Genomic DNA, 55319 nt, shown 5'->3' on the forward strand with positions numbered 1-55319 from the left:
GTGGTACAACTTTAAGCTTCTACCAAACAGTCGTACCTGTGTCATTAGTACACTTGTACGACTGTTTTTTATCTTTTTACTTTTATTTATAGGAGTTTAGACTAACCGCGCTTTAGGGCGCGGTTAGTCTAAACTCCAGTACCAAGCCAAAGGTAATAAGGTCGATACCGCAATTTCAGTTGAGTTTTTGTGTTTTCTAAGATAACCATAGGTTGATTTACACCCGAAGAGATTACCACGCAGCAAAACTTTGCTATTTCTATTGATACCCACAGCTATTTGAGTTATTGGCTGATATCGTGTCCGGTAGCATCGGTAGCGTAAGAATGATGTTGAGGATTGTCTGCACCGAATCGCGGGTTAAATTTTAACCACAGATGAAAACAGATAAACACAGATGAACACAGATGTGAGCGCAAATTTTTTCCCATACCGATGCAACCGAACATGATATGACTTCTTGGAGAAGTCATCGACTTTTCCATCGCGCCGCTATTTACCTGTAACAAATTGTTTGGCTGATGCAGTAATTGGTGCTAAAATTTCTGCATCTTTTGACGCGGGTATTGCCAAACGCCATACTCTGATACCGCCTTCTAAAACTACTAAATTCAAATCGGTTTTTTCCAATTCTTTGTAGGCTTTAATCGAACGTGGCCCAGATGTACAATAAAGTACGATCGTTGGCTGAGTATGATTTGTTTGCACATACTTTTGTGCCATAACTCGAATCTGATGCACGCCGAAACCACTTTGAATATCTGTTAGCGGTACAAGTGGACTATTACCGATGCGATCTTCGGCGTATTCTTCAGGCGATCGCACATCAATCAAAATCGCATTTTTCAATTTTCCCTGCTTCAATTCGGAAACGGTTACTTTTTTGGCACTCAAACTGGCGATAAAAGTTGACACATCCATATGATTAACCAACGCTGCTACAGTAACTGAACTAACACCAACAATGCTGAGAGAAAGAATGATAGGTAAAGGACGCAAATAACGCAAAATACCGTTTTTTGATGGAGAGATTTTCATTTTCATCACAAGATTTTAACTGTTATTGCTTTTCATCAAAACCACCGTTGATTTTGCATCAAGTAATATGCGATCGCCACAATCGGAAATGAGCCTACCTGCATTGACATCACGGTGCTGGCTAGACTGGGACGTTTTTCGCGGAGATTGCGTGCGATCGCAAAACCTTTCGCCACAAAACCAAAGATAAAACCCATCAGGAGTATCCCTGCTGTCACTGCATAAAGCACATTGGGATCGGCGGAAAACTTTATGGATTCCACCATCACTGAACTGGCAACGCCTAAGCCTATAAAAAATAGATAAACCCAGAAAATAAACATCCGTTGGCTAATATTTTTTAAGTAACCTGTGCGCTGACAAAACGAGAGGCACATCGCCGCAGATATAGCCGATCCAATTATAGATATCGGAAAAATTAGACTGAATAAAGATGCGTAAACTAACAAGCAAGCGACAATGTAAAATATGTTTGCTAAAGTCGTAAATCCACAAGCTTTCAAGTAAGGAAGCGATTCTCGTTTATGTAAAATATAAGCTTCGATGATAACGATGGTAAGCAGAGGGATTCCATAGCCGTAAAATGATGCGATCGCAGGCAGTACAAACAGCCGAGAACTAAACTCAAAATTGGTCATATAATAAGACCCACAAGCTGTTGCTGGTAAAGCCAGAAGCAGTACTAAGTAGACACCGCCTAATGTAACCTTGATTAAGGATTGCCAATTTTTAGAAGCCACATTTCTGCCTGATTTGCGAATTGCCAGTGCAGAATTATTCACGGTAACGATCGATGAATCAATTTTGTTGTTAAGCTGCATGGGAATTTCCCAAACTCTTGATATTTTCTATTTAGACGGATGCTTGACTGAGTTCTTGACCGACTTCTTCGAGATCTCATCGACTTCTCATCGACTTTGGGTGAGGCTGGCATTTAAGATGTGAGAAGTGTATTTTCTGATGGCGCAGCAATGCCGCGATCGCTAAAAGTTCGCCCCCAGTGCATTCCTACAGTCAAGTCGTCTCTTCTGAGAAACGGCTTTCCCAGTCAAAAAGTCCTCGCCGAGGATTTGGGGATAGCTCAATCCACCGTCAGCAACTTCCTCAATGGCAGACCTGTCGATTATGCGAATTTTCAGGAAATTTGTCATGTTTTGGGGCAAGAGTGGCGAAATATAGCGGATTTTTCCGATAAATCCCAGGATGATGAAATACCGCAGCTTAATGCTAAAGTTGCGATTAGCGATCGCACTCAAAACTTCCACCTCGCCCAGCAGTTGCAGCAAGCGTTGAGTGCTGCGGGACACGAAGTTTCGATCGCCCAAAAAAATCACCCGCCAGAAGAATATTTAAACGTCTGCGATTACTTGGTATTGTTGTTGTCTAGTGAATCTGTCGTCAGCGAAATCCTATTGGAAGAGGTGCGCGTCGCCAAGGAATTAACAAATCGCAGAGAGGAAGCAGGCAAGAGCAACTATTTAGCTCAAAAACCAGCAATTTTACCGATATGGGTGGATTTATCGCCGAAAAGCCTTTCAAAAGGGCTGCCCCTACCGTTTGATTTGTGGCAACTTTTGCAACAAAGTCAGCCGTGGCAATGGCGCGGTGACGAGGATACTTCGACCGTAGTATCCGAAATTCTCAGTGTAGTGTCAGAAGGACGCACCTCTCTAAGTAGCGATCGCGAATTAGCTGTCAACTGGGCCACGGAAGAAACTGGAGATTGGGGACTGAGTATTGACAAAAGCGAAAATCTTTCCCACTCCCTCACTCCCCCACTCCCCCCTTCTCCTCCTCTACCGGTCGCCGCACCAGAAATCCCGGAAGGGCAAGTGCGAGGTGAATCTAGCTTTTATATCGATCGTCCTCCCATCGAAGAGCGCTGTTACGAGACGATTTCTCAACCAGGGGCGCTCATCCGCATCAAAGCGCCCAGACAGATGGGTAAAACTTCTCTGATGGCGCGGATTTTGGAGCGATCGGAGAAACAAGGCTCTCGCACGATCGCCTTAAGTCTTCAGTTAGCAAATAAGCGCGTTTTTGCCAATTCAGATACATTTTTGCAGTGGTTTTGTGCCAGCATCGGACAAGAGTTGGGAATGCTGGAACACTTGAGTAAATGTTGGGAATTAGCGGATATTATCGGCAGCAACCAATGTTGCAAAGCTTATTTTGAACAGTGTTTGCTGTCAGAGATTTCGACTTCTTTAACTTTAGGTTTGGATGAAGTCGATCGCGTATTTGAATCCCCAGAAATCGCCGATGACTTTTTTGGTTTGTTGCGAGCGTTGCACGAAGAAGCAAAACGACGTGAAATCTGGCAAAAATTTCGCTTAATAGTAGTGCATTCCACCGAAGTTTACATTCCCTTGGATATCAATAAATCGCCTTTTAATGTGGGATTGCCCATAGAATTACCGGAATTTAACTGGCAGCAAATGCAAGAATTGGCGATACGGCACGGACTAAATTGGAATACAAACAAAGTAGAAAAATTAATTAATTTAGTAGGAGGACATCCCTATTTAGTTCGACTAGCTATGTATCATATTGCCCGTGAAGATGTCACTTTAGATCGAGTGGTGGAAGCAGCTGCCACAGAAGCGGGAATTTATAGCGATCATCTGCGGCGACATTTGTGGAATTTAGAAAAATATCCAGATTTGTTAGCAGCCATGAAAGAGGTTGTGACTGCTTCACCAGGAGTGCGATTGCGATCGGAATTAGCGTTTAAATTAAATAGTATGGGTCTGGTAAAACTTGATGGCAATAATTGCACTGCCAGATGCCGTTTGTACGAGCAATATTTTCGCGATCGCCTGAGAGAAGAAGGGCGTCGGGGCTAGAAAGTCAAAAGTCAAAAGTCAAAAGTCAAAATTAAGAATTTCTTCCCACTATCTCGTTCTCCCACTCCCCCACTCCCCCACTCCCCCACTCCCCCACTCTCCCTCTTCCTTTTGACTTTTGACTTTTGACTTTTGACTTTTGACAGTCCCTTATTTCTGCGTTATTGAATTAGCAAGTATCTGACTAACTTTGGGATCGTACAGGCGCAGGTAATTCCAGTAGTTGCTAAACACCTGCTTCACGTATTCTTTAGTTTCTGGAAAAGGAATGCTTTCGATAAATTCATCCGGATCGGTAAATTCTTTCTGTTTGAGCCATTTGGATACGTTACCGGAACCGGCATTGTAACTAGCCAATGCCAAGGCAGAGTTATTCGTATATTTTTGGTGAGTTTCAAACAAAAGCCATGTGCCCAAATTAACGTTGTCGTCAGGATTTTCCAAGTTATATTCCTTCAGGTTGATTATTTTAGCTACTGAAGCTGCAACTGTCGGTATCATCTGCATTAGGCCAACAGCACCGGCAGAAGATTTAATCTTCGGCATAAATCGGGATTCCTGGCGCATGAGGCTAACCACTAGCAAAGGATTGAGGTCGCGTTTTTTCGTCCAAGTTTCGATAATTTCTTTGTACGGAAAAGGATACAAAGCGTACCAGTAAATCGGTTGTTGCTTAAGAGAGTTGAATTCAGCTATATCGGCTGGCTCTTCTCGGTCTTCTAGCGTCGCCACTTCAGAAATTCCCGATAAATAATCCCCTGCTGCCATTTTCAGGAGACCATCGGTAAATTGTTGAACTACGGTTGGTTTGAGTCGGTTTTTAAATTCTGCCTGCCAGAGTGCCCAAGCATCTTGGTCTTGCGCGAGCTGATATAGTTCTTTCAATGAATCAGAGCCAGTTGGCAGTAAAGGGCGTTCGGTGGGGAGCGCTAGTTGAGGCGTCATCTGCCGCACGGTATTAAAGTTTCCCACATCCCAACCCAGGAAGGTGGCAGAACGCCAAGCATAGTAAGATTGCGGGTATTGTGCCACGACCCGCTCAAAAATTGCTTTCGCTTGCTGCTCTTGTCCGAGTCGCAAGGCCCATTTCCCGGCCCAAAAACCTGCCTCGCGAGCATTTTCGCTGTTGGGGCTTTGGGTGAGGATTGGCTCTGCCCATTGGAGTGCCGCCTGGTAATCTCCAGCATCTGCCTTGGCTTTGGCAATTTTCCACCGATATTGTGCGGCTGCATCGGAATTGGCATACTTAGTGAGCAATAATTGGCGAGTTTCGGCTGCGGCGCGGGCATTATTGAGATTGTCTAAAGCTTCGGCTTTGACTAGCAGCGCTTCCGGGGCAGATTCGGGAAATTGTTCGATCGCACGCTCCAGATAAGGCACCGCCTCTATGGAGGGTTCTATTTTGCCAATCTGGACTAGGGCGGTGCCGGTTTCTTTGGCTTTGGGGAAGTCGCTCACCATTTTTTTATAGGCGAGATTGGCGTCTTTCTGCTTCTGTGCTAGCTGGAGTGCCCTGGCGACAAGGTAGGCGTTGCGGGATGTCGGCGGCGCTTTGGCATAAGCGGCGCTGGCTTGGCCGTATTTTTTGTCGTTCCAGTAACCTTGGGCGATCGCTTCCCAGTCTTCTGGCTTGAGGGGCTCAATCGGTTTTCCGTCTACCATCCCAGGTAGGGCGAGCAACTTATCCAGCACCTCGCTGATTCCTGGGGTGTCGGAGGCATACTTTGCCAGCAACAACATCAAATCCCTCTGATTCGGTTTCTCTCTGAGCCACAAGCGTGCCATTTCCAGGGTACGGGGATGGCCGGGGTATTTGGCGATCGCTATGTCCCAATCGTTTCGTTTCGTTTTGCCCAGCCCCACCAGGGCTTCTGGCATCAAGGGAGTGTCGGGATAGTATTTGAGCAAATTCTCCCATTCGGCAGTTGCTTTATCTCGATCGCCCATGACTTGATAAGCTTGGGCGCGTTTGGCGATCGCTTGCGCCCCCAGAAGAGAGTAGTCGCACTCCAATCCTTCTAACAAGTCCAGCGCTTTTTGTCCCTGCTGCTGTTGAATCAGATCTGATGCCAGCAGATAACGGGCTCTAGCACCCTCGCGGGAGCCGTCTCCGTTGGCGATCGCTTCTAATTCAGCTACCCGTTTCTCCGGCTGCATCAGCGCCAGCGAGAAAACCCTCTTTTCGCTTTGATATCCCGTCGTTTCGCGGCTTTTTTTGGAGAACAGACACGCGATCGTTCTTCGCGCTAGCCCCCGACCGTATCTTGCTTCTAACAGGGGTACTGCAACCAGCACCACACACAGCCCGACACTGAGAACAGTTGCAATTTGTTGTCTGTCTTGCTTCTGCCTCGATAGATTGTAACGGGACTTTAAACCTGAAGTTTTTCTCATAGAGCCTCGTGGCGACGGAAATCCATCTGTTTTTTTGGATAGTTGAGCCAGAGTCAGCAACCCCGTCTGGAATTTACGGCTCGCAGGCTCAACAAGGAAACTGGGAACAACACAGGGATATACGGATATATCAATGGGATGGAAATCCCTGCATCTGCGAAGTCCGGGTTGTACGACTGTGGGCTGGGATCGCCTACTTCCCCTTGATGACGGGGCGGGGATCGCTTATTTAAACCCTACAAGTTTAACAACAGAAAGGAAAGGGGCTCCGGCGTCGGGAGTGGGGGAAGTCAAAAGTCACTCAGTCAAAAGTCACTCAGTCAAAAGTCCACCTTTTTCCCTCTTCCCTCTTCCCTCTTCCCCTAACCCCCAGTCCCTAACCCCTAACCCCTGCCCCATGACTACCAAGCGCTTACGATATTTCTTAGTTCTTCCATATCCAGATAATCGGCGGCAAATGCTTGCCTTAGCAGATCGGGAGGGATAAACTCATCATACTTTTGTAATTTGAACGCTTCTTGCGGATTTACCAAATCTTCTGCCGTAATTTCCCGCTGACAAAGCTCAACAATGGCATCCCGAATATCTTCCGGTCGGCTTTTCCCAACTTTTAAGGTTAAAAAATAAGGTGGCGAACCACCAATACTTCTCATATCTAAATACTCCCGACCAAACACATTTAGCAATCTTTCTAGCGTGCGATAAGCCACAGTACCCATCCACGGAAAAATACAGCAATTCTTACCTTCTAACGACAAAATATTACTTTTATTCAATCCCGCATTTCTCGCTAATTGACGAGCCGCCTTTAGTCTTTCCTTCGCACCCGTTTGCAAATAGCTATACTCAACATCCTCAAACAAAACCTGCCGCATTCTTTGCAAAATCCGGGTGTGAATATTAGCGCTACTGCTGCCGCGCCAAGCAATACTCGCCATTCCCTCAACTTGTTTTACCCAAAGGGTTTTTGCTTTTGGCTCAATATCCAAAACTTCCCAAGTCCGACCCGCTAAAGTAAACTGCCCTCCCACAGAAGGCGGCATAATGATGCTGCCAATTTCCATCGAGTCATCCCTGACGATGTACTCTTTCTGTTCGGCAAAGACGGCGTAAAAATGGAAAGAACGCACGATTTTTTCCGCACTTGAACCTACAACTAACTCACCTTGTTCTGTTTGCTCAATGTGGTCAATATCGATTAAGTAACGCAAGAATTGCCGGAAATCATCTTTGGAAATAGCGCTAAAGCTGGGCAAAGTCAAAACGCGATCGGCAAGCGCAGCTGGTGAAAGTTCCCCCGCTGCTGTTAAAATACTCATTGTTTGGTGATACAGCAAACTCAAAGGATACCGCGTAGGTTCGATCGGTTCAATCCATCTTTCTTGCAAATAAAGTTGAATAATGGCAATACATTGTAACAATTGCCAGGGAATTTGTGCTGGCAACGATTCCTCACCGGATAGTTCTTCTTCAGTGCAAATAAAGCGCATATCGGCGGGGTTACCTCGTCTGCCAGTACGTCCCAATCTCTGCAAAAAGCTGGATACTGAAAAAGGTGCGTTAAGCTGAATTACTCGCTGTAATTGACCCAGGTCTATTCCCATTTCTAAAGTCACTGTGGCAGCGGTGACAGCCGGGGTATTTGCTTCGCGCATCGCCTCCTCAGCTGCTTCGCGCAATTTGGCAGAAATGCTGCCGTGATGGACATGATAAATATCCGGCAGTCCTTCCGCGTAGGCAATTTGACGCACATTAGAAATAACCGATTCTGTCTCGGCGCGATTGTTAGTAAAAATCAAGCATTTGCGAGATTTAGTAAGGTTGAAAATGTATCTGTAATGGGAACTTTCATAGAAATCCTCAGAGAAACCCGGTTTCTTAGAGAAACCGGGTTTCTCTGAGGGTTTCTGAGTATAGAAATGTTCTAAAGCCAAGTGAACTGTGCGCTGCCTATCGTTAATATTAGCGGTAATAACAGGGTTTTCAGTTTCGGCACGCAGCCATTCTTCAGCTGATGAATAATCGCCAAGCGTTGCTGACAAACCAATCCGGCGGGGCGTGTTTTTTACAAATTTCGATAACCGCGCTAACTGACAGAGAATCTGACAACCGCGTTCAGATCCCATGAAGGCATGGATTTCATCAATGATGATAAACCGCAAGTCATTGAACAGGCGAGTCAGTTCGGGAGGTTTTTTGTTAATAAGCAAACTTTCTAAAGATTCGGGGGTAATTTGCAGAACGCCTTGGGGATTTTTGAGCATCATTTCTTTGCGACTTCGCAATACATCGCCGTGCCAAGCCCAAACAGGAATATCTGCTTCTTTTAAAAGATCGTTGAGGCGATCGAATTGGTCATTGATCAGCGCTTTAATCGGGCCGATGTATAAAACGCCGATGCTTGTAGCGGGTTTTTCGTGCAATAATGTCACCACTGGCAGAAAAGCCGCTTCTGTTTTGCCGGAAGCTGTGGCAGCAGCAATTAATAGGTGAGCGTCTGTTTCAAAGATAACTCGGCAGGCTTCAATTTGGACTGCCCTTAGTTCGCTCCAACCGTTGTTATAGATGTATTCTTGGATGAACGGTGCTAGACGGGAAAACGCATTCATGTCTACTTTATAGTTGAGAATTGGGAATGAGCTTAAACTAAGCTGCGACGTATCTAAGTTGTATAAATTGGGCGGGCAAGATGCCCACCCCACAAGAGTTTTACATTCTTGCAATTATTAAAACGGTCTGGCGTCACAGCTTATCTGCATCCCTGTTGAAGTTGAATTAAATTTATATTACACTACTGAAATAATTTTTTATTTATAAATTACTAAATATGAAGCAGATTATATCGAGATTGCCGTCAAATAGGGTTGGGATCGAACTATGAGAAAAAGTATGTGCGATCGTTCGATCGCGCAACACGCCTACCTATACGACGGCCTAACTTGCGTACAAGGATTGGAAGAGTGCTATCGCGTGTTGTAACTGACAGTTTAGCAGGATGATATCGCTGCCGCTTTCCTCTCAAAAGATGTATGCCCATAGGCATATTTTAATTAACGAACTCGACTGTTTAATACTTCTAACAATAGAAGTGTTATGTTCGATCGCACCATAATATTAAAAATGTAAAAACAAGAGCGATCGCGAAGAGGCTAGCAAATGGTAGACTTCAAATACAGATGGAAAAATGGCCGTCAGCCAACTCCAGATGAAGCGGCACGCGGCGAAAATCTGCTAGACGAAAGTCAATTCGACAACGAATGCGATCGCAAACTAGCAGAAGAAAATGTTCGGAGGTATTTAGGCGCACCAATACTAATTCCAGATGACGAGCGCTCCGTATTGCCTCATGCTATTTCTTCTGGGGAACAAGCAGACATGAATGAGCCATAAAAGTAGCTAAAGCAGTTTTGGTTGAGTTTGGGAAAAGAGCGATCGATCTTTGAAATTTTCCACCAGAAAATCCTACAATACTTGGAAGAGCGCGACTTGGTAGCACCCGCTTATTTTAGCAGTTCAATAACCTCGGCGTCTTTTCCACCTTTGCGATCCTAATTTCCATCGCTAACGCCCCACTGAAATTTCATTGCATGAATCTTAGTCAGTAAGTCAGATACTTGAATACTGGAGTCATCAATTGCTAAATCCCGATCGAGTATTTTTCGAGCAGTTGCCAAAGCTTGCGATCCTGTAGTATCACCTGTATGGAATACCAAACGATTTATCTGTGCAAAACGAGCAGCCAGGAGCTGCAAAAGAGCCATTAAGACTCGATTACCTCCATAAGCTCCACATCCCCAAAAACCAGTGTGAATAATCACAATTGGCTCTTTATGTTCTAAGTGAGATTCAATTCTGGCTGCTGAAAATCCAGTGAATGCGGTTGTTAGCACATACTCAATATCTTCATAACTGTAATAGCCATAACCGCCGGGAGGAGCTTCCATCGCAATAATATTAGTTATGGTAGGTGGATTTAGTGGTTTTGTTGCTAGTTTTATCGCAGTGACTGTAGCACGTGCAAAGTTATTACCGTAAAGTCCAAAAGGTCGTCCCTGTTCTGCATCTGCATTAGTTGCGATCGCACACCGCCGTTCAACACCACGAATCAGGACAGGTGTTGGCTCTCCATTCTCTACAGTTAATGGTTCGATCTTTGCACTTAGCAAAGCCTCTCGAAGCGAACCTAGAGCAGGATGTTCGGCAACTTGCATCTCATCCTGAGCAAATAATCCTCCCCCGTATGCACAAAAAAGATCGGAATGGGCGAAATTGAGATACCACTCAACTTGGTTACTGTTGTCGTTTGATGGCTCGTAGTTAAAGTGACCCTTTTGCTCCTCAAACGCTGTTTCATAGATTGGGAAAAGAGAAACTTGCGATAATGGCATTGCACGCCATCTTGAGAATATCAACTCACCATTGTGTACAGAACCGGGTGGGCAGGCAATTTGGTAAACAATCTTTTTGTTGTTGTTATGTAGCTTTGGTGGATGGGAGTCTATGAGATGTTGAGCGTTGAAGGTGTGACGAGAAATTAAGTTTTCTGAAAAATCATTCATAACTTCTTCCTCTCATAACTTTGAGATCGATCTCACATTATACAATTAGACAGTCGTATATCTCTTGCCATATTTCCAAATTGTTTTTGAAGTCAAGGAATACGGCTATTTTTTTACCCCGCTCGTTAGTCAAATACTGAAAATCGCTAGAATGATTACATTTTTCTAAGATATCTACCCATAATTCCCAGTGTTCTTTTAAATCAATAATGACACCTGTTTTTCTACCTTGCGAGTCAGTTAAAAACTGAATATCCGCTAAGGCTGGCAGATTATTCTTCCGGTATCGTTGAAAATATTTACCTCTTACACCTTGGCTGAAGTCATATTCATCTAGCATTTCCAAATCATCCTTTTCTGCATCAGGCTGAGAATTAGTCAAGGGATCGCTAAAAACAGTAGCAGCTTCCACAAATGAAATTTTGTGTTTTTTCAAGTTTGCACTTGCCTTCTCCTCATCCCACTCAAAGTTAAGAGTCACTTTTTAATCTCCGATAGTCACAAAGTAAACTCAGCAACTTCGCCATCTTCATCCCCATTAGATTTTTTGCCAACCGAGGAAAGCTGCAAAGTTGCACCGTGAATTATTTGCTCAAAAGACATTTCTGAATTCTGTTGCAAGATATTTAAAACACTCAAAAAATCCCGCACAATTTCTCCCGGTGTTAGCAACGCATTCGCACCCAAGCGACTAATCACTTCTTGCAAAAATTTATCAAATTCCCGTTTTGTCAGTTTCTTATCGCTACCGTAATGAGTAGCGTGAACATCAGCCAAACGTTGCAAAAGCTGCAATATTTCTGGCTGAGTTAAAGTTTCTAACTGTATAACCGGGCCAGAATTATCCTGCAAACCCGCTTTCACAAAACGGCTTTTGGCTGTGCGCCTAGTCCATGCAGGATCGTTGAAAAGTCCGCGTTTTGGATCTTCCAAAAACTTAGGCGTTCCACCTACAATTATACCAAGGTGTTCCGCTCTCCCCTGCATGGTGTCGTTAAACATTGCTAGCAGTTTATCGTAGTTATTCTGCCGCGAAACTGCATTGCTTATCTTCCATAAATGCACCGCTTCATCAATTAGCATTAACATTCCTTTGTAGCCAATATCGGCTGCAAATTTGGCAACCAGTTTCACGTAATCGTACCAGGTATCGTCATCAATAATTACCCGCACTCCCAGCGCTGCTTTGGCTTCTGTTTTGGTGGCAAATTCCCCGCGCAACCAACGCAATGCAGCATCTTTTTTATCTTTGTCATCCAATCGGTAGCCGCGCCAATAGTTACTCACAACTGTGGCAAAGTCAAATCCGTGAACTAAACCTTCAATATTTTTAACTGCTGCCAAAATAGTCGATTCCACTTGGTCATCGAAGCCGATATCGTTTGGTCGCATTCCGCTAGTTTCGGCTACTTTTGTTTGAATGCTGCTAATCCATTTTTCTAAAATTAGTCCTAAAGCACCGCCGTTGGGATTAGTTTTAGTGGCGATGTTTCGCATTAATTCCCGATAGCTGGCTACGCCTTGACCGTCTGTTGCTGCTAGTCGTCGTTCTGGGGATAAGTCAACATCAGCTACTACAAAACCCTGTTCCATTGCGTGGTTACGAATTAGTTGCAGCAAAAAACTTTTACCGGAACCGTAGCGTCCGACAACGAAGCGAAATGCTGCTCCACCGGCGGCTATGTTTTCTAGGTCTTGTAATAGTGCGGCCATTTCTTTTTCTCGACCGACGGCAATATGTTCGAGTCCAATTCTAGGGACGACTCCCGCACTTAAGGAACTGAGTAAGGTAGTGGAAACTCGTTTGGGAATTTTCAATTTTGCCATATGTTTTAGATTAGGGGCTACTTGTAGGATACGTTAACGATAGTGTAACGCACCGCCAATCTTTATTCCTTCAGTTTGAGTATTTCCCTAATGTTTGCCAAGTACTCGGTTTCGGGAATTACAGGAAAAAGCGAGCCTTGTTCGATAATTATATCGCCAATTGTAGCTATAGCGCGTTCGTTGATGGCATCAATTAACAATTCTGGCATGGTTATGTAGGATTCGGCAATTTTTTTGATTTCTGCGTTGGGATTTTCTAACTCTACTATTGCTTTGAGTACCTGAAGTTCTGAGTTTGTCAATTGTGCCACAAAGTCTGTCCATTCGTCAGGGATTGTTGCAGATGGTTTGGCGTCGGTTTCTGTCTGGGTTGTTTCGGTTTGCGGTGCGACTGTTTGTAGTTGTAAATGTTGGAGATCGCTTTCTATTTTGTGTTTTTCTGCCAGTAGCGATCGCAAACTCAAATCCAACTCTTCTTTCTGTTGTTCCAGATGGTAAAGTTGCGTCTCCCATTGGTGAACCTCTTCTTCCAGAAGCCGTCTTTGTTCGCTCAGATAAACTAATTCGCGATCGAGCTGCTGTTTGTACTTTTGTTGTTCTCCCGTTTGCACGTACAGATGATTCAATTGCCTTTTCAAAAAACTTATTTGAATCTCTGTCCTCTCCTGTTCTGCTGCCATCAATTCCAGGTAATCGTACAGCTGCACTCCCCAATTTTCCAACTGGCGAATTTCTACCTCTAGAGCGGTGACAACACGTTTTCGCCGTATTCTCTGCTGCCAGTTTACGGCGATCGTTCCACAATAGCTAGCGGGTACAGCTATTAAAGCTGCCAGAAATGCTGCTTTGATACCTTGGCTCAAAAGCAGGCTAAGAACAAAACTCACACAGAAGGCGACTGATACCAGAAGCCACCGATTTTTTAACATAGCTAATTGCCGATCGACTGGTGGCGTAAGCCTCGACTTTGCAACTACAAAACGCTGTAGTTCGGGTTATTCCGTATCGCTGCTATAAAACGAGCATTGAGCCAGCGCATCGATACCTTTCGCGTGTGATTGATAAAGGAAAATTCTCTCAACCTGGAACCATTCTCCCTCTTTCAAAACGCAATCTCCTACTCTGGGAATAATCTTGTAGGATTTTATCCACTCTTTATCTTCATCAGGTGCGCCATTGTTTTTATGTTCAAAGGATGCGTAGTAGACAAAATGAATTAAATATGTATCCATGTGGCAATTGAGTTTGTACAAACGCTGGCAGTCAAAAAAACTGCTCGGACTAAAACACTACGATCGAATTACGACAAATTTTACACCACGATGCCGACTTCCTCTGTGCTAGGCTTGCTTCGGTAGATGTGTCCGTATCTTAACATCCTCCCGGTGTAGGGGGAAATAAATGACATTAGCTTAGCATGACATCCCCATTTGACCGCAAACATCCCTTTTTTAACTATCGAGTCGCTCTCCTGCTTAGCATCATCCCCATCTTTGTGTTGGGTTTGACCTGTGAATTCTATTCTGGGCCGGGACAGGAGTGGCTTAACAATTATTGTGGAGATTTTTTATACCAAATATTTTTGATTCTGCTGCTGAGTTTCGTCTGGCCAAAAGCTGAGCCGGTTTGGACTGCATTGGGGGTTTTCATTTTTAATAGTGCGATCGAATTCCTCCAGTTGTGGAAACCCCCTTTTTTACAAGCGATCCGAGCCACTTTGTTTGGGCGTCTGTTTCTGGGCTATTCCTTTGTGTGGGAGGATTTTCTGTTTTATGCAATAGGATGTATGCTGGGTTTTCTCTGGGTGCGTAAACTGAAAGTGAAGGTGCTGCGATCGAAAAAGCACCCATCCACTCCCAGAAACAACTAATTTTAATCAACCTGATGAAGCCATTTGATTACACCTTGGACTTTAAAAACATCGACTTTCGCGCTTCCCCCGAACTTTATCGAGTTGGCAAAGGTGAGCAAGGAGTACTTTTGGTAGAACCGTACAAAGGAGAAATTCTACCTCACTGGCGATTCAAAACGCCCGATATTGCTAGGGAGTCTGCCGACAAAATCTACCAGATGTTTTTAGACTATCTCGATCGTGATGATTTTGTCGGTGCAGATATGGCGCGGAAATTTCTACAAATGGGTTACACGCGATCGCGCCGATACGCCAATCACAAAAGCGGTCGAAAATACAAGCAAAACCCGCAAAAAGAAACTTCCCCAGCAGCACAACTTCAAGCCAGAAAAAACATCTTGCCAAATGAACCCGATTCCGTAAAAGCCGAGTCAGCCGCAATTTTTAAACAGAAATGGATGCTGGCCAAAACAACCGAGAAATATCTCCAGCTTCTAGAAAAACACAAACAGATGTACGAATCGGATTAAATACTAAAGACAGGGGAAGTTATTATCCAAAATTCGCTGCGATAATCGGTTTTATCGCAACCGCCAGGGCGGTTATGGCATCCTAAAACGCCAGATCCAATTCACAGCAAGCATTTGACTTTTGACTTTTGACTTTTGCTATACCTCTTCCTGCTGCCACTGCCGCAAAACGTCAAAACCATTAAAACCTCTGTAGTTTAGATAATTGAGCAATTTCGCTTTAGTTTTCGGATCGATCTTGTGAAAATCATCAATGTGGTATTTCCGCATTGCCTTAGCTTTCAACTGCGCCAAATCGCCTGTTTCCCCATCTTCTGTTTCTTCGACTTCTGACTGCCATACTTGCTCAAACACATCAGTAGGAATTCCTTTTTCCAAGCATTTACGCTTGATAGCGGCTTTCCCGTATTTGCCTTGAGATGAAGCAATTAAGCTGACGACTAAGCGAGTATCCGACTGGTAATCTTTTTCTTGCAGTTCCTGGATAGCATCTGCGATCGCACTTTCATCAAACCCCTTTTCTTTCCCTTTCCTGTACAGCTCGTAAGCGCTGTAATCTCGCCGGGACAAAAGTTTTAAAAAGTACTCGTTGCAATTCATTTCTTGCACTCTCTTAATTAGACAAAACTTCTTGTGTAGAGACTCACACCCTTTCCTAATTTAACATAACAATCTCACTAAATCCGGGCTTTTATATATCAAAAAATACCTAAAATCCCCGCCAATCCCACTTTGAAAAAGTAGTTGCGATTTTTGCGTAACTCCTAACTAACCTGTGGTAAAATGCCCCAGGAGGATATCAAAAATGAACAATACAATCTCAGACATAGCGGTAAAGACGATCGACGGTACCGACAAGAAACTCGGCGATTACGCGGGAAACGTCCTGCTCATAGTCAACGTAGCTTCCTACTGCGGCTACACACCCCAATATGCGGAACTGGAAAAACTAAATCAAAAATACAAACAATCCGGACTACGCATTCTGGGATTTCCTTGTAACGATTTTGGGGCGCAGGAACCCGGTAGCAACGCCGAAATTATGAGCTTTTGTACGAAAAATTACGGCGTCACATTTGAAATGTTCGACAAAGTTAACGCGATTGGAGATAAGAAGCATCCGCTTTACGATCGACTCACGAAAGCAGTTAACCCACCTGGAGATGTTTCCTGGAACTTTGAGAAATTCCTTGTCAGCAAGCAAGGAGAAATAGTAGCGCGTTTCCGCAGCAGCGTCAAGCCAGACGCACCGGAATCGATCGCAGCAATTGAGCGGGAATTAGCCAAATAATAGAGGACAAAAATAGTCATGCGCGTTGCGATCGTTGGTTGCGGTTATGTGGGTTATGCTGTAGCCCGTTACTGGCGTCAAGAATTGGGTTTATTTGTCACCGCAACCACAACCACTTCCGATCGAGTGGCAAAACTGGAAGAGGTAGCCCAAAAAGTCGCCGTAGTCAACGGTAATGATGCAGAGAATCTCAAATTGGTGCTGCAAGATGTGGAAGTTGTGCTTTTAAGCGTCGGTCCTAAAAGCGCGAATCTGTATGAAGAAACTTATCTGCACACCGCCAAAACCATAGTCTCCGCACTCAAAGAAACTCCCACTGTGCGTCAGCTTATTTATACCGGGAGTTATTCGGTTTACGGTGACAAAAGTGGGGAATGGGTAGATGAATCATCACCCCTTGCACCTGCTAATCAAAATGGTGAAATTCTCGCTGAAACTGAGCAAGTGCTGCTATCTGCATCCGATCGAAACACGAGCGTTTGTATCCTCAGATTGGGCGGAATTTATGGGCCAGGTAGGGAACTGCTAAAGATATTTGGACGAGTCCCAGGTACAACCCGTCCGGGTAATGGCGATGATATCACAAATTGGATTCATCTCGATGATATTGTGGGGGCGATCGAATTTGCCAGAAAGCACCAACTGCAAGGTATTTACAACTTAGTAGATGATGCACATCTGCCCAGTCGAGAACTGCTCGATCGCTTGTTTACGCAGCACAATTTACCCCCAGTGACATGGGATGTTTCCCAGAAAAGCGCCCGCCCTTATAACGCACGAGTGTCGAATCAAAAGCTCAAAACAGCCGGTTATCAGTTGATTCAACCGCAGATGATTTTCTAGAGCGCCAGTCCAGTAAAAGAGGTTGACAAAAGAAATAAGATGTGTATTTGTATATAAACCTCGGCAGGGCGAAGCAAGAGGACATAAAAATTGTTGCTTCTGGCGATCGACTGTCGCCCTCTTGCTTCGCCCCTACACAATACATATTTCATTGTTTTTGTCAATTTATTCTAGTGGACTGGCGCTCTAGAAAGTTCGGAAAGTCAAGCAGCCCTCCCCGTATCGGGGAGGTTATTCTTCCGCGTATATTGACTGATTCACTATATAGTTATATAATTTAATAAGCGTTGTAAATTTTCCTAACTAGCTGGAAACGCTCTATGGGGTTGCCTACTCTTCGCCATCCCATAGAACACAACTTTCAATATTCACCAAAGTACAAGCTGTTGTGTCGGTTTAGACATGACCTCATTGGTGCTTGCTTCAAGCACTTTGTTCGAGGTTTTGAGTATCGACGCTTGTTCGGTATCCGTTCACACAACCATCAAAAATTCAGGAGCATAAAAAATGGAAAACAGCTTTCCCCTAGAAAGTCCTTCAATGTCTCGCCGCCAGTTACTCAATTTTATGACTGGTGCTGTTATCGCCACTACTGCTTCCGCCGCATTATATCCTGTTGGAAAATACTTTATCCCACCAGCAGAAAGCGGTGAAGGTGGAGCTATCCTTGCTAAAGATATATTGGGTAATCCCATTCCGGCCAGCCAAATTTTAGCAGAACCTGCCGACACTCGCGCTTTAGTTGCCGGGTTAGCTGGGGAACCGACTTACTTAACTGTTAAACCTGACGGCACTCTCGACAGCGTGGGAATTGTGAATAACTGCACTCATTTGGGTTGCACCTTTCCTTGGAACGCAATCGATCGACAATTTCAATGTCCCTGCCACGGTTCGCGCTATAGTTCTGATGGTTCTGTAGTCAGAGGGCCAGCTCCTCTCCCTCTCAAATTGGTTCGCGTTGCTGTTAAAGACAATAGCATTTGGATATCTCATTGGGCGGAAATAGACCCCCGAACTGGGGAAACGCCTTGGTGGGTTTAGCTAATTTTTCCAGAATTAAACGTAGGTGGGCAGTACGCACCAACATAGCTGTAGCTCTCGAACACAGATCTGGTACTGCCCAGCCTGCAAATTATCTTTGGTTTATTTACGATGCTGAGGCAAAGGTGCAGGCTGCTAAGTTCTATGTAGTAATATAATGAATAAGTCATAAAATTACAAAAACATTATTAACCCCAAGTACTTCTCTATGCCTAGCAATTCCTTGAAAAAGCGATCGCAATCCGCCGCACCCTCCCAAGAGCGCCAAATGTCAAAACTATCCCCAGATGCTTTAGCCTACGTAGCAGACTTTTTCAAGGTGTTATCAGAAGTCAGTCGATTGCAAATAGTCTGCTGTCTCAAAACTGGGCCAAAAAACGTTACGCAAATTATCGAAGAAACCGGCTTAGGGCAAGCTAATGTCTCCAAGCATTTGAAGCTGTTAGCTCAAGCGGGGATAGTGACTCGCACGCAGGTGGGAGTCAGCGTCTACTATGAAATTTCTAATCCCTTCCTGTTTGAACTGTGCGATTTAGTGTGTGGCTCCTTGTTGGCACAAATTGAGAAAAAAAATCAGCACATAGAAGAACTCAAATTTTTCTAAAGAGAGTGTGCGAGCTAGAGGCATTTACTGTTATTGCTAGTGGAGCCGTCCTTTTAACACAAGCTCCTAATCTAGTAGTATTTATCTAACACTAAATATAGAAATGGTCGGCATGGGGCATCGGCACGACCTTAAATGTACGTCGAGGGATTGTCAGACTACGAAAGGTAGCAAAACCTGATGAAGCGTAAAGAATCACCGTGGCTTCAGCCCGGTGAGTATGTCAAGATTGCCTGTAGACTTTTGACTTGCCCAGTCCTCCATCTGTCGCAATTTCACCCGGATGTGTGAGACGCTCAGCCAGTCAGGGAGATTAAGATTAAATCAAATAGATGCACCCTGATGATGCCCCTCCGAAGAGGGGTTTTTTATTGGGCGGTGCAAAATGTACTCCAACAAAAAGCCCGTTCAGCTAGTATCGCTGTCCGGGCGAGAGAGAGATTGTATGCTTTTAATTTAACACACGCTTTGCCCAATAGATCCGGACTATTATATTGCTTTTTGGTAGAGAATTGGGACAAAAAGCTAAATATTTATCGATATATTTAATCACGCTCTTATAAAATTCGTAGAATAACGTTAGCCTCCAGGCGAATATGGGTTTACATAATTGTAGAAAGTTCATCTACAACAACAATTCGTCCTTTATAAAGAGCGCGAATCAGGCGATCGATCGCGCTTCTTTGTTCCTCTTCAAGGGATTCATCTAACATCGCTGCCATCAATCCATAGCGGTCTGCCAAAGTTAGACGACCGGATGCGCTGACTTGAGCGAATAATTCGGAAATTGCGTTGGGGAGGAGTTGGACTTGCATCGTTATTAGTTGAACTCTATGCTTTTAATATCGTTTAAATTCCTGTGGCTGAGAGTGATTGAGTCAACTAACTAAATGTGATAGTTAATAACATCTCATCGTGAGTAGGAGCAATCGATCTCTGTGACCTACTTTTAATAAAAGCTGTGAGCGAAATCACATACTAAATTGTCGATATGGCATACAGGCTAGGGAAAACAAATTCTCCCTTTCCTTCTCCTTTGCTGAGAATAACCCCCGTTATTGTTGGGGGAGTGGGAGTAATATTGAGGCTGAAAAAGGCGGTAGCAGACCCAGATTTGGGATGAAACGTTGTAGAGACGTTGCCTGCAACGTCTCTACAAGAAGGGATAAAAAATGGTTGATATAAGTAAATGCTGTATAAGTACCCTATAAAATTGGCAAGCGCTATAATTTTTTCGCTAAACTTTAAGCTCGCTCAAAAAACTGCCGTATTTCAATAATAGTAGTTGATATAAATCAACCACACACATATCTAAGAGTGCCAAAGTTATGCCCTCTTGATAAAGTGATGTGACGTTATTCAAGCGGCTACAGTCGTCGCTTGTAGGGGGGCAGACTTGCTAACTATCCATTTGCCCGTTTCTGGGTCTCTATAGGTTAGAAACGGGTTCTGTTTCAAGGGTTTGTCACAAGGTTTAGTCATTTGACACACTCCTTCTTTATTTACAGAATATTGTAGGCGGCTGATAATTGCTATTTGGTGATTAAAGCTTTGGTAAAAATGTGATAATGTCAGCCATACGCTGTGATTGAAATCACTATATATGCGTACTTCACGCAAGTGCGATCGCTCTCTTTCCTGGCTCCCTGAGAGCGATCGGCTGTAATGATGTCAACGTCAAAGATGCTTTGCTTTCTTTCAATTAAATTTTGTTAATTCACGACTTGAGAGCCATGCAGTCGCGGGTCGTCCGATCCAGCTTTCCGTGTTACGGGTGCGTTAAACTTGGAAATTTGTCCGGTAGCTCTAGCATAGGGTACTGCTTCGCCAGCAGCTAAGGCTTCTAAGTTTGCCGCCATGACGGTGCGCGGTTGTTCGCCAATTGCTTGCGCGATCGCATTCCCATCTTTGCCAAAAAACACAAAATGAGGAATTCCATCCACACGGTAACGTTCGATTTCTGGTAACCACTTGCTGTTATCCACATTCAGCATCACGAAGTTTACTTTAGCGGCGTACTCTTGTTGGAGTTCGCCCATATCCTTAGCCATCAGCTGACAGGTGCCACACCAATTGGCATAAAACTCCACTAGGCTTGGTTTACCGTTGCTGAGAGCTACCTCCAGAGGTGTAGAATTTTCCGCTAAAGTGGTGAGGGTAGCCGTGTCTGTCTCGGTGCGCGAGCCAAAAAATAGGGCAACGGTGAGAGCGATCGCTGCTAATACAATCAATAAATTTCTGACGCGCTTCCCTAGAGTCGATTCTGTGTTTTCCGGAGATGTTATCGGTGGGTTAGTTGAATTGCTATTCATCGGTTATCTTTTACAACAAAACAATTACACGCTAATTTTAATGTAACTGAACTAGGCAGAGACGATCGTGCTACTCAATTTTTATCGGTTTGTGATTTTACTTTGCGGTGGGAGCTTGCTTTTAGCAGCTTCACAGCCGCTACCGGAAGTAGTTAATTACCCAAAACCACAACTGGAGATGAATATAAATCCCTTTCTAGAAGCTGGTTGCAGCATTGACGAGTATGATGCTCTCGATTGCGCTCCACAAGCGCCGGTGCTAGCCTTTGGATGCAACCGATTAAGCAAACCTGACGATTTGCTGGGCGGACTAAAACCACCGCTTCCCTTGCTATTTTGCAAGCTCACACCGTCGCGATCGCTACCAGCCCCAGCGGATTATTTCTACCGCACGGGTGGGTTACTTCCCAACTACATTCGCTATATTGTATTTAGAAATGGTAAATTTCAGCTTGTCAAAAATCTTGCCGAGTTCAAAAAACTATTTGCCCCGATCGAATCGACTGAAGAAGCTTTGAGCTATGCCCTAGCTGTAAAAAATCTCCAGGCTTACTACGGACAACAAGCCAACCCAAGTTATGAATACTTTGTGGATAAAATAGAAGATACTAATGTCGTTAAAACCCCGCAAGGTTATTTAATAAATTTGTACGAAAAACGAGTATTTGGCTGTGGCCCTCATCCGATTTCGGTGGTAAATGTCTTGGTAACGTCTGCGGGTAATATCCGCGAAGTGAGCAGAAAAGAGGTGTATAAAAATCCAGCCGAAGATAGTCTTTGTGTCGATTAATAATTAAAAGGTAAGTATGAAAAAACGAGTAACGCTGATTTTTCCCAAACGCGCCATCCAGATGCCAGTAGCTTATCGACTGGCTAGAGATTTTAACGTGGCTGCCAATATTATCCGCGCTCAGGTTGCGCCCAATCAAGTTGGTAAGCTGGTGGTAGAACTGTCGGGCGATATTGATGCGTTGGATGCAGCGATCGAATGGATGCGATCGCAAGACATCACCGTTTCTTTAGCCAGCCGCGAAATTTTGATCGATGAAGATGTGTGCGTCCACTGCGGTTTGTGTACAGGCGTTTGTCCCACGGAAGCCCTAACTTTGGAACCGCAGACATTTAAGCTGATGTTCACGCGATCGCGCTGCATTGTCTGCGAACAGTGCATCCCCACTTGTCCGGTGCAAGCAATTTCCACTAATTTGTAATCTTAAATAGCTCCACCTACGGGGAAAGGCAGATGAAAGTCGAGTCTATTCTGATTAAAAACTTCAAACGATTTGACCATCTTGAAGTTTCGTTCAAAAACCAAAGCCTCAACGACGTTAGCAAACGATTTCTGGTAGTTGGAGATAACGGCACTGGCAAGACAACTCTGCGGCAAGCGATCGCACTTCCACTAGCCCTAGCAACCAGACAAATTCAGAGTGTATCTGAATTTGATTGGTTAGGGTTTCTTCCCGGTCGCTACCAGCGCTGGGGACATCCACACATTGAACTAGAAGTATCGTTTGAAGATGAAGAAATTGAAGCCACACAAGCTGTAGCTAGAAGATGGTTGGATACACAGCCAGAACGCTTCGGAGTCGAACCAGGCGATAGCAATTCTGTCCAACTAATCCTAGATGGGGAAAGATGTCGCGCCAGAAATAGTCCAGAATATTTTCAGTTTTGGGGGCGCTACTACGCCCGACAGTTATTGAAAACCGATCCATCTGTTCGTTCCGAATTTGCAAAACTTCCAGGCATTTTCTGGTTTGACCAATTTCGCAATCTCGGCTCAAATCAGCCTATAGAAGAAAATGGATATGGATCGGAAAAATCAGGATTTGGTAGAGTTTCCTTTGAATTGGGTGTAGCTCGCTTGCGTAAGTATCTTAATGGCTGGAAATTTGCCCAGCTTACTCATAGCTATCCCATTGACTACTTGATGCAATTAGAGAATCTTTACAAGAGAATCTTTCCGGGACGATCCTTTGCCGGGGTAGAACCTATGCCCGGAATTGATTCAGCAACACCAGAAGATTATTACTTTTTAATTAATGACGGACACCGCACCTACGACATTGTAGAAATGTCAGCAGGTGAACAATCGGTATTTCCTATACTCTATGAATTTGTCCGGCAACAAATTGCTCGCTCAGTTGTATTAATTGATGAAATTGACCTCAATCTTCACCCACCAGCGGCACAGTTATTAGTCCGCCAAATTCCCAAGATAAGCCAAAATTGTCAGTTTATCTTTACCACCCATTCTGAGGCTGTGAGCGACATAATCGGTGAGGACGAAACTTACCGTTTACTTGGGGGAGCGCTGTGCCTGTAAATATTCTCTACTGCGAAGGAGTCTACCTTACGTTTAATGATTGACCGAAAAAAAGGTTTCAAGCCTCCCATTTCAAGGGGAATTATCAAAAAAATTTTCCGAATATTGTAGAGACGTTTCATGAAACGTCTTTACAATATTCAACGCGGAGCCAATCCAAAATCCAAAATCTAAAATCGGGTGACCTCAAGGACTGCCAAAACCACCCAATGCTGCTTGACTGAAATTTGCAGCGCCAACACTAGCACGCACCGCAGACTGGGAAAAAATTTGAAAAGCCTGACGAATTTCGGAAGTGCTGTTACTTGGCGTCAATATCCACTCATCCCGCAATCCCATTTCTTGGAACACTTTGCGGAAATTTGTGCTGCCATTGTCAATACCCATTGCCGCGATAATATGGTTTTCTGCCATCAACATATCTTTAACAATGGCAGCAACATTTTTGGCAGTAGCTTTTGTAGAATGTTCGTCAGCACCATCAGTAATAATTAAAGTGATAGTGCGAACGGGAACGCCGTTATCTGCAAATTCCTGAGACTTAGCTAAAACAGTTCCCAGCAAAACAACAGTTTGGTCATATAAAGGAGTACTCCCGTCGGGTTGGTAGTTACCCGCATCCATCCGCACCGCTCGATCGATCGGACAGTAAGGATACAAAATATGACCGTTGAGATAGCGATTGTGAGCTAAAATGTTGTCTCGCTGTTTGGAATTTTTGAGAGCGTCGAGTACGGCATTATGACCGTCTCGCGCCGCTTGAGTATTGCCAGAATACGCAATAGAACCGGAATCATCGGGCATGATGGTTAGGAGTACAACTTCGCTCGCCATGACATCATCTACACTTACTCCCAATCCAGCTTGGATTTGGCTACCGATGTCAATTACGTTTAATGCTTGTAAGGATGCAGAAGAAAGCAATCCTTCTTCTTGCGCTGTTTGAAAAAGGTTGTTGAGATTGGGTGTTTGGCTCATATTAATTAGGGATGATGAAGATAAAAGAACGACAGATGAACACAGATAAACACAGATGAAAATACTGACGCGCTATCAGCGTAGAAACCCGGTTTCTTTCTCGGTTTTAGGTGTGCAAACCCCGATTTGGCATAGAAACCGGGTTTCTTTAGCATTCGTCCCAGATGAAAGCAAAATATCTGCGTTCATCTGCGTTTATCTGCGGTTAAACTTCAAAGCGTAATATCGGCCCAAGTTTCGATCGGCTGGGTTGATTTGACTATGTGCATTCCCGCATCGGCAAAGCGTTTGAAGGCTGCGTCTGCTGGATCTGTAAAGTCGATTACTCCCGGAACGACGACAGGTGAAGTGCAATCTTCTAACAGATAAACTTTCTTCGCCAAATTGGGATCTTGCGCCACAATTTCGGTTAGCAAATCGTCAATTGTCCAGGCGACGCAGTGACTTTTTGCTTGACCTGCAATAATGACAGCATCGAATTCGAGTAATTTCTGAATGAAACGAGCGTTTTTCTGTGCGATCGGTCGTCCATCCGCACCTTCTAAAACTTCCGGACGCAAGACAGAATAGTTCTCAGTCAGGGGATTTCCGCCTTTGATTTCAAATCCAGTTTGGCTGTTGCGGGCGATCGCATGGAAAAATAGCGCTTCTTCCACAGATGAAACTAAGGCGTGACCTATTCCGCCCAACATGGCATGATAAGGCCAAATAATCAAGGGATATTTGCCGCCGTCGCTGAGTTTATCGACGTAATGGGAGGCGTGGCGCATCAATCCCAGGTAATTGCCACCCGCTACGCTGTGTGCGATCGCAGGATTCACTTTCCAAACGCCTTTTTGCACTTCATCTAAAGAGATAATCGTCATCGGCGCTGGATGTTCGCCTGCATCGTTCACCCAAAACAGCGAATGGAAAATTTGCATCGCCGTGTGGGTATCCATTGTCGGATAAATCGTCGTAATTAAACCCAAGTTGCGATAGATAAATTCGCACAAACGCACGTTATCATCAACCGCACCCGTACCCGAACGACCCCCAACAAATAATTCAAATTTGGGAATGCAAAAGGTATTTTGGGCATCGATTACCATCAAACAAATGCGAGTTTTATCTTTAGCTGCGGGTGCAATGTTGTGCTTTTTCGCCCAAGCTTGAGCATCGTGCGATCGCTCTTCGTACAAAACGCGCCAGACTTCTCCAACTTTTTTGGCATCGAAGTGGGGAGGAATCGGTAATTGTTTGGTTGTTTGCGTACTCATAGTAATTCAAGATTGTAGATATTGGAAAAAGAAACTTCAGGTAATCTTCAGCATCAAAATTTGCTGCGCTTTCACAACATACAGTCCTTGCTGACTGGCAAATAGTTGACTATTAGCATCAACGAAAGGTTCTGTATCTGGGAATTCTTTAGTTTGGACAATTTGACCGTTTTGCGGTGCAACGCGGACAATGCCATCGTCCGTAGCTGCTAGTAAAAAGTTGCCAGCCGCAAACTTTCCGTGCAATGTAGAAAGCCAGGAATTATCTCCAGCTTTAGCCATCGCAGATGCTTCAATCGAACCATCGGGACGAATAATGTAAACATAATTGATAGTTTGACCTTGTTCTTGAGTGGAAATAAAGAACCAGCAACGGTCAGCAGTAAAAGTGCAATTAGCATCTATTAACTGTCCGGTAAATGAAGGAATTTTGACCGTATCGTTAATGCCGCGTTTGTTGGCATCGAAGACAAAGGCAACATTCAAATTACCCGCACGGTAGAAGCCAAAACCGAAGTGAGAACCAACCCAAAAGCGAGTTTGTTCGGCTAAGACATCGCCAATATATTCCGAACTTAACTGACCATCTCGCAATAGTTGACCGCCGTATGTCCAGTAACGGTTAGTTTCATTTACATCAAAGGTTTCTACAGCTAAACGAGTCGGAGATTTACCGGGTGTTAGGGTGATGACTTGCCCTTGTTTGCCGATTAAAGTGGATTTACCTTGAATGCGAAATTGCAAGTGCGGGTCTAAGTCACCGCTGAGAACAACTGTACCGTCTTCGCGTTTAAATTCTCCTTTTTCATAGTATAACCAACATAATTTATCTCCTGACAATGCGGTAAATAAAATAATCCCTTCTGTGCCAAAAATTCGCGTGGCTGTGACTGTACCTCGAACGACGATCGGTTTGGGAAGCGAAGGTGCTGGGATTGTTTGACTACAGTTGGGACAGGTATTTCTGGCGTGTTCTGCGCCGCAGTTAATGCAGGTTGTCCATTGTAGGTCGTCGAGGATCGATCGCGCAAATTCACCTCTCTTATCTTGTTCAAATACTTGATAAAAATAATGCAGTAAATCATCTGGTAAAACTTTGTAAGGTATGGCTGGTTTGGGATACTTGACTTCTGGATTAAATATGCTAATTCCCTGTAGCGATCGCGCTTCGTGAGGAATCCGTTTAGACGGGTCTTTCGGTCGGTAAACGCCGCCATAAGGGTCAACAAATAGGAGGGACTGCATGAGCATAACGCTGAAAGCATACCAATCCGAATCGGTTGAGTAATTTTCAACTAGGTCGGGTTTTAAAGATTGGCGATCGCACAGCAGCGGATCGACAAATCGAGTCGTAAATACCCGACAGGGAAACGAGACAAACTGGAAAGAATCAGCATCAATTAAGTAAGCTTCTTTCTGCTTAATTAAAACATTCAAATCGTTGAAATCGCCAATTACCACTCCTGCTTGATGAATACCTGCAACAGTTGTATGTAAATCTCGGAATATTTCGACAACAATTTGGTTGGCAATTCCCGCTTGGCGAAAGGTGCGATCGCTATATTTCAATAAAACTTCCGCACCGGCAACCATTTCCATTGTGTAGCCCAAAATTTTCATTCCCAGCGCATCAGTTACCAACTCTTGCGGACAAATAACTCGCTTCGGCAAGTTGTTAGGAAACAAACGCAACTTAAACTGATGTTCGTCTAAGCGTTCTTGTGCTGTGCGTTGTTGCTGGGAATTATTCTGATAATCGGGATGATTCGCTTGCTTAAATAGCTTTAGCGCTTTACCGTTGCCAATATTGTACACATCTGCTTCGCCGCCTTTGCCGATCGCTTTGTTAGGCTTGAGACGGATTTTTTTGTTGTTGATGTAGACATCCATTTGCTGAAAGGTAAGTTTTAAAGATTTTTTACCGCAGATGTACGCAGATGAACGCAGATAAATGCAAATTCTACATCTACGGATTTGGAAGAAGTTTTTTTCGTCGAATTACGAGTAAGGTTGTGTCATCTGGTAATAAGCCTCCTTGTTTAACTAGGCTGCGTTCTGACCAGTTGGGATAATTTACTTCGCGATTAATTAGGGATAACCTGCGTCGGATATTGTCAGAATTGCTAAAATAGCGATCTTCTGTCCAAAATTGGCTAATTTCTCCCACCCTTTCTGACTTTCCTGGCAAGTCGATCGATGCAGATTTAATCAGATCGCCAACCCCATCTGTACCGATTAAAATCGATTCCACTTCGCTCATAGGTAGAGTGCGATGTACTTGAAATTGCCAACTTTGATTTACCTCATCTAAAATACCGTATCCTAGATAAGGTGGTGCATTGTTGGCATATGGCCCCAACTGCACTACTTCACCGTTAATCGTAAATATTCCATCTCCTATGGCAAAGATAAACGCTGCTTCTGGTACGATTAATGTTCCGACAACTGTAAACAGAAAATAATCATTTACGATGTCAGTTAAATTATCGCCAAATCCTTGGGCGAGATTTCTCAATTGCATCAGCACTTTAGAGTGGATATCTTGCCAAAATCCTTCGCGATATGGCAAAGAACGGCGTATGGTTTCTACCAGCAACCTCGCCCCAATTTTTGCTCCCACTTCGCTGTGCTGACCGCTACCACACCCATCGCAAACAACAGCAATTAAGTTCGTACCTTGTGAATTGATACTGTAATATCCATCTTGGTTGTTTTTGCCAAGCCGCTGATGTTCTGTACCTTTTACAGAACCAGCCGCTAATTCAAATTGCTCTTGCATGGCTGTTAGTGTTATCTATACACTAACTTAGTGTACAAAAAACACGATGTCAACCCCCTTTACAAATTGAAACAAATCGAAATGTCTTATAGCTACGAATTCCCCAGACCCGCGCTGACCGTGGATTGCGCGATTTTTGGTTTAGACAAAGAATCGATGCAGCTTCAGTTGATGCTGATTCAGAGGAACCTTCCGCCTTTCCTGGGTATGTGGGCCCTACCAGGGGGGTTTGTCCGCATGGATGAATCGTTGGAAGAAGCCGCGAGGCGGGAATTGCGGGAGGAAACGGGGATAGATTCGGTATATTTGGAGCAATTGTACACATTTGGGGATGTGGGGCGAGACCCGCGCGATCGCATCGTCACCGTCGCCTACTACGCGCTGGTAAACTCGTGGGAACATTCTCTCAACGCGACCACAGACGCCAGCGAAGCCGCTTGGTTTCCCGTCACCCAATTACCGCCATTAGCCTTTGACCATTCGCGCATTTTCGAGGTAGCTTTAACTCGCTTGAAAGGCAAAGTTCGCTATCAACCAATTGGATTTGAATTGTTGCCCAAAAAATTTACCCTTACTCAGTTGCAAAGGCTTTATGAAATTATCTTAGGAACCGAGTTAGATAAACGCAATTTTCGCAAAAAAATCCTCAACATGAATTTGTTAGTCCAACTCGATGAAACTCAGAAAGATGTATCTCATCGAGCCGCCAGACTTTATCAATTTGACGAACAAAAATATCTTCAACTCAAACAAATGGGATTCAATTTTGAAATCTAAAATAGTAGTTCTGTAGTTTTGTTAGAATGATCTGATATTACTATACGGGAGTTGGGTATGTTTGCCGTTGTATCACCCGAAAAACTTCACCTCTCAGCCGGAACGGTAGTGCGATCGATCGCCACCTGGCAAGAATATCAAGCACTGTGTCAGCAGCGGGGTGATGGCTCCATTCCTCGTATCAAATATCGTTCTGGAGAAGTCTTATTAATGTCACCATTACCCAAACATGGACGAGATGCCAGTTTGATTGCGGACATCATCAAAGTTCTTCTAGATCTTGCAGGACGTGAGTATGACTCTTTTACACCCGTAACAATACAACTCCCAGAGGAAAGTGGCATCGAACCAGATTATTGCTTTTATATTGACAATTGGCAGGCGGTTTCAGGCAAGGAACGAATTGACTGGGCGAACGATCCGCCACCCGATCTGGTATTGGAAATTGATGTGACGAGTTATTCCGATGTGAATGATTATCTGCCATATCGAGTGCCTGAAGTTTGGTTATTTCGCAACAAAAAGCTATTGGTTTATCAGTTACAGGGTGATGAATATATCGAGGTAGATAAAAGCCGATATTTTCCCAACATTAACCTTCAGGATGTTATTACCCAATGTCTTCAAGTTGCCTATGAACGCAATACAAGTGCAGCGATTCGGGATTTGAAGCAGCGGTTGGGTAACTAGAGAGCGGGGGAGTGGGGGAGTGGGGGAAGAAAATTTAGATGACATGATATTAGCAACGTCAATTCCGTAGTCAATCCCGTAGGTTGGGTTGACGTTAGGAAACCCAACACCCATCTAAGCAAAATTTTGGTTTCGATATCTCTCAACCTAACCTACAATACCTAAGAAACTTGTCTTAATCGCCTCAAACGCTGCTCTCGAATATTTTTTTCTAACAACTCAATTACTTCTTGTAATTCCAAACCTGCCAACTCCATATCCTGACAAGCGCGATGGGCAGCTTCAATTGTCTGCTTAACTTTTTGTGGATCGGGTAAAATTGGTGTTTCGCTCATAATAAATTCCAATCAGTAATTCCGTAGGTTGGGTTGACGTTAGGAAACCCAACTCTATCTAAGCACAAGTTCCGTAGGTTGGGTTGACGTTAGGAAACCCAACTCTATCTAAGCACAAGTTGGGTTTCGATATCTCTCAACCCAACCTACAATTTCTCAACTAACCCCTCTTCAGAGACTTATTAACCGGATTCATCCAAGTTTCCAGGAAACCAAAAGCACGCGCTGATAGCAATGTCAACGCCAGATAAATTACAGCAACAGTGGCAAAAATTTCAAAAGAACGATAATTATTTGCGATAATCAACCTGCCCTCTTGCAATAGCTCTTGATAACCAATTACCGATGCCAAGCTAGTATCTTTAAGTAAGGTGATAAACTCATTTGCTAGGGGTGGCAACATCCGCCGCAATGCTTGGGGAAAAATCACATAACGCATAGTTTCTACCGCTCCCAAACCAAGCGATTGGGCGGCTTCTGTTTGTCCTTTTTCAATAGATTGGATACCGCCTCGAACAATCTCAGCAATATAAGCAGCGCTATTAAGACTCAGCGCCATTACTGCGGCGACAAAAGGACTCAAACTAAATTGAATACCAAAGCCTTGCAATAAAGCAGGTATGCCAAAGTAAATCATCAGAATTTGTACCAGCAACGGCGTACCCCTTAAAAAGTCTATATACGCTATGGTTGCCCAACGCAATGGAGTTGCTGGAGAGAGGCGAGCAATGCCAATCAACGAACCGGCGATCATTCCCAAAATGCCGCACAATATGGTTAGATATAAGGTTACTAACACTCCCTTCAATAATGTGGGAATAGCGCTTAAAATGATGGTAATAGCATTAACGGAATTGGTCGATTTATCGATACTTGTGCTTTCGGGCAGTTGGGGTGGTTGGGCGTTAAACCATTTGCGATAAATTTGTTCGTAAGTGCCATTATTTAGGATAACTGTCAATCCCCTGTTGATATCATCTAGATTCGGGGAACCTTTAGCGGTGGGGATACCGTAGTATTCTTCTGTAAGCAATTGAGATGTAATTTTTAGTCCTTTGAGATTGTTTTCTTTGATGGCATAGAGAGTAACTGGCGCATCGTTGATGACCGCATCTACATTACCGTTGAGCAATTCTTGAAGAGATAAAGGCGCGTTATCGAAAGTACGAATTTTAGCACCGAGGATTTTCTTAGCTTCTAAAGCGCCAGTAGTACCGATTTGCACGGCTACGCGCTTGTTTTGCAGACTTTCTAAAGACGTGATATCTTGGTTGTCTGATTTAACTGCGATCGCTAACCCAGCTTTGAAATAAGGTCGCGAAAAATCTACCGCTTGTTGACGTTCGGCGGTAATAGTAATTCCACTCACCGCCGCATCTACTGTTTTCGCCTGCAATGCGGGGATAATACCGTCAAATTGCATACTTTGAAATTGCACTTGGAAGCCAGCAGCTTTGCCAATTTCTTTGAGTAAATCAATATCAAAACCCACTAACTCTCCATTGCTTCCCTGAAACTCAAAGGGCGGAAAAGCTGGTTCTGTGGCAATTATAAGGGTTTTTTGGGCTTTGGCGGGACTGCCGATGAAAAGGGAAAAGCATAAAACTGACAAAAACAAGCTGAGAAGCAAAGCCCAGCCGAGCTTACGAAATTGAAATAATCTGTGCATTGGCGATACCTTAAAATAAACTAAGTAGAAATATACTAAACTCAGTTATGCAGGATTATACCCCAGCGATCGCATTTGAGAATGTTGAGAAAAATTTCGGATCTCTTAAGGTTTTGCAAGGAATTAGCGGTTCTATCAATCGCGGCGAAGTGGTGGCGGTGATTGGATCGAGCGGTTGCGGGAAAAGTACGCTCCTGCGTTGTTTCAACCGCTTGGAGACAATTAACGGCGGGCGTCTGGTGGTGAATGGGATGGATTTGTCCCATGCCAAAATTAGCCAAACCCAATTACGCAGACTGCGATCGCAAGTTGGTATGGTTTTTCAACAGTTCAATTTATTTCCTCATTTAAGTGTACTGGAAAACTTAACTTTAGCTCCGCGTCAAGTCTTGGGAAAATCTCGCTCTGAAAGTGAAGAACAGGCAAGATTTTATTTAGAAAAAGTTGGGTTGGCGCAGAAAGCCGAAGTTTATCCAGAACAACTGTCTGGCGGACAAAAACAACGAGTTGCGATCGCCCGCAGTTTGTGTATGAATCCGCAAATCATATTATTCGACGAACCCACCAGCGCCCTCGATCCCGAATTAGTAGGAGAAGTGCTGTTAGTCATGCAGCAATTGGCACAGGAAGGAATGACAATGGTGGTAGTTACCCACGAAATGCAGTTTGCCCGCGATGTAGCGCATCGAGTCATATTTATGGATAAAGGTCTCGTCGCAGAAGAAGGATCGGCGAGGGAAGTTATTACCCAACCAAAGAGCGATCGCCTGCGTGCTTTTTTAAGTCGGATGAATTTCGCTTAAATTAGTATTACTATTACTCTTAATGTGGCGTTTGCTATTAGCGCAAAACGGCAATTGAAAAATTGAGGTAAGATATTTATAATAGTAAATAAAAAATAAAGAGGTAGTGCAATGCAACTAGAGGATTACTTTGAATTTTTAGATCCCGATGACATCCGCATCAAAGGTCATCGCATTGGCATCGATAATGTGATTGATTATTATCTGCAAGGATGTTCACCAGAGGAAATATTAGAACATTTCCCGTCATTGAACTTAGAGAAAGTTAATGCAACGATCGCCTACTACCAGCAACATAAAGAAGAGATAGATGCCTACATGAAGCGATTGAATGATTGGCGGGAACAACGCTATCAAGAAGCGTTAAAGAATCCTTCTCCCTTGATGCAGCGTTTGAGAGCAATCCAAGCACAAAGAGCTAAAGAGCAGGTAAATATTTAGTGAAAATACGTTTTCTGCTTGATGAAAACTTATCCAAACAGATTAAGATGGCTGTTTTGCGTCTTAACCATAGCATAGATATTTTGTGTGTGGGAGATCCAAATGCACCAATGTTTGGAACCCTCGATCCAGAGATACTAAGCTATCTGGATTTATCCCAAAGACTCTTAGTTACAGATAACCGCAAGTCAATGCCGGGACACTTAGAATTACATTGGGCAGAGGGCAAGCAAATTTGGGGGTTAGTTTGGGTACGTTCAGGCACTTCAATAGGTAAACTAGCAGAAAGTATTTACCTGCTTTGGGAGATATATGAAGCCCAAGAGTGGATCGATAGAGTAGATTGGATTCCGTAGGGAATTGAGTGGCGAAGATGCGATCGCATTCAGGTAATTTGATAAGTGCGATCGCATTTTTATCAGAGACAGACGGGAAACTCGCATCGCACCTTAGAGGTATTTCCCATCGCTGTGCCAAAATAAATACAAGCGTTTCGGAAGCGTGGGCAATGGCATTCAAACCAGGACAGCAGTTGCAGGGCGGCAAGTACACCATCGAGAAAGAGTTGGGGCGTGGTCGCTTTGGCATTACCTATCTGGCTAGGGATAGGAACAGCGAGGGCGTTGTAATTAAGACACTAAACGATGAGATACTGACTGGCCAAGATTTTGATAGATGGCAAGAAAATTTTGTTCGGGAAGCATTTAAGTTGGCGAGGTGCAGGCATCCTAATATTGTGCAGGTGGAGGAACCATTCCAAGAGGGCGGGCTGCGGTGTATCCCTATGGAGTACGTTGATGGGATTGATTTAGCTAGCCGCGCTCATAATAAATTACCAGAGGAAGATGCACTGCACTACATCAAACAAATTGGTGAAGCGTTGACAGTAGTTCACAGTCAAGGTTTGATCCATCGGGATATCAAGCCAGCCAATATTATGGTGCGAGTCCGCAATGGGAAGTCGGAAGCTGTGCTGATTGATTTTGGGCTAGCACGAGAATTTGACCACGAACTTACCCAAACTCGCCCGGAGGAGATGGCAGAGGGTTTTTCTGCGCCAGAACTGTACTCTCGAACGGCTAAACGGGGGCCATATACTGATGTTTATTCTCTGGCAGCGACACTATATGTTTTATTAACTGGAAAATTGCCCACCAGTGCGAGAGATCGCAAGTTGTCCAATATTAGCTTAATTCCACCAAAAGATATTAATCCTCAAATTAGCGATCGCGTCAACCAAGCCATTATCGACGGAATGAAGCTAGACCCCGATGCTCGTCCTCAGAATATGCAGGCATGGTTAAATTTATTAGAATTACCGAGCGTTGCTTCTAGCTCAGTGCCAAAATCAGTAGATAAATCCTCGCCGCCAGATTGGAATAAAGTGGCAGCAGTGGCAACACTCGTAAGTGTAGTAATAGGACTCATAGCAGCAATTCCCTCATGGATGCCTGTGATGGAGCGATTGTTTCAGCCTTCGCCAAAACCGTCACCAACTGCTACACCAAATTCTCAGGTTGCACCGTCTGAAACTCCGGTTCCACAAAAGTAGAGGTGTAGTGTACTCGATAAAATCGCTATTTCAAAATTAGTGCATTTATCTAATGGTATTTGATTATGGTTTGGGCAAAAGGGCAAAAGTTACAGAATGGTAAGTACATTATCGAAGGCGAGCTAGGAACAGGCGGCTGTGGTATCACTTATCTAGCCAGGATGGAAAATGGACAACTGGTTGCGATTAAAACTCCCCATCAAAGAACGCAACATAGCTCTAAATCTGAAAAACTATTACAAGATTTCCTAGCAGAAGCGAAACAGCTACAGAAATTTAGGCATCCTCATATAGTGCGTTTTTACGATGTATTCCAAGAGGAATCCCTGTGGTGCATAGTGATGGAATATGTTGCTGGGGAAACTTTGGCGGTTCGTGTTGGCAATCGCGGTGTTATGCCGGAATCTGAAGCATTGCAATATATTTACCAGATTGGTGAGGCACTTAGCGAAGTTCACAAAGATAATGTGTTGCATAGAGATGTTAACCCACGCAACATAATACTGCGCTCCAATTCCTCGGAAGCAGTATTGATTGATTTCGGAATTGCCAGGGAATTTAACCCTGACCAGACGCAGACTCATACAGTAGGATACTCTAATGGCTATGCGCCAATAGAACAGTATCGCAGACGAGATAGACGGGGTGCATATACAGATGTTTATGGTTTAGCAGCAACCCTGTATTTTTTGTTAACAGGAAAAGCACCTATATCTGCCTTTGACAGAGATGACGAAATCAGAAATAGCAAAAAAGATCCATTAGTGTTACCAAAGCAGCTTAATCCGGGAATCAGCAACAGGGTAAATGAGGCCATTCTCAAAGGTATGGGATTCGATCCTAGCGCTCGTCCCCAGTTAATGTATAAATGGCTATCCTTGTTAGAAGTGCCATTACCTTCAGAAGCAATTAATCAATCTCCTAAAATAGAGGCTTATCAAACACCATTGCAGCCAAAACAGACACCAAAATCAGAATTTAAATCTGTTCCCGCTAAAGTTCCTTCTATCCCTCGACCAGCTTCAGTTACTCCTAGCAAAACTTTACCCAAAAAGGAAGCAAAGGAGCCTTTGCTCAGTTATCTACTTCTGAGTGGATGGGGCCTTTTTTTGCTGCCTATTATTTTTATAATTGTTCTACCAAGAATTTACGTGCCACTGGTTCTAGGCATACCTATTTTATTGTTATTCAGCATTGTTAGCTATGTTATTCGTAGCAGAAAAAATAAAATTTTAGCAACAATTAAGGCAATAGGAATCGCTTTATTGTCTTTCGTCGTAGCTAGAACATTGGTTTTTGAACTCAGATTCATTCAAGGTGGTAGTATGTTACCAGTATTAGAAAGTAACGACCGGGTAATTGTAGACAAGCTTATGTACTATTTTTATAGTCCTTCGCGCCAAGACATTATCATATTTTCAGCTACTGAGGCGCAGAAGAAAGCAAACCAACCTGGTGCCCACCTTAGTCGCGTAATTGGTTTACCTGGTGAAAAGATAGAAGTAAAAGGTGGGCAGGTATTTATTAACAATCAGCCACTACAGGAAAATTATGTTGACGAGCCTGCTAGATATGAATATGGCCCTGTGACTGTACCTCCTGATTCTTTTTTTGTGTTAGGTGATAATCGCAACAACAGCTTTGATAGCCACTACTGGGGTTTTGTACCTCGCGATCGTATTATTGGCAAAGTATACGCAACATTTTGGCCTCTTAACCGTATAGGAAATGTTCAATAGTAAAGAATACATTTCTAATGCCTGAAATACCCTATCTACAAATACCTCTGCAAAACTAGGTGCATCTCGCGCAATAAAATCACCAATTGCTTCCAAATCAGCTAAGGCTTCAGTTTTCCAGTTTATTATTGCCATTTTTTAATCCGCTTTTTAGCTTCTGTATGAGAAATAATATCACCTGTCTCGATTTGCTTTAAACCTTGTTCAACTTTGTACAAAAAGTAAAGGCGTTCCATCACTTCCTCAAAAGTAACGTCCGGCGACATTTCCTCTACCACCTTGAGAATTTTATCTTTTACTGTCGTATCTGACATAACTTAAGTATTCTTTGCTCGAACATCTTTAAAATATATCTTAAGCCATATTGATGAAATGTGGTATGAACTGCGTTCGCGAAGCGTGGCGTTAGCCGTATCGCTCTTTTTTCTCTATCATAATAGTGAGTGCGATCGCTTACAATAAAATTATCCCAATACCAGCGATGAACATGACAGAAAAAACATCCACCTTACAAAAAGCAATTGAAGTAGTAGAAGCACTATCTCCCGATGAACAAGCTATCTTAATCGATATCATCGATAAGCGACTCAAACAACAGCGTCGCGAGCAACTATTGCAAGAAGTGGCAGAGTCGGAACGAGATTATGCTTTAGGTAATGTGCGTCGCGGTTCAGTTTCAGATTTATTAGCGGAGTTAGATGATTGAAAAACTTAGTTTGGAGTTCAGCATTTATTCGCGCTTTTAAGCGTTTAGTTCGTCAAAATCCCCAATTACGTTCTGCCATAGAACAAACTTTGCAACAGTTAGCTGAAGATCCATTTAACCCTAGCTTGCGTAGTCATAAACTCAAAGGGGATTTATCCGATAGATGGTCGTGTTCCATCGATTATAGCAATCGTATCCTATTTAAGTTCGTCACAAACCCCGATTCAAATGAAGAAGAAATTTTGTTACTAACGCTTGGTTCTCACGATGATGTGTACTGAAGCAAGCGATTGTTTTGAGTAGGTGCGATCGCTCTTTTTTGTTTAGAATAAAATTGAGTGCGATGGCCTATAATATGATGAAAGAGGTGAACGATGACTACACTACAAACTAAACTACCAACTGACACCTGGGTAGTAGCGAGTTGGGATGAATTCATCCAGATAAGTGAAAATCCCGCTTATCAAAAAGCCAAGTGCTACTACCACAACGGACAAATGAGGATTGAAACTATGGGAGTTGGGCCAAATCACGCCAAAGATCATGGAATTATTTTTTTGGCAGTTAGCCTATTCTGCATTGCCAAAGCTATCGCTGTTAACGGACTTGATAACTGTAGCTACCGAAAAACTGGTGTGAGAGAAGCACAACCAGATATCTCTTATTATATTGGAGAGCGATCGCCATTAGCACCAACTGGAAGCGCAGTAGTAAATCTCGATAACGTTCCACCACCAGATTTAGCGATTGAAATTGCCGATACAAGTTTAGCTGACGATATAGGTCAGAAACGATTACTTTACGAAGAATTACAAGTTGCTGAATATTGGATAGTAGACGTACAAAACGCTCAAATTATTGCTTTTGCAATTCTCGCCAATAATGGCAGTAGGCGCATTACTCAATCTGAAATTTTACTGGGATTGCCCATTTCTTTGCTAGAGGAAGCTTTACGGCGCAGTCGCAATGATAATCTATCGCAAGTAGGTGCTTGGTTGTTAGCGCAATTTCAGCAATTATAAACTTAATTGGATTTTGTTACTCCGCTTTTTAGGCTCTTTATCGCAATTTGATAATTCAGTTAGATTGAGTTTTGAGAGAGTTTTTTAGCCGTTTTAACCTTTGCTCTCTGGTATCATGTTCCAACCGAGCAGTTACCTCTTCTAATTGTAACGTTGCTGCTTCAATTGCTAAGCTGCGGCGACGGATGTCAGCAAGGAGTCGCTTAGAAGTTTCTGGATCGGGTATGCTTGGTTTATCGTTCATGGTAGGTTCCACTCACTTTTTACTTCTTGAATGCTGCGCTCCAGTGCAGGAGCTTCTGCTTGAATAGTTTCAATTGACTGCATAACTAAATCTAGCATATCAGAAGAAATAGAGGGTTGAGCGTTAGCAATGCGTAACTGTGCATTAGATAAACGAGAAAACCAGGGGGTAGCGCGTTCTGCCACATTTTTTAGTTCATCGAGGAAAGGAATAGTCTCACTTGTCTCTCCAAAACGTTCAAAAAGATTTGATTCTGCTGCTGTTGCTTCATTAATAATGTCTAACAGTTGCCGTTTCAAATTCCAGATAGTTTCGGCTATTTCAGTAGGTAAATTGGCCATTTGTGCGATGTTAAATGTATCCGTACACCTATTTTAGGGAAAAAGGTGAACTTTCTGCCAGCATTTCCAAAGCTAAGAGAGTCAGTTCAATTGTGGATTCCGGATTACTTGGGTTTGGAGTTGTCATAGTCCTAATTTTCTTTTAGCTTCGTCCCAAGAAATCGTTTCTCCTCTTTCTGCTTGGGCTATACTTTCTTTCAGCCGATTTGCAAACTCGGAATCAGAAAGAATATTAAGTGTTTCTCACAGAGATGTCAGCTGCTCGTAGCTAATAACTGCCATCACAGGTTGACCGTTCTTGGTGACGATCGCGAGATCGTCGCTCAACTCGTCTGGCAACTCTGGCAGTTTTTCTTGCGCTTCACTAATAGTTAAATATTTAGTCATTCTTTAATTTTAGCATTTTTTGACTTAATAGCAATAGTAGGTTCAGAAACTATGAAAGAAACCCGGTTTCTCCGAGCGCACTCAGTTTTACCCCACAATAGTATGTTCAGAAACCGGGTTTCTTCAGATGGGAGCAAAAAAACTTCGGTTTCCCTATGAAAGAAACCCGGTTTCTCCGATATCACTCAGTTTTACCCCACAGGAACAGTTGATTTGACTGACTCGCGATCGTGCAATTTCTTAAACCATTGTCCCAATCTCAAATATTGGTGTTGCCAATCTTCACCGAAGCGGAGGGTGTAATAACCCAGCGCACATAATGCCGCTACATCTGCCGCCGTCCAAGTTTTACCTAATAAGTAAGTAGATGTGGCTAGTTTTTCATCCAAAGGTGGTAAAAGACGATCGATCGCACTTTGATATTTAGCTCGATCTTTGGGATCTGCATTATCGCCTTTCAACTTTTGGTACCACAAAGCGACAGCATTATCTGCCAGAGTATCTCCTATATCTTCCCATTTCCGACACTCAAGGCGCTGTTTGCGATCGCTCGGATAAAAACTCACCTCCGGGTAAGTTTCATCCAAATATTCCACAATCAAAGTAGAATCCCACAGCGTCGTACCATCTTCATCTACCAACACCGGCACCTTGCCAATCGGAGAAACTTGCAGGAATTCCGGCGATTTATTCACAATATCGGTTGCTTTCAGTTCGCAAGGCAGATTCTTCTCTGCTAGCAAGATCCGCACTTTCCTTGCGTAGGGCGATCGCTGTGCGTAGTACAAAACTCTACTCATAAACTTGTTATTTGGTATGGAAATCAACAGTTTTAGAGTTTAGTCTATGCACAGAGCTACGACAATCCCGCTTTCAGATGAGAATCCGGCACCCCCTCCCCGTAGCGGGGAGGGGGCTGGGGGGTGGGGTTCCACATTAGCCGTTTCTGTTCCCCATTCCGTGGCAAGTTCCATGCAACTTGCACAGTAGTTTGGGATTCAAATCCATACCGAAGTAAGAGGTAAAGTCAATTTCCAGCCTTCCCGCTTCAAAATCATCGATGTAACGCTGAATGCTTTGCTTAGTAGATCCGGTGAGTTGCTGAATAGTTGTAGGGTCGATTCCTTGTGCGTAGAGAGACAGCACCAAGTAAGGTTTGCCTTTGCTAATTCTACGCGGTTCGGTGAGATAGCGGTAGGAAAGCATGATATATCGCGGCATTTGGTCGGATGCTTTCGCTTTTTTCAGCGATAGTCCGACTCTTGCCGATCGCCAAATTTGTTGTTGTTCGATCGCATCATTTTCTTGCAGAAACAGAGGACTTTCGCTATCCCAAATTACCTTACTGCCAATCGCCTCATCCAGAGCAGCTACATCATTAAATCCAACTTTTGTCAACAAGTAATCCACGCACAGAGAAGGGCCATCTATGAGAATTCCTTCTGGCGTTTTAATACTGCGAATTAACACCCCAGCATAAGCTTTTCCATCTCCAAAAGTCAGATCCAAACCTTTGAAACTGCCACCTCGGTACATTCCTCTGGTACGGTGGAAGTACCAGCGTCCGAATTCCAGTTGCAAGCGATCGCGATGCGTAAACGGATCTGGGTGTACATCTCCACAATAGTAAAATTCTATTTCCACCAAACGATGAGGTTCATTGCCAACAACCAAATAGCAAACGTTCAAAAGCTGGGACGCTATTCGAGCAAACCAACTTTCGATACTTTCAGCATCACCCAATTTTTCCGGTTTCTGTAGCAAAAAAAGCCAGTTCGACATATCTTGAATTACAGAGAAATTAACCATGAAATTGCAGCGCCCGCCCGGTCTTATTTTTGTTTTAATCACCTTGTTTATAGATGTAATGGGAGTCGGTCTTAGCGCTCCCATTCTTCCCAAACTGATCGCTCAGTTTATCGGTGATGTTTCCACTGCCTCCTATTATTATGGGGCGGTCACGACTACTTACGCCTTGATGTTATTTATCTTCTCACCAATTCAGGGCGCTTTATCCGATCGCTTCGGTCGCAAACCAGTACTGCTATTTTCCCTTTTGGGAACGGGATTAACCTATATCGGCCTAACATTTGCTCCTAGTTTACCGTGGATATTCACCGCACAAATTCTCAACGGTCTAACTGGTGGTAGCGTTGCTGTTGTGTTTGCCTACATTGCCGATATCAGCACTCCCGAAGAACGACCGAAAAACTTTGGTTTAGTAGGAGCTTTCCTCGCTTTGGGATGGGTCGTCGGGCCTGCTTTAGGCGGCTTGTTAGGCGCTTGGGGATTGCGTTTCCCCTTCGCAGTTGCAGCTATTATCACATTTGTGAATATGGTGTACGGAATTATAGTTGTATCCGAATCTCACGCAGTAGAACATCGCCGTCCTTTTTCTTGGACTCGCGCTAACCCAATTGGCTCTCTGTGGTTGTTGCGAAAAAATGCGATCGTCTTTGGTTTGGCAGCAGTTATTCTGTGTACCGATGTCGGTTTGCAATGTTTTGTCAGCACCTGGGTGTTATTTACTACCTACAAGTTTCAATGGCAAACTGTGCAAGTTGGACTGTCAATGGCATTATTAGGAATAATAACGGCAATTGTCCAAGGAGGTTTGATCCGACCGCTGATTTCTCGCTTCGGTTCCAGACGGATAATTATCATCGGACTCACTTTCAGCATTATTGGTTATCTTCTCTATGCTTCTGCCAATGCGGGATGGATGTTATATTGGATTATTGTACTGAATGGTTTTGATTTTACTGTTAAACCGACAGTTCAGGGATTGATTTCTGCACAAGTAAGTCCGCAAGAACAAGGCGCAATTCAAGGTGCTTTGGCTTCTCTGACGGCTTTAGCAACTATTATCGGCCCATTGTTAGCTACTAACTTGTTCGGTTATTTTACTTCCTCACGCACCGTCATTCGTTTACCGGAAATACCTTTTTTCTTGGGTGCGTTTCTATTTGCTGTAGCATTGTCGCTAGCGATCGCTACTTTTTCTAAGGGAAAATCTCAAAATCTTCAAACTCCATAAGCAAATGCAATCATTGTGTTCCAATGCAGCCTAAACTTGTCTTTGGCAATGCCCAAATTGAAGGAGAAAATCGCTGGGGTTGGTTTCTTGGACATTTTATTAACCCAGCCAATGACCCTCGTTCATCTTCTAATTTAGAGGTGAAATGGGGATCTCACAAAGCCGGAGAAGGTAGACGGGAATGGGCGATGAATGCCCAAGCAACTACCCTTTCCATTCTGATTTCGGGACGATTTCGCCTGCAATTTCCGGATACGGAAGTGTTATTATCTCGCCAGGGCGATTATGCACTTTGGTGTCCGGGTGTACCTCATTGTTGGCTAGCTGAGGAGGAGTCTACGATTTTGACAGTTAGATGGCCTTCTTTGCCAGGTGATAGCAAAGCTGTCAGTCATTAAGTGAATGAATTTAAAAACTTTGCCACAGCTTGATTAAAAGCATCTGGTTCCACTAAAAAAGCCCAGTGATTTCCGGGAATCTTTTGCATAGAAAGATTTTTCAAATAAGTTCGGAAAGGCTTTATTTGGAATTCGCTGCGGTTGAGTCCTTGTTCTGGCAATAGTAACAATGTTGCTACTTCCAAAGTTTCCGTTAAACCCGCCACCAGCATCACATCCTCGAACACTTCATTTCGTGCTTGGACAACAAATTTACTGCCCCAAGTTCCATCTTTTTTTTCCTCCATCCCCGCTTTAAACGCCGCCTCTTGTAACGGACTCCAACCTTTATATTGTTTGAGTTGACGCGCTAAATTTTCGGCGGCGGCGTAATTGGGAAACGGCCCCATACATTTGAGGAATGGTAAAACTTTGTAGAAAAATGGAAAAGTCAACTTTGTGAAACTGGGCATTTTGCCGATAAAAAATGGATCGATGATTACCAAGCTGCGAAAACGTTGCGGATGCAGTTTTGCCCAAACGCAAGCCACTTTTGCCATCCAAGAATGGGCAACTACGTGACAGGAAGACCAACCCAATTTATCCATTAGCGCTTCTAGATCTGCGATAATATCGGCACTGCGATAGCCGTTTTCTGGTTTGCTGCTTTCCCCGTGACCTCGGATATCTGGGGCTACACTTTGGTAAGAATTGGCTAAATATTCTGCCAAACTCGTCCAAACTAAGGCGTTATCGGCTAAACCGTGGAGTAACAGCACTGGTTCTCCCTGACCCCACTCCAAATAGGAAAGTTGAATTTGGGGTAAATTGAGAGTTTTGCGTTGTAGATTTAGCTTTGGCATGGTTATTATCTACTTGTTCTATGTACTGGGAATTCAAAACTCAAAAAGTACCGCTAAAAGTAGCGATCGCCAGTGTAATCTGACGCAGTTTTTAAGTGGTAATTCTTCATAGTTAATTGTGGTTTTTTTTCTGCTCTATCGCACTGGCCCATCCTAAAAATTGAAACCTGCTCTGAGTACGCCAACCCAAAGCGGATCGCGATTATTTTCTGGGTTAGTAATCACGAAAAAGCCAGGAGTAATCGACATATATTCATTGACTTGGTGCTTGTAGAAAGCTTCCACAAACCAAGCAGTTTCTTCATCCTCCGGCCCACCTTCCACGCGGTACGCTTGCGGGGGATTCCCTACAGTCAGGACTCCCAAGTTACCTTTTTTGAATAAATCTGGGAAAGCAAAGCTGAGTTTCCAGTTGCGGATATCTGCTGTATCGCCATCGCGACTTCCACCTTCTGCATTAGCTCTGGTGTACATAGCCCAACCTTCTATGCTAAATGCAGGCGCAATCCGCCAATTCCCCACAATTGCAAAGTTATCGGTTGATGTTGCATTTCCTTGAAACGGATTATCGGCTAAAGCGCTACCGACGCTACCGGAAACAAAGCCAGTGTCTTTTCCGGGAAAGTAACTGCGGGTGTAGACTAAACCAATGCCTGCATTAGCGCTGGGTCTGTAAGTTATTTGGGTTCCCGCTACAAATTGTCCGTCGAAGAAACCGGAACCGTGACTGGGATTGCCAGCGTTACCGGCAGAATAATAGCCTGAAAAGTTAAATTTTTTGTTGAAATCGTGGGAAACGCCAACACCAGCACCGTAGCTGGTATAGTAAATAGGCGCATAAGCTCCAAAGCCTGAAAGTGCGCCAACAGCAGGGTCATTGGTATAAGGAGCTAGCGGATCGGCAACATCATCCAGGTTCATATTGTGTGCGGTAATCCAAACCATTGTACGATCGCCTATAGGGAAGCGATATTCAGCTTTATTTAGCAGCACATCGTTGCCGGAATTGCTGCCGAATGTGTTTAAGTTGGTCATGTTGCTGCCACCGCGAGCATCAAACATATTGCCAACTTGGAAGCGAATTCGCAATCGATCTTTGCCGTTGAAACTGGTGAGAAAACTCTGACGTATCCGGTAGCCAAGGGTAGTTTGTTCGTCAAGATCTTCGCCCGTGGCTGCATTTTCTTCGCCAAAAACTTGAGCGGCAGCAATAACTGTTTCGACGCTGTATTTAGTTGTGGCAGAAAACTGATTTGCTTCCAAGGAAGTTATTCGATTTTCCAAAGCATCTACTCGACCCCGCAAGGTGGCAAGTTCGGCTTTAAATTCCTGGGTCAAACGTTGCAAAGTTTCCAAGTCTTCACGAGTAACATTGTCACCGCTACGCGCAATCAGCTGTTCTATTTGCTGCAAACAGGAGTTCAAACCTGCGGCAAATTCGTAGCGAGTTAAGGCGCGGTTTCCCCGGAAGGTGCGATCGGGATAACCTTCGATACAGCCGTAGCGTTCGACTAAATTTCGCACTGCTTCAAAAGCCCAATCTCCCGGAGAAATGTCCTCCAACTGAGAAACGTTGGTGACTTGATTCATGGCATTGTTTCGTGGAGTTCTGACTTGTGTCGGTTCTGCACGGGTGATGCTGGCAATGAGTGATGTGTTGACTAGCGTCAGTAGGCTAATTGGTAAAGTATTTCTCAAAAATTTCTTCACGATTCCTCACACTTTTGTCGATCGAACTTGCTTTTATTACCTTAATTGTCCGAAAATAAGCCAACAAGTCGATAAATAGCTAATTTTTAGCATATTTACTAGAGGATCGCAACATAATCAACTTTTTCCTACTTTTCCTACTTTTCCTACCTCGCGCTTCTAATTAACTTTCAAGGCGCAGCCAATCCAAAATCCAAAATTCTTGCATCGGCTGATTCAAGCAATCTCACGTATAAATGGCGCGATCGCATTCACAAATTCCGCCGTTTCTTCGTAAGGTAAAACATTTCTCCCTCTCATCTTTAGCCCCCGACCTTTTGGCAAACACGCTAAGTAATCTGCCAAACGTTCGTCTGGAGTTTCTTTTTTTCCTTCTTTGCTAATACTCGATGCCTCTTCTCCCATTACTACTAAAGTTGGTTGGGAAATTTGCGCGATCGCATCCTTATAATCCTGTCTCCAAAAACCAGCCAAAAACGCAAACACGGCATGGCGACTCGCAGCATCTTTCGCGCCTTTTGTCAACATATCCAACCATTCGTCATCGACTTTTTCAACTTCAGCAAAAAGTTGCCGAATGGAGAAATTGCGGATAAACTTGCGGCTTCTGGCATATTCAAAAAATCCTCTCCCAACGGGAGAATCGAAGATATTCCAATTTACTTTATGTTTCCAATCGGGAGTGTTATTATTAATCAATCGCCAAGCAGGTGGCCCAGACAATATCAATCCCCGAATCAAATTAGATTCTTTTTCTAACTTCACTAATTCAACTGCTACGGGGAATAACGCACCTTGTACGACTAAAATTACTGGCTTTTGTACTACATTCTGCAAAAAGTGCTGCAACTGTTTTGCCCAATCGATCGGATGATAAGCTACTCGCGGCATATCGCTTTCACCGCATCCCAATAAATCGGGATTGTAGATAGGATTGCGGTGTCCGGCGGCGGATCGTTGGTGACAGAATCTTTGCCAAAAATTGCCGGATAAACCAACGCCGATCGGATGAATCAACAGCAGAGAAATGCGCTCGTTATTATTCTCGTTATAAACTTCGTAAGCGCAGCGATAATTCTTCCAAGTGTAAAACTGGGTTGGTACTTTTTCCGAATCAACAGTTTGCATAGTTATCACCCTTCAAATTTCACGAATCTACGGCAATTGTTTCGTTCCAGTAAATTACGTAGGTTGGGTTGAGGGAACGAAACCCAACATCTATGTTAGTATTGTTGGGTTTCGCTATCGCTCAACCCAACCTACAATGTTTGGTTCCAATTGCCACCACCGTTATTATCCCACTTTACCCCATCAGTGAAAGCAAAGTGCAAGGAATTTGCTGTCGCGGGTAATGCGATCGTCGTTTCCCAAAAGCCATCATCCCGCTTCAGCATTACATTATTTGATAGCATCAGCCAAGCACTTCGTCAACAAATTGTCGCATTTTGTCATAGTGAGAACCTCTCCAGAAAACTTGCTTGCAATCTTGGCCGGAATGAAATTCATCTACGCTTTCCCTGACCTTTGGCGGGATTTGTTCGAGAATGGTTTCTTTGGCAATTGGTGCTAATAAACCATTGCAAGTGATACATCTTTTAAAGGGATTGACTGCTTTTTTGAGGTCGAAACGTTTGATGACTTCGATTAGTTGTTTGTGGGGATTGGTTTGGCGAACGTAATAGCCGTAAGTTACGATACTGCGCTTTAGCAATCCGGTATCGCGAGTGAGGATAATTCGCTTTTCGCGACTGGAAATTTCGGCTAATTCTTCATCATCGTAATCGTTTCTGTACAGGGTATCGAAACCCAACATTCGCAACGAGGATGCTAGCTTTCCTAAGTGAACGTCAAGCACAAAACAAGGTGTACTTAACGGTTCTGGTTGCACAGAAACACTGTAGGTATTATTAATTAATTCGGAAATAGGATAAACGTTTATTTCGTCGCCATCTTGCAAGAGGTAAGAAAAGTCTACAGATTCGTCGTTGACGAGAATTAGGGCAACTTCAGGATGGGGGACGCCTTGGGATTCGATCGCATCTTTGATGGATGGCGAATCTTCCAATACAATGCTATATTTTACGTTTCTTTTATTTGTAGGCAGAAAGAAATTTAATTCAGCATGAAAATGAAAATTAACTGTTGTCATAATTCGATTTGAGATTTGAGATAGTAGGTTGGGTTGAGCGAGTGCGAAACCCAACAATTGCTGTGTGTGGGTTGGGTTTCGTGACCTCAACCCAACCTACTTGATTTAAACGCTATCGGTGATGCTACTGAAATTAAATTGTTTTACCCGTACTGCTGGCACCACACTATTGTTATAGCGTTGCGCGGTACTAATATCATCGATATCGCGCAACATTTCCGGCAAATTCTGGTTAAAGCGGAAGTTTTTAATCGGATAAGCAATCTCACCGTTTTCTATCCAGAATGTACCATCGCGAGTCATACCTGTCACGTCTAACGAACGTGGGTTCACATATTGTACGTACCAAGCACGACTTACCAAAACGCCTCGTTCTGTTTGGGCAACTAAATCTGCTAAACTTTTATCGGAACCGGACATCACAAAAGGAAACATAGCACCAGTCGGTTCTTTGCTTTGTTGCATCGCCCAATAGCGACTGTAAGATAATGCTTTGGGAACGCCATCTTTGATGATTTCCAAGTAGTTATTATTCAAACCATCAACAAAAAATGTGCTGCTTTGTAAGAGGGGATGCGCCGGATTTCGCTGCACTTGAATTAGCGGGCTAAACATTGCTTCGCCCAAACGATTGCCAGCGGGTTTGCCTTGTTCGTCGCTGCGGGACATAAAGGAACGCCCTTCATCCGCCGCCCTCGCATCTAAACTCCACATTACCCAACTTAGTAAATAGCCAAAAGCAGGTACATCGAAGATGACCGGATATTTTTCCGGATTTATTTCGCGAGGTTGACGCGATTTTATTGCCCGTTCGATTAACTGTTCTGTTAAAGTTTCAAAGGGCAAAGAATTGATGGCAAAACCAGTGCGATCGCCCCAACTCGAACCGTCATCAATCCTAGCAGTAAAGCTAAAATTTGCCTCTGTGCCTTTATTGCAAGCACGCAAACCTTTGGAATTGCCGATCGCTCTCAGATAAGCGTCGGTACTCAGCGTACCGGAACCGTTAACGCCTGCTTTTGCGCTCAACGCACACACGCGCTGGACAATTTGTCCTCTTTCTAAAGGTGAAAGATTGGCAGTCGCTTCATCAAAAGCTGGCGTGCGCTGTTCGTAGTTTTGGGGTTCTAAAAGTGGCACCCATTCCGGATCTTCGGGCGCAATTTTGGCGAGTTCTTCGGAACGGCGAAGCGTGGATGCGATCGCATCTGCATCTAAATCGGTTGTAGAACTAGACGCGCTCTTTTTGCCGAAATAACTGGTGATGCTGAGATTAAACTCTGTGCGGCTAATGTTCTGAGTAATTTGATTTTCGGAATAACGACTGAGGGATTCAGATTTATTGCTAATACTGACAAAAACTCCCTCAGCTTCAGATTTTTTGATGACTGAATCGATCAGGGATAAAGCTCGGTCTTCAGTCAAAAGAGTTGATGCTGTTGCTATAGTCATGTCGATTTTAGATTTAGGATTTTAGATTTAGGATTGGCGATCGGTTTTGTGGTGGGCGATGCCCACTACTTGTCAGGAAACGGCGAATCCTTTGCCTTTCTCTTTTTTGCGCTCGCTAAAGTCGTAGACAAAGAAAAACGAAGGAACTTCATCTAAAACAGAAAGTGCCAAAACAGGAACTTTGTCAGGCCAATTAAACTGCTCTAGCGCTGGTTTTGCTGCTGACCAAAGCACGTCGCCAGTACCCTTACTGAAAGTTTCCTTAATTGCTTTTTCGCAATCTTCGGCTGGGATATAGTTACAATCTGTTGTGTCTTTTTTGCCTTTGTCAACCATTCCTACCATGCCAGCCCCATATTCTTTGACTAACTCCACAATTGCCGAATACATACGTTTGTGATTGCTTTGCACGATCTTTCGGTAAACGTTGGCTTTAGTGCTGCGGGGGCTGACTGTGACTGCGAGAATACCTTGTTTTTCTGTGGGAAACACGACTATATCGTCAACGTCAAAATCGACATTTAACAGATTCACGATGCACCTCCAATGTGGATATTTCGCACGCGCACGGGCACGCAAGCATGGGTCATTTCTGCAACTTGCATCGGTTCGCCTTTTCCACACATATTAGTGCCGCATTGTTGACGTTCGGAAGCAGGGCCAACTGCATCGACGCTATTCCAAAAATCAGTAGTCATGGAGTGGTAAGTGACATCTTTTAACATTCCCACTACTTGGCCTTTTTCTACTTTCCAAAAAGCATCGCCACCGAATTGGAAATTGCGTCTTTGTTGGTCGATCGAAAAACTGCCAATCCCGTCAATTAAAATGCCTTCTTCGGTATCGGCAATCATCTGTTCTAAACTAGCAGTATGAGAACCGCCATCTGCACCGGGTTCTAATCCTAAATTGGGGATACGCACCATCGGTACGCTAGACCAACTATCGGCGAAGGCGCAACCGTTGCTGCTGCCACGACCGAGGCGATATGCTGTTTCGCGATCGGTGAGATAATCTACTAAAATGCCATCTTTGACAACGTACCAATCTTGGGCGGGAACGCCTTCATCATCGTAACCGACTGTACTCCGTCCACCCGGTTGGGTGCGATCGCATTTAAAATTCACCCAAGGTGCAGCATATTGCAATTTGCCCAATTTCTCGGTAGTCGCAAAACTGGTGCCGGCAAAGTTAGCTTCGTAACCGTAAACTCGGTCTAGTTCGGTAGGATGTCCGACAGATTCGTGAATGGTTAACCACACATTAGTCGGTTTGAGAATCAGCGTTGTACTAATGCCAGATGGACCTTTTGGTGCGTGGACTTTTTCGATCGCTTCTTCTGCAACCCGATCTAATTGGTTTAGCAAATCTTGGCTATCGATATATTCGTATCCTTTATTTAAAGGCGGACGTTCGTAATTGCGACTTTGGGCATCGCCGTTGGCAATAGCAGTGCAACCGAATCCCGGATAGCTGCGATAAATTGTTTGTTGGATTAAAGAACCTTCTGTAGAAGCAAAGGTTTTCTCTTCCCGTCTAAATCGGAGAAAAGAAAATGCTTTTTTAATAGTGTGGGATGGGCGTCCCCGCCCGTCTCCCCAACTAAGCAGTCGATCGTTGATGTGCAACAAAAGTTCTGCTTTCTCGCTAATCGGTATGGAAAAAGGATCGATTTCGATCGGCGTAATGTAGCTATCCCGGTAAGCTTGTACGGGTACTAACCGCACTTTTGTCTGTTGAGTCAGGCGACTGGCTTTGGCAATTTCGATCGCCAGATCGACTATTCTTTCCACTTCCGCTGGAGTTCGATCGTGACTGGCGGCGAAACCCCACGCACCATCCAGCAGTACGCGCACTCCAAATCCGGAACTAACATTATCGGAGAGGTTTGCCAAAGAGCGATCGCGTGCGTTGAGGTTCTGCGAACGATAGGTGCCCAAGCGCACATCCCCGTACTCGCAACCAGCACGGGAAATCCTGTCAATCGCTAGTGTAGCAAGGTCAGTGGTGGTAATGGGAGCGATCGCCTGTGTCATAACAAGTCCTACGCTAGATGAAAAATCTATTGTAGCGACTTTTCTCAGCCAACAGTTAAAAGTTAAAACACCCGATTCAAACTTAACTGATTTTTTGCCATTTTTTGATTTTTAATACATATATTGAAACTTATAATTTTTCGATAATCGCCTTTTATTAATTTCTTTTTTTTCTGGCCATTCTGATATATTTTAGCTATAATATTCCTCAATTATTGGTTGCCAGGATACTCAAATTACGAAAATAAAACCTACGCATAATATCTGAATGTAGAGTAAATGTATCAATTAACCCTACTAGGTATAGCAACCGCCAGGGCGGTTAGGGCATCCTAAAACGCCAGAACCAATTCACAGCAAGCATTTCAATGAGTGACTTTTGACTTTTGCTATATAGTCTTTTTCAAACTGGCTGCATAATTCCTGAAACACTTACGTAATTAAGCGGTATTACGGACAGTAGGCCACAAACTTAGCTCAGTATCCACGCAGTTCTCACCGTCTTTGGTATGAAACAGGAGATACTCCACAAGTCTGATTGTTATAGCAACAGTTTCATGTTTCAATGTATATTAAATAAGTGTTGCTATTTTTTTAACAAACCTTGACGGCAAAAAATAAAGGTATAATCTTACACAGCATACCGAGCTGTCAAACGGAAGCGGGTGCATCTACCGAAGGTGACTGGAGGATTGCTAAATTAGACGTGGAGCTAGCTTTCAACACTAACTAACAACTAATGCTAATGCTATCTGAAGCCACCTAGTCTTGAGACAAAATGAAATTGCCGGTCAATCTCAGGCGCAAGCGTCTGCAATTAAACCGTGCGAGGTCAACTTAAAGTCAGAGTTATGCAAAATAGCCCGCCCCGCATTTTACTCGTGGATGACGAGCCCAATAATATTCGCTTATTGCAAGCGTTATTGCAGTCAGAAGGGTACATTACCCTAGCTGCGTCTTGTGGACTCGAAGCACTGGAAAAAATCGAGCAATCGCCTCCAGACATCGTTCTGCTAGATGTCATGATGCCGGATATGAATGGTTTTGAGGTCTGCAAGCAATTACGGGCAGATCCGAAGTACCAAACGCTACCGATAATTTTCCTGACAGCTTTGGATGACGACTCCTCCAGATTGCGCGGATTGGAGTTGATGGGAGATGACTATTTAACTAAGCCGATTAAAAGTCAGTTACTGCTAACTAAAATAGCTAGCATTTGGCGGCTTCAGCAAATGCGATCGCAACAAATCCAGCAACAAGTTAGCGAACAACTAAAAGCAAAAAGCAAACTACAACTCTACGCTGCTTGGAACATCAATCAAGCGCTTTCAGAAAAATTGCGGCTGTTTGTGCCCGATCAATATCTCCGTCGCATTGCGCCAGGGGGCGTAGAATCGATTCAGTTGGGTAATGCTAAAGAAGAAGAGATTACTATTTTGTTCTGCGATATTCGCGGCTTTACAACTATTTCAGAATTCCAGCCAGCCAGCGAAACTTTTAATTGGCTCAATGCTTTCTTTACGCAGATGAACTCTTGCGTCATTGCCCATAACGGGTTTATCGATAAATATTTGGGCGATGCGCTAATGGTAGTTTTCGATCGTCCCGAACACCACGCTCAAGATGCTCTAAATGCAGCGTTAATGATGCAAGAAAGCTTGAATGAATTTAATGACGATCGCGCTCGATATAACTTAGAGCAACCGATCAAAATTGGTATCGGCATTCATTCCGGTAAGGCAGTGATTGGTGCCTTGGGTGCTGACTCCCGCTTGGACTCCACCGTCATAGGCGATGTCGTGAATACAGCGGCGCGATTGGAAGAATTGACCAAACATTATCACTGTGAGATTATTGTCAGCGAAGCAGCCATCGCCCAGTTAACTCAACCAGAATTATTTCATCTGCGCTGGATCGATCGCGTTATCCCTCGCGGCAAACAACAAGAGCAAGATATCTACGAAGTTCTGCCAATTGTAACCCAGCCGGAAAAGGGGAGAGAGGGAGAAAAAGAGCTAGTTGTTTGACACACTCCGCTCTGTAAACTTATGTGTATCTCTGCATTAAAAAATTATAAGATTCCTCGGTTTGCGCCATCGATATGTTAGAACATAAAAATCTTGCCGCTCCTGCTTGAAACTGCAACAAAGCGGCAATATTTACTCATCCGATCCCAAATACAGGAGTGGCCTGGGATGATAATTTGGGGAAAATATTTACTAACTAAATATCTTGGCTATGTTGCTGATTTTTGTCCAATTTGCAGAGATATAAGAAACTGCCGTTTATTGCAAATGGCTCTAGTGAATCATATATATTTTATCCCCATTGGAAGGAAAGAGATAGTCGCCTACAGAGGCATTTGCCAACAATGTGGCTACGCGATAAACACAGACTTGCATAAATATCAGACAGTAGTCAAATCATCCACTTATGAATTGCCTAACTTGCTCCGAGAAACTTTTCCAAACATAACAGAATATTATGCCGATCGACTGGAATTAGAAAAGCAACTTAAGCGTGACGGCGGTGCATTTATGCCCAGAGAGGAACGTATAAATTTAATCCTAGAACCGTTCTTACTTATGGAGCGAGACGTAGGGGAAAATTTGTTAGGAGAAACAAAATTTGAAAATTTGGGTATAAACAGTTATATCAGTTTAGGACTAGCAATTACATTTTTGCTTTTTGCCTGCATATTCCTAAACCTAACAATAATATTCTTCCTCCTGAGCTTGGGAGCTTTTATATACTGGCTGTATCAACTTTTCACCTATAAAAGTAGGTGGGTAGAAGCAAAAATATATCCAAAGTTAGTTAGAGCCTTGAAAGTTATCAGACCATCAAAAGAAGAACTTAGTGAATGTCTGAAAAGACTTTCACCCCGGATGTATCATATCTCCAAATTTGTCAAAGTCGAGCGACTGCATACCCAACTTACACAATCACCTTTTCAACCAAAAGTATTATAAAACATGAAACCCTATCAACCGAGCAACAAAGTACCGAGTGCTGCATTTAAATGGCTGCTGTTATCCTCAGTAATAGGAGGTTTAGCCATTGGCGGAATTACCTTTGCCGTATCGCGCCTAGTTTATTTAGTTCTCCTATTCCCCGCACTCATGGGATTGGCGAGTGGTATGGTGAGTGCTAATGCTGTACGCGGAGGAAAAGTCAGAAATCCCTTAATTGCCAGTGCCTTTGCTGCTTTAACCGGACTGATAGTTTATGGCACCGTTCAAGCAGGAGAATACTTAACCTTTAAGCAAGAAGCATCCAGAGAAATTAGCAAAGAATTAGGACAAGTCGATAACGCCATTGCTGACAAAATGATTGACGCCTACTTAAATCAAGAAACAGGAGCCACAGGTTTCTGGGGATTTATGAAGTACAGCGCCAAACAAGGAGTTAAAATAGGCAAATTCGGTACAGAAGGCACTAAACTCGACGAAACTTTTACTTGGGTTTACTGGTTAATAGAATTAGCGATAATCGATGGCATAGCAATTGCTTTAGCTTACTTTGCTGCCCAACAACCATTCTGCGAGAGTTGCAATGGATGGTACAGCGAGAAAGAGCGCGTCGGAAATGTGGAAGGTCTTTCGTCCGAAAACTTTTTGGATTTGGTAAAAAAAGAGAATTTTATCCAAGCAGGTCAACTAATTAATCCAGCGAAAGATATCCCGGTTCCCAGTTTAGAAGTCCACCTTCAGAATTGCCCAACCTGCAAAATAAGCGGCTCCATGCTAACAGTAAGTCAGGCATCTTTAAATTCAAAAGGCAATTTAGAATTTAAAGAATCTTTGCAAGGAATGATTTCTCCCAGCCAAAAATCTTATCTGCTGAACAACGTTAAAAGCGAAACACAAACCGAACCAGAAAATAGCTGAAGTTGGTCAACGCGATCGATCGCATCATCCCATTTTTATATCAATATGCAACAAATATAAAGTGCGTCAGACTCGATCGATTAGTAATACAGAACAACTTTAACCTCTGACGCAACCTAAAAGATACTTTCCATTCTTGTGGGGTGGGCGTCCCGCCCGCCCAATTATCAGCCCTTGCCGAAGATTAATAATATCTTCTAAACTCATTAGTCAGGCGTATGCGTAAGCGTTGAACTCGTTGGTATTGACTGCGAGGCCCAGAAACAAACACCATCACACTCTCACCTGACGGCGCACAAATTAAATAGGCAGAAAGATTGCCAAATCGCCCGAAAGCAGCAGCTCGTCTGCGAATACCAGTTTGAGTCGCTCTTTGACTTCTCAAAAAATCAACACCATTCTCCAAACAATCTCTTTGATTGGCATAGCTTTGAGCGGCACTCATTCGGCTACCCTCCTCAAGGCTATAAATATGAATCCACTCGCTCAAATCACTCGTAGTTGAATCTGCCAAAGCTGGCGTTGATAAATTCAGCAATCCCATACTTAAAATCGTTGCCATAGCTGGCAACCAATTTGCTTTGTTTTTAAGCTTAATTCCGTTGGACATAGATAGA

General features: G+C 43.7%; 61 protein-coding genes and 1 pseudogene. 27 read left to right on the forward strand and 35 right to left on the reverse strand.

Going from position 1 to position 55319, the window contains the following annotated elements:
• Positions 1–284: 284 nt before the first annotated feature.
• Genes ACE1CD_RS33780 through ACE1CD_RS33790 form a run of 3 tightly spaced genes read right to left on the reverse strand, consistent with a single transcriptional unit; the run spans position 285 to position 1859 of the window.
• Positions 285–473 (reverse strand): hypothetical protein, encoded by a 189-nt coding sequence (locus ACE1CD_RS33780; RefSeq protein WP_374797591.1) that lies wholly within the window; start codon positions 471–473, stop codon positions 285–287.
• 19 nt (positions 474–492) lie between these two features.
• Positions 493–1038 carry a rhodanese-like domain-containing protein gene (locus tag ACE1CD_RS33785; protein WP_374827547.1) on the reverse strand — a complete coding sequence of 182 codons (546 nt, stop codon included), beginning with the start codon at positions 1036–1038 and terminating at the stop codon, positions 493–495.
• A gap of 35 nt (positions 1039–1073) precedes the next feature.
• Positions 1074–1859 carry a hypothetical protein gene (locus ACE1CD_RS33790; protein ID WP_374827548.1) on the reverse strand — a complete coding sequence of 262 codons (786 nt, stop codon included), beginning with the start codon at positions 1857–1859 and terminating at the stop codon, positions 1074–1076.
• Between the two features lie 120 nt (positions 1860–1979).
• Here ACE1CD_RS33790 and ACE1CD_RS33795 point away from each other — a divergent pair, with 120 nt between their 5' ends.
• On the forward strand, positions 1980–3884 hold the full coding sequence (locus tag ACE1CD_RS33795) for an AAA-like domain-containing protein (protein ID WP_374827549.1): 1905 nt from the start codon (positions 1980–1982) through the stop codon (positions 3882–3884).
• A 150-nt stretch (positions 3885–4034) separates the two neighbouring features.
• Here the strand turns inward: ACE1CD_RS33795 and ACE1CD_RS33800 are convergent, their stop codons facing one another.
• Both ACE1CD_RS33800 and ACE1CD_RS33805 read right to left on the reverse strand, forming a co-directional pair.
• A complete protein-coding gene (locus tag ACE1CD_RS33800; RefSeq protein ID WP_374797599.1) occupies positions 4035–6278 on the reverse strand; it encodes a transglycosylase SLT domain-containing protein in 2244 nt (747 codons plus the stop codon).
• A gap of 401 nt (positions 6279–6679) precedes the next feature.
• Positions 6680–8887 carry a DEAD/DEAH box helicase gene (locus ACE1CD_RS33805; protein WP_374827550.1) on the reverse strand — a complete coding sequence of 736 codons (2208 nt, stop codon included), beginning with the start codon at positions 8885–8887 and terminating at the stop codon, positions 6680–6682.
• A 547-nt stretch (positions 8888–9434) separates the two neighbouring features.
• Here ACE1CD_RS33805 and ACE1CD_RS33810 point away from each other — a divergent pair.
• A complete protein-coding gene (locus ACE1CD_RS33810; RefSeq protein WP_374797603.1) occupies positions 9435–9668 on the forward strand; it encodes a hypothetical protein in 234 nt (77 codons plus the stop codon).
• A gap of 158 nt (positions 9669–9826) precedes the next feature.
• Here ACE1CD_RS33810 and ACE1CD_RS33815 read toward each other — a convergent pair whose 3' ends face one another.
• The 5 genes from ACE1CD_RS33815 to ACE1CD_RS33835 all read right to left on the reverse strand — a co-directional run bounded on the left by ACE1CD_RS33815 (position 9827) and on the right by ACE1CD_RS33835 (position 13896).
• Positions 9827–10837, reverse strand: coding sequence for a hypothetical protein (locus tag ACE1CD_RS33815; protein ID WP_374827551.1), 1011 nt, complete (start codon positions 10835–10837; stop codon positions 9827–9829).
• A 37-nt stretch (positions 10838–10874) separates the two neighbouring features.
• Entirely contained in the window at positions 10875–11318 is a 444-nt protein-coding gene (locus tag ACE1CD_RS33820; RefSeq protein ID WP_374827552.1) for a BrnT family toxin, read from the reverse strand.
• Between the two features lie 17 nt (positions 11319–11335).
• Positions 11336–12664, reverse strand: a complete 1329-nt coding sequence (locus ACE1CD_RS33825) for an ATP-binding protein (RefSeq protein ID WP_374827554.1) — start codon at positions 12662–12664, stop codon at positions 11336–11338.
• A 62-nt stretch (positions 12665–12726) separates the two neighbouring features.
• Positions 12727–13593 (reverse strand): tellurite resistance TerB C-terminal domain-containing protein, encoded by an 867-nt coding sequence (locus ACE1CD_RS33830; protein ID WP_374827556.1) that lies wholly within the window; start codon positions 13591–13593, stop codon positions 12727–12729.
• A 66-nt stretch (positions 13594–13659) separates the two neighbouring features.
• The gene (locus ACE1CD_RS33835) at positions 13660–13896 is read right to left on the reverse strand and encodes a hypothetical protein (RefSeq protein WP_374827557.1); all 237 of its coding nucleotides are present in this window, start codon (positions 13894–13896) and stop codon (positions 13660–13662) included.
• 185 nt (positions 13897–14081) lie between these two features.
• Here ACE1CD_RS33835 and ACE1CD_RS33840 point away from each other — a divergent pair, with 185 nt between their 5' ends.
• Positions 14082–14534, forward strand: a complete 453-nt coding sequence (locus ACE1CD_RS33840) for a DUF2809 domain-containing protein (protein WP_374827558.1) — start codon at positions 14082–14084, stop codon at positions 14532–14534.
• A gap of 14 nt (positions 14535–14548) precedes the next feature.
• Positions 14549–15046 carry a DUF4385 domain-containing protein gene (locus ACE1CD_RS33845; RefSeq protein WP_374827559.1) on the forward strand — a complete coding sequence of 166 codons (498 nt, stop codon included), beginning with the start codon at positions 14549–14551 and terminating at the stop codon, positions 15044–15046.
• Positions 15047–15184: 138 nt separating this feature from the next.
• Here ACE1CD_RS33845 and ACE1CD_RS33850 read toward each other — a convergent pair whose 3' ends face one another.
• On the reverse strand, positions 15185–15646 hold the full coding sequence (locus ACE1CD_RS33850; RefSeq protein WP_374827560.1) for a regulatory protein RecX: 462 nt from the start codon (positions 15644–15646) through the stop codon (positions 15185–15187).
• A 205-nt stretch (positions 15647–15851) separates the two neighbouring features.
• On the opposite strand from ACE1CD_RS33850, the gene ACE1CD_RS33855 reads away from it, so the two are divergent.
• The 4 genes from ACE1CD_RS33855 to ACE1CD_RS33870 all read left to right on the forward strand — a co-directional run bounded on the left by ACE1CD_RS33855 (position 15852) and on the right by ACE1CD_RS33870 (position 18825).
• Positions 15852–16337, forward strand: a complete 486-nt coding sequence (locus ACE1CD_RS33855) for a glutathione peroxidase (protein WP_374797617.1) — start codon at positions 15852–15854, stop codon at positions 16335–16337.
• Between the two features lie 18 nt (positions 16338–16355).
• The gene (locus ACE1CD_RS33860; protein ID WP_374827561.1) at positions 16356–17180 is read left to right on the forward strand and encodes an SDR family oxidoreductase; all 825 of its coding nucleotides are present in this window, start codon (positions 16356–16358) and stop codon (positions 17178–17180) included.
• A 507-nt stretch (positions 17181–17687) separates the two neighbouring features.
• Positions 17688–18221, forward strand: a complete 534-nt coding sequence (petC, locus tag ACE1CD_RS33865) for a cytochrome b6-f complex iron-sulfur subunit (protein ID WP_374827562.1) — start codon at positions 17688–17690, stop codon at positions 18219–18221.
• 208 nt (positions 18222–18429) lie between these two features.
• Entirely contained in the window at positions 18430–18825 is a 396-nt protein-coding gene (locus ACE1CD_RS33870; RefSeq protein WP_374797623.1) for an ArsR/SmtB family transcription factor, read from the forward strand.
• Positions 18826–19427: 602 nt separating this feature from the next.
• On the opposite strand, the gene ACE1CD_RS33875 is transcribed toward ACE1CD_RS33870, so the two are convergent.
• Positions 19428–19640: a hypothetical protein gene (locus ACE1CD_RS33875; RefSeq protein ID WP_374797625.1), complete on the reverse strand. Its 213-nt coding sequence runs from the start codon at positions 19638–19640 to the stop codon at positions 19428–19430.
• An 897-nt stretch (positions 19641–20537) separates the two neighbouring features.
• Positions 20538–21137 (reverse strand): thioredoxin family protein, encoded by a 600-nt coding sequence (locus tag ACE1CD_RS33880; RefSeq protein ID WP_374827563.1) that lies wholly within the window; start codon positions 21135–21137, stop codon positions 20538–20540.
• 67 nt (positions 21138–21204) lie between these two features.
• Here ACE1CD_RS33880 and ACE1CD_RS33885 point away from each other — a divergent pair, with 67 nt between their 5' ends.
• From ACE1CD_RS33885 to ACE1CD_RS33895, 3 genes are read left to right on the forward strand one after another with little or no spacing between them, the layout of a single operon-like run.
• Positions 21205–21927: a hypothetical protein gene (locus tag ACE1CD_RS33885; RefSeq protein WP_374827564.1), complete on the forward strand. Its 723-nt coding sequence runs from the start codon at positions 21205–21207 to the stop codon at positions 21925–21927.
• Between the two features lie 16 nt (positions 21928–21943).
• On the forward strand, positions 21944–22348 hold the full coding sequence (locus tag ACE1CD_RS33890) for an NIL domain-containing protein (RefSeq protein ID WP_190469916.1): 405 nt from the start codon (positions 21944–21946) through the stop codon (positions 22346–22348).
• Between the two features lie 32 nt (positions 22349–22380).
• Complete coding sequence (locus ACE1CD_RS33895; RefSeq protein WP_374827566.1) at positions 22381–23466, forward strand: AAA family ATPase; 1086 nt, start codon at positions 22381–22383, stop codon at positions 23464–23466.
• Between the two features lie 186 nt (positions 23467–23652).
• Here ACE1CD_RS33895 and ACE1CD_RS33900 read toward each other — a convergent pair whose 3' ends face one another.
• The 4 genes from ACE1CD_RS33900 to ACE1CD_RS33915 form a co-directional block, all read right to left on the reverse strand.
• Complete coding sequence (locus ACE1CD_RS33900) at positions 23653–24444, reverse strand: hypothetical protein (RefSeq protein ID WP_374827567.1); 792 nt, start codon at positions 24442–24444, stop codon at positions 23653–23655.
• A gap of 212 nt (positions 24445–24656) precedes the next feature.
• Positions 24657–25703 carry an isochorismatase gene (locus ACE1CD_RS33905; RefSeq protein ID WP_374827568.1) on the reverse strand — a complete coding sequence of 349 codons (1047 nt, stop codon included), beginning with the start codon at positions 25701–25703 and terminating at the stop codon, positions 24657–24659.
• A gap of 36 nt (positions 25704–25739) precedes the next feature.
• Complete coding sequence (locus ACE1CD_RS33910; protein WP_374827569.1) at positions 25740–27593, reverse strand: hypothetical protein; 1854 nt, start codon at positions 27591–27593, stop codon at positions 25740–25742.
• 76 nt (positions 27594–27669) lie between these two features.
• Positions 27670–28482, reverse strand: a complete 813-nt coding sequence (locus ACE1CD_RS33915) for a protein phosphatase 2C domain-containing protein (RefSeq protein ID WP_374827570.1) — start codon at positions 28480–28482, stop codon at positions 27670–27672.
• Positions 28483–28563: 81 nt separating this feature from the next.
• Between ACE1CD_RS33915 and ACE1CD_RS33920 the strand changes: the two genes are divergently transcribed.
• A complete protein-coding gene (locus ACE1CD_RS33920; RefSeq protein WP_374827571.1) occupies positions 28564–29259 on the forward strand; it encodes an NUDIX domain-containing protein in 696 nt (231 codons plus the stop codon).
• A gap of 57 nt (positions 29260–29316) precedes the next feature.
• Complete coding sequence (locus ACE1CD_RS33925; RefSeq protein ID WP_374827572.1) at positions 29317–29949, forward strand: Uma2 family endonuclease; 633 nt, start codon at positions 29317–29319, stop codon at positions 29947–29949.
• Positions 29950–30110: 161 nt separating this feature from the next.
• On the opposite strand, the gene ACE1CD_RS33930 is transcribed toward ACE1CD_RS33925, so the two are convergent.
• Positions 30111–30284 (reverse strand): hypothetical protein, encoded by a 174-nt coding sequence (locus ACE1CD_RS33930; protein WP_374827573.1) that lies wholly within the window; start codon positions 30282–30284, stop codon positions 30111–30113.
• Positions 30285–30444: 160 nt separating this feature from the next.
• A complete protein-coding gene (locus tag ACE1CD_RS33935; protein WP_374827574.1) occupies positions 30445–31953 on the reverse strand; it encodes an ABC transporter permease subunit in 1509 nt (502 codons plus the stop codon).
• 47 nt (positions 31954–32000) lie between these two features.
• Between ACE1CD_RS33935 and ACE1CD_RS33940 the strand changes: the two genes are divergently transcribed.
• The 5 genes from ACE1CD_RS33940 (at position 32001) to lepB (ending at position 36488) form a co-directional block, all read left to right on the forward strand.
• Positions 32001–32756 carry an amino acid ABC transporter ATP-binding protein gene (locus ACE1CD_RS33940; protein ID WP_374827575.1) on the forward strand — a complete coding sequence of 252 codons (756 nt, stop codon included), beginning with the start codon at positions 32001–32003 and terminating at the stop codon, positions 32754–32756.
• 111 nt (positions 32757–32867) lie between these two features.
• The gene (locus ACE1CD_RS33945; protein WP_374827576.1) at positions 32868–33197 is read left to right on the forward strand and encodes a DUF433 domain-containing protein; all 330 of its coding nucleotides are present in this window, start codon (positions 32868–32870) and stop codon (positions 33195–33197) included.
• Positions 33197–33553 (forward strand): hypothetical protein, encoded by a 357-nt coding sequence (locus tag ACE1CD_RS33950; RefSeq protein WP_374827577.1) that lies wholly within the window; start codon positions 33197–33199, stop codon positions 33551–33553. The genes ACE1CD_RS33945 and ACE1CD_RS33950 overlap by 1 nt, the downstream gene beginning before the upstream one ends.
• 17 nt (positions 33554–33570) lie before the next feature.
• Positions 33571–34749: a serine/threonine protein kinase gene (locus tag ACE1CD_RS33955; protein WP_374827578.1), complete on the forward strand. Its 1179-nt coding sequence runs from the start codon at positions 33571–33573 to the stop codon at positions 34747–34749.
• Between the two features lie 65 nt (positions 34750–34814).
• Positions 34815–36488 carry a signal peptidase I gene (gene lepB / locus ACE1CD_RS33960; protein ID WP_374827579.1) on the forward strand — a complete coding sequence of 558 codons (1674 nt, stop codon included), beginning with the start codon at positions 34815–34817 and terminating at the stop codon, positions 36486–36488.
• Between the two features lie 21 nt (positions 36489–36509).
• Here the strand turns inward: lepB and ACE1CD_RS33965 are convergent.
• Together ACE1CD_RS33965 and ACE1CD_RS33970 are read right to left on the reverse strand one after the other, a co-directional pair.
• Positions 36510–36623, reverse strand: a pseudogene (locus ACE1CD_RS33965) (type II toxin-antitoxin system RelE/ParE family toxin); the annotation flags it as partial.
• Positions 36614–36802 (reverse strand): hypothetical protein, encoded by a 189-nt coding sequence (locus ACE1CD_RS33970; protein WP_374827580.1) that lies wholly within the window; start codon positions 36800–36802, stop codon positions 36614–36616. The pseudogene ACE1CD_RS33965 and the gene ACE1CD_RS33970, both read right to left, overlap by 10 nt.
• Positions 36803–36969: 167 nt before the next feature.
• Between ACE1CD_RS33970 and ACE1CD_RS33975 the strand changes: the two genes are divergently transcribed.
• From ACE1CD_RS33975 to ACE1CD_RS33985, 3 genes are all read left to right on the forward strand, one after another.
• Positions 36970–37194 (forward strand): hypothetical protein, encoded by a 225-nt coding sequence (locus tag ACE1CD_RS33975; RefSeq protein ID WP_374797647.1) that lies wholly within the window; start codon positions 36970–36972, stop codon positions 37192–37194.
• The gene (locus ACE1CD_RS33980; protein ID WP_374797649.1) at positions 37191–37475 is read left to right on the forward strand and encodes a type II toxin-antitoxin system YafQ family toxin; all 285 of its coding nucleotides are present in this window, start codon (positions 37191–37193) and stop codon (positions 37473–37475) included. Before ACE1CD_RS33975 ends, ACE1CD_RS33980 begins: the two co-directional genes overlap by 4 nt.
• A 93-nt stretch (positions 37476–37568) precedes the next feature.
• On the forward strand, positions 37569–38216 hold the full coding sequence (locus ACE1CD_RS33985) for a Uma2 family endonuclease (protein WP_374827582.1): 648 nt from the start codon (positions 37569–37571) through the stop codon (positions 38214–38216).
• Between the two features lie 55 nt (positions 38217–38271).
• On the opposite strand, the gene ACE1CD_RS33990 is transcribed toward ACE1CD_RS33985, so the two are convergent.
• The 5 genes from ACE1CD_RS33990 to ACE1CD_RS34010 all read right to left on the reverse strand — a co-directional run bounded on the left by ACE1CD_RS33990 (position 38272) and on the right by ACE1CD_RS34010 (position 40970).
• Positions 38272–38460, reverse strand: coding sequence for a hypothetical protein (locus ACE1CD_RS33990; protein ID WP_374797653.1), 189 nt, complete (start codon positions 38458–38460; stop codon positions 38272–38274).
• Positions 38457–38801, reverse strand: coding sequence for a hypothetical protein (locus tag ACE1CD_RS33995; RefSeq protein ID WP_374827584.1), 345 nt, complete (start codon positions 38799–38801; stop codon positions 38457–38459). The genes ACE1CD_RS33990 and ACE1CD_RS33995 overlap by 4 nt, the downstream gene beginning before the upstream one ends.
• A gap of 243 nt (positions 38802–39044) precedes the next feature.
• Positions 39045–39188 carry a type II toxin-antitoxin system Phd/YefM family antitoxin gene (locus ACE1CD_RS34000; protein WP_374797657.1) on the reverse strand — a complete coding sequence of 48 codons (144 nt, stop codon included), beginning with the start codon at positions 39186–39188 and terminating at the stop codon, positions 39045–39047.
• A gap of 191 nt (positions 39189–39379) precedes the next feature.
• Complete coding sequence (locus tag ACE1CD_RS34005) at positions 39380–39988, reverse strand: glutathione S-transferase family protein (RefSeq protein WP_374797659.1); 609 nt, start codon at positions 39986–39988, stop codon at positions 39380–39382.
• A 136-nt stretch (positions 39989–40124) separates the two neighbouring features.
• The gene (locus ACE1CD_RS34010; protein WP_374827585.1) at positions 40125–40970 is read right to left on the reverse strand and encodes a hypothetical protein; all 846 of its coding nucleotides are present in this window, start codon (positions 40968–40970) and stop codon (positions 40125–40127) included.
• Between the two features lie 25 nt (positions 40971–40995).
• On the opposite strand from ACE1CD_RS34010, the gene ACE1CD_RS34015 reads away from it, so the two are divergent.
• Together ACE1CD_RS34015 and ACE1CD_RS34020 are read left to right on the forward strand one after the other, a co-directional pair.
• Complete coding sequence (locus tag ACE1CD_RS34015) at positions 40996–42225, forward strand: TCR/Tet family MFS transporter (RefSeq protein ID WP_374827586.1); 1230 nt, start codon at positions 40996–40998, stop codon at positions 42223–42225.
• A gap of 23 nt (positions 42226–42248) precedes the next feature.
• Positions 42249–42623, forward strand: coding sequence for a signal peptidase I (locus ACE1CD_RS34020; protein WP_374797665.1), 375 nt, complete (start codon positions 42249–42251; stop codon positions 42621–42623).
• Here ACE1CD_RS34020 and ACE1CD_RS34025 read toward each other — a convergent pair.
• The gene (locus ACE1CD_RS34025; RefSeq protein WP_374797667.1) at positions 42620–43465 is read right to left on the reverse strand and encodes an alpha/beta fold hydrolase; all 846 of its coding nucleotides are present in this window, start codon (positions 43463–43465) and stop codon (positions 42620–42622) included. The genes ACE1CD_RS34020 and ACE1CD_RS34025 overlap by 4 nt on opposite strands.
• A gap of 153 nt (positions 43466–43618) precedes the next feature.
• Positions 43619–45055, reverse strand: coding sequence for an iron uptake porin (locus ACE1CD_RS34030; protein WP_374827587.1), 1437 nt, complete (start codon positions 45053–45055; stop codon positions 43619–43621).
• Between ACE1CD_RS34030 and ACE1CD_RS34035 the strand changes: the two genes are divergently transcribed.
• The gene (locus ACE1CD_RS34035) at positions 45054–45254 is read left to right on the forward strand and encodes a hypothetical protein (protein ID WP_374827588.1); all 201 of its coding nucleotides are present in this window, start codon (positions 45054–45056) and stop codon (positions 45252–45254) included. The two genes, ACE1CD_RS34030 and ACE1CD_RS34035, sit on opposite strands and share 2 nt — an antisense overlap.
• A 137-nt stretch (positions 45255–45391) precedes the next feature.
• Here the strand turns inward: ACE1CD_RS34035 and ACE1CD_RS34040 are convergent, their stop codons facing one another.
• The 6 genes from ACE1CD_RS34040 to ACE1CD_RS34065 form a co-directional block, all read right to left on the reverse strand.
• The gene (locus ACE1CD_RS34040) at positions 45392–46303 is read right to left on the reverse strand and encodes an alpha/beta fold hydrolase (protein ID WP_374797673.1); all 912 of its coding nucleotides are present in this window, start codon (positions 46301–46303) and stop codon (positions 45392–45394) included.
• 131 nt (positions 46304–46434) lie between these two features.
• Positions 46435–46587: a hypothetical protein gene (locus tag ACE1CD_RS34045; protein ID WP_374797675.1), complete on the reverse strand. Its 153-nt coding sequence runs from the start codon at positions 46585–46587 to the stop codon at positions 46435–46437.
• On the reverse strand, positions 46587–47324 hold the full coding sequence (locus ACE1CD_RS34050) for a Mut7-C RNAse domain-containing protein (RefSeq protein WP_374827589.1): 738 nt from the start codon (positions 47322–47324) through the stop codon (positions 46587–46589). The genes ACE1CD_RS34045 and ACE1CD_RS34050 overlap by 1 nt, the downstream gene beginning before the upstream one ends.
• A gap of 105 nt (positions 47325–47429) precedes the next feature.
• Complete coding sequence (locus tag ACE1CD_RS34055) at positions 47430–48776, reverse strand: TldD/PmbA family protein (protein WP_374827590.1); 1347 nt, start codon at positions 48774–48776, stop codon at positions 47430–47432.
• Between the two features lie 72 nt (positions 48777–48848).
• A complete protein-coding gene (locus tag ACE1CD_RS34060) occupies positions 48849–49310 on the reverse strand; it encodes a hypothetical protein (RefSeq protein WP_374797681.1) in 462 nt (153 codons plus the stop codon).
• Positions 49307–50812, reverse strand: a complete 1506-nt coding sequence (locus ACE1CD_RS34065; protein ID WP_374827592.1) for a TldD/PmbA family protein — start codon at positions 50810–50812, stop codon at positions 49307–49309. Before ACE1CD_RS34065 ends, ACE1CD_RS34060 begins: the two co-directional genes overlap by 4 nt.
• An 851-nt stretch (positions 50813–51663) precedes the next feature.
• Here ACE1CD_RS34065 and ACE1CD_RS34070 point away from each other — a divergent pair.
• From ACE1CD_RS34070 to ACE1CD_RS34080, 3 genes are all read left to right on the forward strand, one after another.
• Positions 51664–52839 carry a response regulator gene (locus ACE1CD_RS34070; RefSeq protein WP_374797685.1) on the forward strand — a complete coding sequence of 392 codons (1176 nt, stop codon included), beginning with the start codon at positions 51664–51666 and terminating at the stop codon, positions 52837–52839.
• 267 nt (positions 52840–53106) lie between these two features.
• A complete protein-coding gene (locus ACE1CD_RS34075; protein ID WP_374827593.1) occupies positions 53107–53784 on the forward strand; it encodes a hypothetical protein in 678 nt (225 codons plus the stop codon).
• A 3-nt stretch (positions 53785–53787) separates the two neighbouring features.
• On the forward strand, positions 53788–54702 hold the full coding sequence (locus ACE1CD_RS34080; RefSeq protein ID WP_374797689.1) for a hypothetical protein: 915 nt from the start codon (positions 53788–53790) through the stop codon (positions 54700–54702).
• A gap of 184 nt (positions 54703–54886) precedes the next feature.
• Here ACE1CD_RS34080 and ACE1CD_RS34085 read toward each other — a convergent pair whose 3' ends face one another.
• Positions 54887–55264 carry a hypothetical protein gene (locus ACE1CD_RS34085; protein ID WP_374797691.1) on the reverse strand — a complete coding sequence of 126 codons (378 nt, stop codon included), beginning with the start codon at positions 55262–55264 and terminating at the stop codon, positions 54887–54889.
• Positions 55265–55319 lie beyond the last annotated feature (55 nt).

It is taken from the genome of Aerosakkonema sp. BLCC-F183, assembly GCF_041929145.1.
Classification (GTDB): Bacteria; Cyanobacteriota; Cyanobacteriia; order Cyanobacteriales; family Aerosakkonemataceae; genus Aerosakkonema.

Excerpts from the sequence above, each read along its gene's own strand:
- ACE1CD_RS33780 (WP_374797591.1), bottom strand. The coding sequence starts at position 473 with ATGACTTCTCCAAGAAGTCATATCATGTTCGGTTGCATCGGTATGGGA.
- ACE1CD_RS33785 (WP_374827547.1), bottom strand. The coding sequence starts at position 1,038 with ATGAAAATCTCTCCATCAAAAAACGGTATTTTGCGTTATTTGCGTCCT.
- ACE1CD_RS33790 (WP_374827548.1), bottom strand. The coding sequence starts at position 1,859 with ATGCAGCTTAACAACAAAATTGATTCATCGATCGTTACCGTGAATAAT.
- ACE1CD_RS33800 (WP_374797599.1), bottom strand. The coding sequence starts at position 6,278 with ATGAGAAAAACTTCAGGTTTAAAGTCCCGTTACAATCTATCGAGGCAG.
- ACE1CD_RS33805 (WP_374827550.1), bottom strand. The coding sequence starts at position 8,887 with ATGAATGCGTTTTCCCGTCTAGCACCGTTCATCCAAGAATACATCTAT.
- ACE1CD_RS33810 (WP_374797603.1), top strand. The coding sequence starts at position 9,435 with ATGGTAGACTTCAAATACAGATGGAAAAATGGCCGTCAGCCAACTCCA.
- ACE1CD_RS33815 (WP_374827551.1), bottom strand. The coding sequence starts at position 10,837 with ATGAATGATTTTTCAGAAAACTTAATTTCTCGTCACACCTTCAACGCT.
- ACE1CD_RS33825 (WP_374827554.1), bottom strand. The coding sequence starts at position 12,664 with ATGGCAAAATTGAAAATTCCCAAACGAGTTTCCACTACCTTACTCAGT.
- ACE1CD_RS33830 (WP_374827556.1), bottom strand. The coding sequence starts at position 13,593 with ATGTTAAAAAATCGGTGGCTTCTGGTATCAGTCGCCTTCTGTGTGAGT.
- ACE1CD_RS33835 (WP_374827557.1), bottom strand. The coding sequence starts at position 13,896 with ATGGATACATATTTAATTCATTTTGTCTACTACGCATCCTTTGAACAT.
- ACE1CD_RS33840 (WP_374827558.1), top strand. The coding sequence starts at position 14,082 with ATGACATCCCCATTTGACCGCAAACATCCCTTTTTTAACTATCGAGTC.
- ACE1CD_RS33845 (WP_374827559.1), top strand. The coding sequence starts at position 14,549 with ATGAAGCCATTTGATTACACCTTGGACTTTAAAAACATCGACTTTCGC.
- ACE1CD_RS33850 (WP_374827560.1), bottom strand. The coding sequence starts at position 15,646 with ATGAATTGCAACGAGTACTTTTTAAAACTTTTGTCCCGGCGAGATTAC.
- ACE1CD_RS33855 (WP_374797617.1), top strand. The coding sequence starts at position 15,852 with ATGAACAATACAATCTCAGACATAGCGGTAAAGACGATCGACGGTACC.
- ACE1CD_RS33860 (WP_374827561.1), top strand. The coding sequence starts at position 16,356 with ATGCGCGTTGCGATCGTTGGTTGCGGTTATGTGGGTTATGCTGTAGCC.
- petC (WP_374827562.1), top strand. The coding sequence starts at position 17,688 with ATGGAAAACAGCTTTCCCCTAGAAAGTCCTTCAATGTCTCGCCGCCAG.
- ACE1CD_RS33870 (WP_374797623.1), top strand. The coding sequence starts at position 18,430 with ATGCCTAGCAATTCCTTGAAAAAGCGATCGCAATCCGCCGCACCCTCC.
- ACE1CD_RS33875 (WP_374797625.1), bottom strand. The coding sequence starts at position 19,640 with ATGCAAGTCCAACTCCTCCCCAACGCAATTTCCGAATTATTCGCTCAA.
- ACE1CD_RS33880 (WP_374827563.1), bottom strand. The coding sequence starts at position 21,137 with ATGAATAGCAATTCAACTAACCCACCGATAACATCTCCGGAAAACACA.
- ACE1CD_RS33890 (WP_190469916.1), top strand. The coding sequence starts at position 21,944 with ATGAAAAAACGAGTAACGCTGATTTTTCCCAAACGCGCCATCCAGATG.
- ACE1CD_RS33895 (WP_374827566.1), top strand. The coding sequence starts at position 22,381 with ATGAAAGTCGAGTCTATTCTGATTAAAAACTTCAAACGATTTGACCAT.
- ACE1CD_RS33900 (WP_374827567.1), bottom strand. The coding sequence starts at position 24,444 with ATGAGCCAAACACCCAATCTCAACAACCTTTTTCAAACAGCGCAAGAA.
- ACE1CD_RS33905 (WP_374827568.1), bottom strand. The coding sequence starts at position 25,703 with ATGAGTACGCAAACAACCAAACAATTACCGATTCCTCCCCACTTCGAT.
- ACE1CD_RS33910 (WP_374827569.1), bottom strand. The coding sequence starts at position 27,593 with ATGGATGTCTACATCAACAACAAAAAAATCCGTCTCAAGCCTAACAAA.
- ACE1CD_RS33915 (WP_374827570.1), bottom strand. The coding sequence starts at position 28,482 with ATGCAAGAGCAATTTGAATTAGCGGCTGGTTCTGTAAAAGGTACAGAA.
- ACE1CD_RS33920 (WP_374827571.1), top strand. The coding sequence starts at position 28,564 with ATGTCTTATAGCTACGAATTCCCCAGACCCGCGCTGACCGTGGATTGC.
- ACE1CD_RS33925 (WP_374827572.1), top strand. The coding sequence starts at position 29,317 with ATGTTTGCCGTTGTATCACCCGAAAAACTTCACCTCTCAGCCGGAACG.
- ACE1CD_RS33930 (WP_374827573.1), bottom strand. The coding sequence starts at position 30,284 with ATGAGCGAAACACCAATTTTACCCGATCCACAAAAAGTTAAGCAGACA.
- ACE1CD_RS33935 (WP_374827574.1), bottom strand. The coding sequence starts at position 31,953 with ATGCACAGATTATTTCAATTTCGTAAGCTCGGCTGGGCTTTGCTTCTC.
- ACE1CD_RS33940 (WP_374827575.1), top strand. The coding sequence starts at position 32,001 with ATGCAGGATTATACCCCAGCGATCGCATTTGAGAATGTTGAGAAAAAT.
- ACE1CD_RS33945 (WP_374827576.1), top strand. The coding sequence starts at position 32,868 with ATGCAACTAGAGGATTACTTTGAATTTTTAGATCCCGATGACATCCGC.
- ACE1CD_RS33955 (WP_374827578.1), top strand. The coding sequence starts at position 33,571 with ATGCGATCGCATTCAGGTAATTTGATAAGTGCGATCGCATTTTTATCA.
- lepB (WP_374827579.1), top strand. The coding sequence starts at position 34,815 with ATGGTTTGGGCAAAAGGGCAAAAGTTACAGAATGGTAAGTACATTATC.
- ACE1CD_RS33970 (WP_374827580.1), bottom strand. The coding sequence starts at position 36,802 with ATGTCAGATACGACAGTAAAAGATAAAATTCTCAAGGTGGTAGAGGAA.
- ACE1CD_RS33975 (WP_374797647.1), top strand. The coding sequence starts at position 36,970 with ATGAACATGACAGAAAAAACATCCACCTTACAAAAAGCAATTGAAGTA.
- ACE1CD_RS33985 (WP_374827582.1), top strand. The coding sequence starts at position 37,569 with ATGACTACACTACAAACTAAACTACCAACTGACACCTGGGTAGTAGCG.
- ACE1CD_RS33990 (WP_374797653.1), bottom strand. The coding sequence starts at position 38,460 with ATGAACGATAAACCAAGCATACCCGATCCAGAAACTTCTAAGCGACTC.
- ACE1CD_RS33995 (WP_374827584.1), bottom strand. The coding sequence starts at position 38,801 with ATGGCCAATTTACCTACTGAAATAGCCGAAACTATCTGGAATTTGAAA.
- ACE1CD_RS34000 (WP_374797657.1), bottom strand. The coding sequence starts at position 39,188 with ATGACTAAATATTTAACTATTAGTGAAGCGCAAGAAAAACTGCCAGAG.
- ACE1CD_RS34005 (WP_374797659.1), bottom strand. The coding sequence starts at position 39,988 with ATGAGTAGAGTTTTGTACTACGCACAGCGATCGCCCTACGCAAGGAAA.
- ACE1CD_RS34010 (WP_374827585.1), bottom strand. The coding sequence starts at position 40,970 with ATGTCGAACTGGCTTTTTTTGCTACAGAAACCGGAAAAATTGGGTGAT.
- ACE1CD_RS34015 (WP_374827586.1), top strand. The coding sequence starts at position 40,996 with ATGAAATTGCAGCGCCCGCCCGGTCTTATTTTTGTTTTAATCACCTTG.
- ACE1CD_RS34020 (WP_374797665.1), top strand. The coding sequence starts at position 42,249 with ATGCAGCCTAAACTTGTCTTTGGCAATGCCCAAATTGAAGGAGAAAAT.
- ACE1CD_RS34025 (WP_374797667.1), bottom strand. The coding sequence starts at position 43,465 with ATGCCAAAGCTAAATCTACAACGCAAAACTCTCAATTTACCCCAAATT.
- ACE1CD_RS34035 (WP_374827588.1), top strand. The coding sequence starts at position 45,054 with ATGGCATTGTTTCGTGGAGTTCTGACTTGTGTCGGTTCTGCACGGGTG.
- ACE1CD_RS34030 (WP_374827587.1), bottom strand. The coding sequence starts at position 45,055 with ATGAATCAAGTCACCAACGTTTCTCAGTTGGAGGACATTTCTCCGGGA.
- ACE1CD_RS34040 (WP_374797673.1), bottom strand. The coding sequence starts at position 46,303 with ATGCAAACTGTTGATTCGGAAAAAGTACCAACCCAGTTTTACACTTGG.
- ACE1CD_RS34045 (WP_374797675.1), bottom strand. The coding sequence starts at position 46,587 with ATGCTATCAAATAATGTAATGCTGAAGCGGGATGATGGCTTTTGGGAA.
- ACE1CD_RS34050 (WP_374827589.1), bottom strand. The coding sequence starts at position 47,324 with ATGACAACAGTTAATTTTCATTTTCATGCTGAATTAAATTTCTTTCTG.
- ACE1CD_RS34055 (WP_374827590.1), bottom strand. The coding sequence starts at position 48,776 with ATGACTATAGCAACAGCATCAACTCTTTTGACTGAAGACCGAGCTTTA.
- ACE1CD_RS34065 (WP_374827592.1), bottom strand. The coding sequence starts at position 50,812 with ATGACACAGGCGATCGCTCCCATTACCACCACTGACCTTGCTACACTA.
- ACE1CD_RS34070 (WP_374797685.1), top strand. The coding sequence starts at position 51,664 with ATGCAAAATAGCCCGCCCCGCATTTTACTCGTGGATGACGAGCCCAAT.
- ACE1CD_RS34075 (WP_374827593.1), top strand. The coding sequence starts at position 53,107 with ATGGCTCTAGTGAATCATATATATTTTATCCCCATTGGAAGGAAAGAG.
- ACE1CD_RS34080 (WP_374797689.1), top strand. The coding sequence starts at position 53,788 with ATGAAACCCTATCAACCGAGCAACAAAGTACCGAGTGCTGCATTTAAA.
- ACE1CD_RS34085 (WP_374797691.1), bottom strand. The coding sequence starts at position 55,264 with ATGGCAACGATTTTAAGTATGGGATTGCTGAATTTATCAACGCCAGCT.